We start from the raw sequence: 55,772 nt of genomic DNA on the forward strand, positions 1-55,772 counted from the left end.
TTCTCGGCGGGGTCGACCCGGGAGTCGTCGGCGTCCTCGAGTTCCGCCAACGCGGATTCCAGCGTGTTCTCGGTCAGCGTCCGGGTGGCGTGGTCGCGGGCGACCGACTCGATGTTGTGGGCCTCGTCGAAGACCGTCACCACGTCCTCCGGATCCCGGCCGAGCCACCGGAAGAACTGCTCGCGGATCGTCGGGTCGAGCAGGTGGTGGTAGTTGCACACCACCAGATCCACCGCCTCCATTCCCTCCTTCAGCAGCTCGTACCCACAGAGCTTCCGTTCGTCGGCGTAGGCGTAGATGTCCTCGGGGGTGCGAACGTCCGCGAAGAGCCACTCGAAGAACGCGTCGGTGTCCTCGACGAGGTTGTTGTAGTAGTGTTCGCAAACGTTGCCCTCGCGGAGCTCTTCGAGTTCGGTCTCCACCTCGTCGAGTTCGTCGGTCACCGCCGACCGGGCCTCGCCGGCGCCCTCCTCGCCCTCGCGGATCCGGTCGAGCAGGGCGTCGGCCTGCCGGCGGAGCTCCTCGCGTTCCCGTTCGGTCTCGACGAGGTCACGGGTGGTGTCCCGGAGGGTCTGACACTCCTGGTAGTCGACGTCGATGTGGCACATCGAGGACTTTCCCTTGAACACGACCGCCCGGAGGGGCTCCTCCTCGACGATCGCGCGGGCGTCCTCGATGAACTGCCGCATCTGCTGGTGGACGTTGGTGGTGATGACGACGGTCTTGTCGGTCCGCCGGGCGTACTCAAGCGCCGGTACCAGCGCCGAGAGGGTCTTGCCGGTCCCCGGTGCGCCCTCCAGGAGCACGTCGCGCTGGTCGTCGAGCGCCTCGGAGATCTCCGCCATCGCGGAGCGCTGGTTCGGATAGGGCTGCTCGTAGGGGAAGAACCGCTCGTACTCGCCGGTCGTCGACACGGGTACGAGTCCGCCCTCCTGCGATTAAAACCCTCTGACGGGGGTGAGAGCTGATACGCATCGCGGAGTCGTGTACTGACACCCAAGTTATTTTACTGCGATGGGTTTAGTAGTACAAAGAGTCAACACCATTACTAACGATGGCGAGTAGCACGAACGAACCAACGGTAGTACGCGTGTCACAGAAGGGACAGGCAACGATCCCGAAGGGGCTCCGGGAAAAGTTCGGGATCGAGACGCCGGGGGAGGTGTTCGTTTACGAAGAACGGGGGCGCATCGTCATCGAGCCGGTGCCGTCACCCGGCGAACTGCACGGGATCCACGCTGGAGAGCACGAACGTGGTGAGGTGCTGGAGCGGGTTCACGAACTGAAAAACGAGGAGAGTCGCCGCGAGGCCGAGCGAGTCGAACGGCTCCGCCCGTCCGAGGATGTATGAGCGACGGGTACGTTTTCGACACCGAGGCTATTGTCGCCTTCCTTTACAACGAGCCCGGTCACGAAACCGTCGCGACGCTTCTCGAAGAGGTCTTCACCGGTCAGTCGGACGGGTTCCTCGCCGAGACGAACGCGAGCGAAGTGTTCTACCTCGTCGCTCGGTTCGAAGGCGTCGACGACACGCCGACGAAGGGCTCGGTACGGGAAGCCGACCGCGATCTCCGTGCGCTCGAACGGCAGGGATTGCGTATCGAGTCGGCCGACTGGCGACTGGCGGCGGAGGTGAAGGCCGACGGGAACCTCTCACTCGCCGACGCGTACGCCGTCGCACTCGCCCACGAACGCGACGCAGCGCTCGTGGCCGGGGCTGACGACGACTTCGACGAACTGCCTGTCGACGTCGACCTCCGGCGGTTCCGGGACCACGACGTGTGACCGGCGGACTGTCCGAGTTCTTCGATTCACTCGATATCCCTCTCCCGCCGACGCAGTATTACCGATCCGACACGGGTTTACCACGCCGTCACCGACGTCACGTATGTCGATGCGCGTGACGTTCCTCGGGACGGGCGGGGCCGTCCCGACGACCGAGCGGGGGCCGAGCGCCCTCCTACTGGAGCGCGACGGCGAGCGGCTGCTGTTCGACTGCGGCGAGGGGACCCAACGCCAGATGATGCGGTTCGGCACCGGGTTCACGGTCTCGCATCTGTTCGTCACCCACCTCCACGGCGACCACATCCTCGGGATTCCGGGGCTGGTCCAGACGCTCGATTTCAACGGCCGCGACGACCCGTTGGCGATCCACGGCCCGCCGGGATCGAAGCCGCACCTCCGCGATCTGCTCGAAGCCGGCGGCTACCGCCCCGACTTCCCGATCACGATCAACGAGGTTCGTCCCGGGAACGTCGCGCTCGATTCCCCGGAGTACGAAGTCCGGACGTTCGAGACCGACCACCGAAACGTCTCCTCGATGGGGTATGCCGTCGTCGAGGACGACCGCCGCGGCCGGTTCGACCGCGAGCGCGCGGAGGAACTCGGGGTCCCGGTCGGCCCGAAGTTCGGGAAACTACACGACGGCGAGCCCGTGGAACTCGACGACGGCACCGTCGTCAGACCCGAACAGGTCGTCGGCGACCCCCGTCCCGGTCGGCGGGTCGTCTACACCGGCGACACCCGGCCGGTCGAGTCGGCCGTGGCGGCCGCCGCGGAGCCGGACCTGCTCGTCCACGACGCCACCTTCGACGACGAGTGGGCCGAGCGGGCGCGCCGGACCGGCCACTCGACCGGCCGAGAGGCCGCCGAGATCGCCGCCCGCGCCGGGGCCAAGCGGCTGGGGCTGGTTCACGTCTCCTCGCGGTACGCCGGGGACGCCTCGCCGATCGAACGCGAGGCCGCGTCGGCGGCGCCGGCGGGGACCGAGGTGTTCCTTCCGGACGACGGCCACACGGTCGAGGTGCCGTACCCCGACGAGGAGTGAAACTATCGTCGACGGCGGGAGACCGGCGTCGCCGGCGGGAGCGGCGACCGTTTATCCTCCGTTTCGGGGCGGACCGGAGATCCGGATAGCGAGCAGTCGGCACACCGAATTCGTCTCCCGCGCCGACGTGCCGAGCAACCGCTACCCGACGCGGGCCACACTCACGTCACGGGGTCGCTGGCCGCGGACTCGTATATAAACCCTCGTCCGACTGTGGGGTCGCCCCACCCCGCAGCCGTGGATCACCGGACCGCCGTGGCATATATATCTACACACACCAAACGAGAGGTGTGAACGACCGGACGAGCGCGCTCGACACCCTCGTTTTCGGCGTGGACATCCAGAGCGGCGACGTCCGCGGCGACTCGCCCTCGTACGCCGTCGTGGCGTTCGACGGCGAGAACGTCGACCGCGACGTGGTCTCCCACCGGAAGCTGCTGCGGCTGGTGGAGCGCGAGGAGCCGGGGATGCTCGCGACCGACAATATGTACGAGCTCGCCGCGGACAAGAACGCACTCGTCCAATTCCTGCAGGCGTTGCCCGACGTCACCACCCTGGTGCAGGTGACCGGCGCCGAGCGCCCCGAGCCGCTCTCGCGGGTCGCGTCCAGACACGGCGTCCCATACGGCAAGGATCCGATGCAGGAGGCCGAAGCCGCCGCGCGGCTCGCGGCGGCGAACGTCGGGTCGGCCGTAACCGCGTTCGGCGACACCACCGAGGTGAAGGTCTCACGCGGGCGCTCGACCGGTAGCGGCGGGTGGAGCCAGGACCGGTACACCCGCCGGATCCACGGGTCGGTGAAGCGACGGACCCGCGAGGTCAAAAACCGGTTGGAGAACGCCAACCTGGAGTTCGAGGTCGACGTCACCGAAAAGTACGGCGGCTACGCCAACGCGGTGTTCACCGTCGAGGCGCCGCCCTCGGAGCTCCCGGTGTCGAGCGGGCGCTCCGGCGACACCAGAATCGAGATCGAGCGGGAGCGCCGCGACGGCATCGAGTTCGAGCCGCTGGTCAAACGCCGGGACCGCGTCGTCGTCGGCATCGACCCCGGAACGACGACCGCCGCCGCGGTGATCGGGCTCGACGGGTCGGTGCTGGACGTGTACTCGACGCGGACCCACGACACCGCCGACGTGATCGAGTGGCTGATCGAGCGCGGCCGGCCGGTGGTGGTCGCCGCCGACGTGACGCCGATGCCGGAGACCGTCGAGCAGTTCCGGCGGAGTTTCGACGCCGCGGCGTGGGTCCCCGACTCGGACCTCCCGGTCGACGAGAAACTCCACCGCACCCGCGAGGTCGCCTACGACAACGACCACGAGCGTGACGCCCTGGCGGCGGCGCTTTTCGCCGTCGACGACCACGAAGACCAGTTCGAGCGCATCTCCCGGAAGGTGCCGCCGGACGTCGAACGCGGCGAGGTCATCTCCCGGGTGGTCGCGGGCGAGGCATCGGTCGAGGCCGCCCTGCAGGAGCTGCAGGACGAAGACGAGGCGGAGCCCGACGAGTCCGAACACGAGGAACGGGAGCTCACCGACGAGGAAAAGGAGATCCGCCGGCTCCGCGAGCGGGTCGACCGCCTGGAGTCCCACGTCGACGACCTCAACGACACCATCGCGGAGAGAGAGGAGACGATCGCGGAGTACGAGGAGGCGCTCTCGGAGGCCAAACGCGAGGAGCGCCGCGAGGCCAGGGAGCGCCGCGAGGTCAAGCGCCTCGAACGCGAGAACGGCCGGCTGGAGCGCCGCGTCGAGGAACTGGAGGCCGCAAACGACGAACTCGACGACAAATTAGAGCGGCTGAAGGCGCTGTGGAAGCTGGACCACTCCAACTTCGCCGACGTCGACACCGACGGCGACCTCGTCCCGGTGAAGGTGATCGAGCAGTTCACGCGGGACGCCATCGAGACCGCCGACAGGGAGTTCGGGCTGGCTGCCGGCGACGTGGTCTACCTCCGGGACGCCTCCGGCGCGGGCCGGTCGACCGCCCAGCGGCTGGCGGACGTCGACCCCCGGATCGTCCTGCGGTCGGGCGGCGGACTCTCGGAGGTGGCGGACCGGATCCTCTTCGAGGAGGAGATTCCGGTCGCGCCCGCCGCCGACGTCACGATCCAGGAGGTCGACGAACTCGCGGTCGCCCGGGAGTCCGAAATCGAGGTCGCGATCGACGACTGGGAGCGTCGCGCAGAGGAGCGCCGCCGGGAACGGAAGGCGTCGATGGTCGACCAGATCATCTCCGAGCACCGCGCCGAGACGAAGAGCGAGGGGCGGTAGCGACGGCGCGCGGACGGTCGAGGCGTTGACGTGGCTCCCGTAGTATCGGTTGCTCTCGGTCCGTTCAATACAGTTAACCAACCGATCATTCATCCGTCTGTGGTACGTATTCACATATGATGGCGGGTTTCCGCCGCGCCAACCGGGACACGGTCAACGCCTTCAGAATCAACAGCGAGTACCTGTTTAAGTACTACTTCGAAGGCGACGACGTCTTCGCCCGCCTACGGAACCACTACAACCACACCCAGTATCGGTTCGAAGTACCGGTCGAAGAGTTTGAAGAGATCAACTCGTTCCTCGAAGACCACGGATATAGCCTTACCCCCGTCTCCGCCGTCGAAGAGTTCGTCGTCGTGGTGCGGAAGTATACCGAGCACCCGGGGAACATCTTCAAGCAATCAGTCATCCAGCAAAGCATCCCCAAGTACAACTGCTTCCTGATGACCGACCAAGTTGCAGTTGACGAAGCCGTTTCCAAAACCGCCTCCGCGAAACCCCTGACCGAAACCGGGATCGACAACCCGTTCTGATCCGGAGTGTGACCCTGATCAACGTACCTGCCCCCTGAATCGCTCCGTACAGGCGAACGCCGTCTCGAATCCGCACCAGGATACGAAAAGAGGGTTGCTGATACTGTCGGCTATAACTACGTGAAGGATTTCGACACTCCGGAGATGTGGAGAATCTTCACGCGACTATAGCCGACAGTATGAAGCGGTCACACTCAGCGTAGCGACCCCAACTCCGTTGACCGCTCTCCTCGCCGACCGTAGTCACCGCCCGGACTGACGCGACGACGATACTGGGATCGAGCGGGCGGACGTGGTCGGTTGGTTTCGACGGATTCGGTCGCCGTCCATCTCTCGATGCACAAAAAACGTCGGTATCGACCGCCGCCTCGGCTGCTACGTTCCTCCGGGCGTCTCACCTGGCACCGTCGGGGGACCGCCGCACTCGGGACACTCGGCGTTGACACGAACGTTCTCGGTCTCCCACACCTCGCCACAGACGTTGCACTCGTAGGTGTACGTCGTGTCGGGCCTGACGAGGCTTTTGAGCTTTTCCACTAACATACCCAGCTGTATCTAACGACTCCGCAAAAATAAGTTCTATGAAAAGATTCATATACTTCTTTTCGAGCATCGGGTAGACGTGTCGCTCGTCGGGAGCGAGTCCGCAAGTGGGACGATAGGCGGCCTGTGAAACCCGCCTTCTTATGATGCACGATGAACGGAACTCTCCCCTCGAATCGGCAGAACCCACAGGACGCAACCCGGACGCCCGTTCCAGGGGTCGATGCAGTCGTCTCTCGTGAACGAACTACGACAACTCCAGTTCGACGATCCCCGATCCGTCGGTCACGGCGCCCTCGGCTCGGCCCCCATCTCGTAGGGCGCGTCGGGCTGGCCGAGGAAGTAGTACGCCACGAACCCGAGGACCGGCAGGAAAAAACAGAGCCCGGTCCAGGCGGTCGCGGCGTCGCTTCCCCGCCCGGTCGCGTCGATGTAGACCCACCCCGGGAGCGCGACGTGGGCCACGAGGAAGTAGATCGCGAACCCCGCGAAGTACGCGAACGTCCCGACGTCGGAGATCACCGCCCACATTATCACGAGCGGGAGGAAGGCGACGGCGACGAGCCCCCCGAGCACGACGAGCGGCGAACGCGTCGTTGGCATCAGTAGCGTGTTGGAACCGCGTCGGTATGACGCTTTCCGGTCGCCGATGCGGGCCCTCGCCCGCGTCCCAGAAGTCATATGCCCCCGTCGCGACTCCGTACCGGTATGGACGCCTACGACCGGATCACCCGGAACGCCGCCGAGGTGGTCACCGACGAGGAGGTCCGCGCGTTAGCCGACTCGCCCGACGGAAAACGGGCGTACGTCGGCTACGAGCCCTCCGGGGTCCTCCACGTCGGGCATATGCTCACCGCGAACAAGCTGATCGAACTCCAAGACGAGGGGTTCGAGGTGGTCGTTCTGCTGGCCGACGTCCACGCCTACCTCAACGGGAAGGGCACGTTCGCGGAGATCCGCGAGACCGCGACCCGGATGCAAGAGCAGTTCGTCGCGTACGGGCTGGATCCCGACCGGACGGAGTTCGTGCTCGGCTCCGAGTACCAGCTCGACGAGGAGTACGTCCTGGATCTGCACGCCCTCGAACTGGAGACGTCGCTGTCGCGGGCCGAGCGCGCGATGTCCGAGATCGCCGGCGGCGACACCGCGACCGTCGCTCACGCGGTCTACCCGCTGATGCAGGCGCTTGACATCGTCTACCTCGACGTCGACCTCGCGATCGGCGGGATGGAACAGCGGAAGGTGCACATGCTCGCCCGCGACACGCTGCCGAGCATCGACGCCGCGTCGCCGACGTGTCTCCACACCCCGCTGATCGCGGACCTCACGACCGGCGTGGGAAAGATGTCCACCTCCTCGGGCGTGTCGATCTCGATGGAGGACTCCGCAGCCGACATCGAGGCGAAAGTCGAGAAGGCGTACTGCCCGCCCACTGCCGACCCCGACCCGACCGACGACGGCGAGGAACGGGAGAACCCGGTGCTCCAACTGTTCGAGTACCACGTCTTCCCGCGCTTTTCGGAGGTCGTGGTCGAGCGCCCCGACCAGTACGGCGGGGACCTGACCTACGGGAGCTACGACGACCTCGAAGCCGACCTCGAATCCGGCGAACTCCACCCTGCCGACGCGAAGGGCGCCCTGGCGACGTACCTGGACGACCTGATCGCGCCCGGCCGCGAGCGGATCGAATCACAGCGGGCGTAACGCTCCCGTTTCGACCCCGGGCGCCGGTTCGTCCGACGCCCGTCTTGCGCGGTTTGATCGGCGCCCCCGCCGACCACCGCGGTATGAGGTGGGTGAACGGAGTCGCCTTCGCGGCGTTCACGCTCTGCGCCGGGGGCTCCTGTTGTACCCCGGCTCCGGGTTCGGGATCGCACTCGGGGTCACGCTCATCGCGCTCACGAGCGTCGCGGTCGTCTCCCGGTTCCGGCTCATACGGAGTATTGTAACGAATTACCGGTCATCGCCGGAGACGGTGTCGCGATAACCGGTAATTGACTACAATACTCCGTATCAGGCGTCCATCGCGGCCGCGAGCGTGAACGACCCCTCGTAGAGCGCAGTCCCGACGACGACCGCCGCCGCGCCCACCTCGCGGAGCGCCCGGACGTCGTCCAGCGACGCCACCCCGCCGGAGGCGACCACGGGGATGTCGACCGCGTCGGCGACGCGCCCCGTCACGTCCGTCTGGACGCCCGCCTGCCGTCCCTCGACGTCGACGTCGGTGAAGAGAATCGAGCCCGCCCCCTCCTCCTCGAACCGGGCGGCGGCCGCGGCGGGATCGAGTCCCGTGCCCTCGGTCCACCCGGAAACCACGACCTCGCCGCCCTTCGCGTCGAGGCTCACCATCACCCGGCCGGGATGCTGCGCGGCGATCTCGGAGACCAGTTCCGGCCGCTCGACCGCGGCGGTGCCGAGGATGACGCGCTCGACCCCGCGGTCGAGCAGGTCGGTTGCGTCCGCCGCGGTCCGGATCCCGCCGCCGAGTTGGACCGGAACGTCGACGGCGTCGACGATCGCCTCGACCGCGTCGGCGTTCGCCCGCTCGCCGTCGAAGGCGCCGTCGAGGTCGACGAGGTGAAGCGTCCGTGCGCCCTCCCCGACCCACCGCTCGGCGGCGGTCACGGGGTCGCCGTACTGCGTTTCGGTCCCGCGTTCGCCCTGGACGAGCTGGACCACCGCCCCGTCCTGCATATCCACCGCGGGAACCACCTCGAACTCCGGAAACGGCTCGTGCATACCCGCCTTTCCGCGTGGGAGCCGCCTAAACGCACCGGGTCCGGCGGCGGCTCGGCCGGTCGCACGTCCGACCCCGAACCGAGCGGTCGGTCGGCCGCCGAAGAGGTACACATTTGAGCGCGGAACGTGGAGGGAAAGCCGATGCAACTGTTCGGGTCGAGCGGCACCCGGGGGGTCGTCGGCGAGGGGCTCTCCCCGGAGTTCGTCCTCCGGATCGCGAAGGCCGCGGGCACCGCCTGGTCGGCCGACAGCGTCTTCATCGCCCGCGATACGCGGACCTCCGGCGAGATGCTCGCGAACGCGGCCGCGAGCGGGCTCGCGAGCGTCGGCGTCGACGTCGACCGGCTGGGGACGGCTCCCACGCCCGCCGCCGTCCGATACGCCGACGTCTACGGGCGCCCCGGGCTCGTGATCACCGCCTCCCACAACCCCCCGGAGTACAACGGGGTGAAGCTCGTCGGCGCCGACGGGGTCGAACTCGGGGTCGACCGGCTCGAACGGATCGAAGAGCGCATTCTCTCCGAGGAGTTTTCGATCGCGACGTGGGACGCGGTCGGCACGGTCAGCCGGGTCGACTCGGCGAACCGCGAGTACGTCGCGGACCTGTTGGCCGCGGTCGACCGCGAGGCCATCGCCGCGGCCGACCTCACCGTTGCGCTCGACCCCGGGCACGGCGCCGGCGCACTGACCAGCCCGGACTTTTTCCGCCGGCTCGGGTGCGAGGTCGTCACGGTCAACGCCACGCCCGACGGCTTCTTCCCGGGGCGCCAGCCCGAGCCCGTCGCGTCCCGGCTCGACGACCTCCGGACGCTCGTGACCGCCGCCGACGCGGACGTCGGGATCGCACACGACGGCGACGCCGACCGGGCGGTCTTCGTCGACGAGGCGGGGGAGTTCGTCGCCGGCGAGGCGTCGCTGGCGGCGCTCGCGGCCGCGGAACTCGACACCGGCGACACCACCGTCGCGGCGGTGAACGTCTCCCAGCGGCTGGTGGACGTCTGCGAGCGGGTCGGCGCCGATCTGGAACTCACCCCGATCGGGTCGACCAACATCATCTCCCGGATCCGCGAACTCCGGGCGGACGGCAAACGGGTCCCGATCGCGGGCGAGGGCAACGGCGGGGTGTTCTTCCCGAACTACCGGCTGGTCCGCGACGGCGCCTACGCCGGGGCGAAGCTCCTCGAACTCGTCGCCGAACGTCCGGTCAGCGAACTCGTCGCGCCGTACACCGACTACGAGAACGTTCGGCTCGACCTCGCCTACGAGACCGATGCGGAGCTCGACGCGATGCTCGACGCCGCCCGGGCGTTCGCGGCGTCGGCCGCCGCCGACCCGGACACCAAGGACGGCTACCGGCTGGACTACGGCGACGCGTGGGTGCTGGTACGGCCCTCCGGCACCGAGCCGAAGGTGCGGATCTACGCGGAGGCCCGCGACGCCGACCGCGCCCGGAGCCTCGCGGAGGAGATCGCGGAGCCGATCCGTGCGGCGCTGGAGAACGCGCGAGCCGAGTGAGACCCGCTTTGCGGTCGGTCCGCACCGACCCGGCTACGCGGCGAGGACGCCGAACAGGAGACAGCACGCCCCGAGCACCAGCAGCACGACGCCGCGTTCGAGCGACCCACGGTCCGCAAGCGTGGCGCCGGATTCGATCGGGTCCCCGTCGGCCGGTCCCGCCCAGTCGGTCGGGTGGCTCGGACCGGTGCGGTCGCGGTCACGAAGCCGACGGACCGCCCGCCCGACGCGGAGCGAGCGTGCGCCGTAGTACACACACACCACCCCGATACCGATCGTGACGGCGGCGACGAGCATCGGTTCAGCCGTCGGCCTCGCCGTCGAGTTCGGCCGCGAGCCGGTCGCGGGCGTCACGCAGCCGTTCCAGTTCCGCTTCCGCCGCCCCCGACCGGACCGCCGCGAGCTCGTCGTCGTCGAGCTCCCGGTGGGCGCGGGCGGCGCGACTGAGTTCGCGGTAGTCCTCGCGCCGGCTCAGGTCTCGGACGGCCCGGAGCTGTGCGATCGTCCCCTCGTCGGCGAACCGCCCGAGCAACGACAGCCGCTCGCGGGTCCGGAACCGGAGCTCCGCGGCCGGCGGCGGCGGCAGCGACACGGTCAGCGGCTCCCCCGAGAGGCGTTCGAGGTAGGTCCGGTGGACCGCGACGGTGGTCTGGAGCAATCCGGGGTCCTCGGCGTAGTGGTCGAGCTTCGACCCGCTGTAGTCGGCGTACTCGAGCAGGGTCGGAACCGGCTCGTCGGCGTCGGGGCTCTCGGCGGCGAACTCCCGGAGGTCCCGCGGCGGCGACCGGAACTCGACCAGGGGGAACGCCTCCGCGCGGTCGAGGAAGTCGACGACCTCGGCGATCGACGCCGACGCGTAGAACTCGTCGAACTCCTCGCGAACGGCCCGGTTGTACGCCTCGATCGGGTCGGTCAGCTCCGCGACCGGCGCGTCGAGGTCGGCCTCGCCGACCGCCAGCCACTCCGCGCGCTCGTCGATCTCCCCGTCGAGTTCGCGGCGGCAGAGCCGGGCGTCGCGCCTGGCTTTCGCGACGGCCTCCTCGGCGTCCTCGCGCCGGTCGAGCAGGTCGACGTACTCGGCGGCCGGTTCCAGGTCCTCGCGGGCGGCGTCGAAGTCGGATTCGCTCAGCCGCCGCTGGTCCAGCCGCTCGCCGGCGGCCGCGAACGCCTCGCTTGCGGGGGTGTCGTCGTCGCGCCCTTCCACGAGGCCGAGGAACTTGTCCTGAAACTCCACGTACGCCTGGAAGTCGCCGGTCCCGGTCGCCGACCCCTCGTAGCGGTCCAGCAGTCGGATCGCCTTCCGGTAGGCGTCGGCGGCGTCGACGACGGCGTCCTCGCCGACCGAGTCGATCTCGGATTCGACCGTTGCGAGCCGCTGTTTCGCGTCCCGCAGGTCCGCGACGCACTCCTCGGCCTCCGCGACCCGCGCGGCGACGCTCTCGGCGGTCGCGTCGTCGCCGTTCCGTGCCGAATCGAGCTCCGACATCGGCTCAGCCGTACACTTCCTCGGGGTCGAACACCCGTTCGCCGACGTTGTCGCCGCCGATCGTCCGGTGGAAACACGACCGGTGGCCGGTGTGGCACGCGCCGCCGGCCTGTTCGACCAGATACAGGAGGGTGTCGGCGTCGCAGTCGACTCTGATCCCCCTGACAGTCTGGGTGTGGCCGCTGGTCGCACCCTTCTCCCAGAGCTCCTCGCGGCTGCGGGAGTAGTAGTGCGCACGGCCGGTCTCGCGGGTGCGTTCCAGCGCCCCCGGCGAGACGTACGCGAGCATGAGCACCTCGCCGGAGTCGGCGTCCTGCGCGACGGCGGGAACGAGCCCATCGTCGCCGAAATCGACGTCGACGTCGTCAGTCATTACCCTGATCCAGACGGCTCCGGCCGATAGGTCTTTTGCCCCGGCAACGCGGCGGGGACGGGAGCCCCCTGCCCCCACACCCCGGTCCGTAGCGTTTTGCGAGTGTATACTGATACACGGGGTATGAGTACGACGGACGTTCGCGAACTGACGACCGAGGCCGAGTTCCGCGCGGCGTTCCCGGTTCTCATACTGTCGGCTATAGTCGCGTGACGGATTTCGACACCCCGGGGTGTCGAAAATCTTCACGTAGTTATAGCCAACAGTATCAGCCAACTCCGCGATCACCTCTCGGAAACGGAGTACCTCGATTATCTCGCGGAGATGCGGGCCGACGGCTACCGGCTGTTCGCGCTTTTCGACGACGACGAGATCGTCTCGGTGGCGGGCGTCGTCGTCACCACGAACTTCTACAACGGCCGGCACCTGTTCGTGTACGACCTGGTCACGCGGGCCGACCGGCGCTCGGAGGGCTACGGAACCCGGCTGATGACCTCCGTCGAGGAGTGGGCGCGCGACCGAGACTGTGAGAGCCTCACGCTCGAATCCGGGCTCTGGCGGGCGGACGCCCACCGCTTCTACGAGGACGACCTCGGTATGGATCGGTACTGTTACACGTTCAAGAAGGAACTCGGGTGACAGTCGGAACCGGGCGATTCCCTGCGCGTCTCACACCACGCCGAGCGCACCCAGCGCGCCGAACAGCAGGTCGCCGTAGACGAACGCCAGCAGGGTCCCGACGAACATCGGGACGATGAACGGGATCCCCGGCGAGATCCACACCCCGTCGCGCTCGGTTACGACCTCCAGGCCCTCCCGGAGCGTCCCGGGGGAGGTCCCGTACGCCGTCCCCTCGATGCCCTCGAGGAACGCCTCAGCCCCCCAGGGATCGTCCGGGTCGGGGTCGGGTGCGGCGGTGCCGTCGGCGTCGAGCGCGACGGACCCCCCGTCATCGGCGTCGTCCCCGACCGCGCCGTCGGTCGGATCGTGCGTCTCGCCGATGCTGCCGGGGTCGCGGGCCCGCTCGGGGTTCGCCCGGACGGCTTCCAGGCTCGTCCCCCGCCACCGGAGGTACATCCGGAGGGCGTCGATGTCGAGACCGCTCCGGGTGAACCCCTCGGTGGTCTCGAACAGCCGACCGTGGGCCGTCGGCAGCGTCGAGGTCGGGATCCGCCGGCCGAACAGCGCCGCCGGGAACGCCACCTCGCCGTCGAGCAGGTTCCGTGCCAGTAGCGCGAGCGGGTAGCCCGCGGCCAACACCACCGTGTTCGTGAGGATCGTCATCGAGAAGACGCCCAGCGTGGTCACGACGACGGGGAGAGTAAAGCCCGCGAAGTAGTAGGTCGGAAACGTCGGCAGCAGGATCGAGATCGCGATCAGCGCCTTGGCGTCGGCGCCGCCGAACCCGCCAAGCCGCCAGAACAGGTACGCGATCGGCGCGACCACGAGGAGGCTGATGCCGACCCGGACGAAAAACAGCACGTCGGCCGAGGTCCCAACGGAGAGGTGCCCGACGCCGTCCCACACGAGCAGGAGCGCCCCGAGCCCGACGAGCGGGTACCACGTCCGGCTCGGCACGCGGCGGACTCTGACGTCCCGCCACGCGGCCCACCCGAGCACCGGGAGGACGGCCAACCTGAGGATGTCCGGCACGCTGGCGAACATACAGGGGGACCGACCCCGGGGGAGTTGTAGCTTGCGTTTGCACACCGCCCGACGACGGCCGCAGCCGTTCGTGCAGGGTTTAATAGCCGAGCGCCCCAACGGACGGGCGATGCCTCAACCCGGAGACACAGCACCGACCTTCTCGGCGACGCGCGGCACGAGCGACCACGAATCCTTCGACCTCGCGGACGCCATCGGCGACGGTCCCGTCGTCCTGGCCTTCTTCCCGGGCGCGTTCACGCCCCCGTGCACCAACGAGATGATCACGTTCCAGGACCGCCTCGACCGGTTCGAGGAAGCGGGCGCGACCGTCTACGGCGTGAGCGCGGACTCGCCGTTCTCCCAGGGGTCGTTCCGGGAGGAGCACGGGATCGAGTTCGACCTCGTCAGCGATATGGGCGGCGCGGCCATCGACGCCTACGACCTCGAGATGGACATCGCGGAGCTCGGCCTCCACGGCATCGCGAACCGGGCCGTGTTCGTCATCGACGAGGAGGGCACGATCACGTACAGCTGGGTCGCCGACGACCCGACCAACGAGCCCGACTACGACGAGGTGCTCGAGGCGGTCCGGGCCGCTTGAACCCCGCGGATCCCGTTCCCGCCGGCAGTACGCGACGACACCGCCGATCACTCCGCCGTCCCGCCGTCGTCCACCAGCGACGAGACGACGAGCCGCTTGATTCCACGTCTGAGAAGCCCGCTGGCAGCGGGCTGTGAGATGTCCAGTTCGTCGGCGAGTTCGCCGAGCGTCGCGTTCCGCGGCTCCTCGAAATACCCCGTCTCGAAGGCGACCAGCAGCGCCTCCCGCTGGCTGTCGGTCAACCCGGCGTCCGTGTTCCCCAGGCTGTCGTACTCGTTTATGCGCCGCAAGTCGATCTCGATGCCGTTCCCCCGTGCGTAGTCCCACAGGTGGACCAGATCCGTTCGCTCGGGCATCCAGATCGAGAGGACCCACGCGGATCCGTCGTTTTTCATATCCAGGATGACGCCGTTGGCGGCCGACACCACCGGCGAGAGCAGCTTCGCCTCGTCGGTGTACTCGAAGCTGTAGATCGCCTCCCCGTCCCTGGTCTCGATCACGCGCTCGAACGCACCGACGGTGCGATCCTCCCGGAGGCCCTCCTCGAACCGGCCGAAATCGTCGGATTCGATCCGGTAGAAGAACTTCCCCGACGTGGGGTCGGTGCCCGCCTCCGACACCGACGCGACGTCCGAACTGGGGTCGTGGGTCACCGCCCCCGTGAGGACTATGTCGGGATGCTCCGCCCGGACGACCGCTTTGATATCCGTCATTGGTCTGTCTCCCGGAGTCCGTCCGAAGCCTGTCGATCGGGTCGCCGACCGGCCCACCGGGACCGTCCCGCCGGACTCGTTGCTGTGACCGTATCGATTGCCGTGCGACGGCTTAACTGAGTCGGTTCCACGGACGCGTGTCGTCCCCCGGCGAGCTCCCCTCGTCTCGGCGCCGGTGACCGGCTGTCCGTCACCCCCCGTCGTGGATCTTGGCCTGTTCGCGCGCGCTGGGGTTTTCCGACTCCGTGAACGGGACCTTCGCCACCGTCGCGTACACGGGTTCGCCGGGCTCTTCGGCGTACTCGTCGGGGAGGTGGACCGCGAACTCCAAGTCGACATCCGCGTCGTAGACCGAGTCGTCGAGCGGGACGTCGGTCGCGGCCTGTAGTTTCGCCGCCGGAACGGAGGCGAGCGCGAGGTTGGCTTCGAGTTCGGGGTTCCACCCCGCAGAGGTGAGGTAGCCGCACTCCTCGCCGGTCCCGGGGTCGGAGACGAGCCAGAAGTCCGACGCCCACTCCAGGATCGGCTCGCCCGCCATCTTCAGCCCGACCAGCTTGTGCGTGAACGGGAACCCGCCGTTCTCGATGGTCCCCTTCTGTGCTTCGAGTTCGGCCTTGCCGACGTAGTCGGCGTCCTTGTCGTCGGGGACCTGATACCCGAGGGTGACCGGAACGGCGAGGTCTCGAGGTCGATGTCCTGGCCCAACGAGAGGATTCCGGCCGCGATCCGCCGCCGCCCGTTTGCCGGTGCCGCGGCGCCGCCGTGGTCCTTGACCGTCTCCAGCACCGGGTTCCACACCGCCTCGGCGTTTCTCGTCGCCTCGCGGACGTAGACCTCGAACCCTGCCTCCCCGGAGAAGCCCGTCTGGCTCACCAACACCGGCACGTCGTTGATCGTTGCCTCCAACAGCCCGTAGTACGGCACGTCTTCGACGCCGGCCTCGATGAGCGACTCGATCACGTCGGGCGATTTCGGGCCCTGGATCTGCACCGGCGAGACGTCGATCTCGTCGACGCCGACCGCGAAGTCGTTCCCGATCCTGAGGGCCTTCAGCCACTGCAGCAGGTCCGAGTCGGCGATGGAGAACCAGAACTCGTCGTCGTCGGGCCGCAGCAGGACGAAGTCGTTGACGATGCCGCCCTCCTCGGTGCAGCAGATCGCGTACTTGCCGCGCATCGGGTCGATGTCGGTCGCGTCCCGCGTGATGGCGAAGTTGACGAACGCCTCCGCGTCGGGGCCGTTGACGCGAATCTGGCGTTCGACCGCGACGTCCCACAGCGCGACGTGGTTGACAAGCAGGTCGTACTCGGCTTGTGACCCGCCGTCCTCGGGGTCGATGAACGCCCGCGGGTGGTACATATGGTTGTACACCGTCGCCTCGTGGCAGCCCTCCTCGACGGAGAGATGCCAGAACGGCGATTTCCGGACGCGGTTCGAGATCACGAGGTCGATGTCGGCATCGCCCGTCTGCCGGAGGTTCCTGGGCACCGTGCGATCCGACTGGTCGACGCTCGGATGGTTCGGGTGGTCTCCGCCCATCGGCGTTAGCGCCGACGCCCGACCTGGTGGTTGAAGAGCGTCTTCCAGACGGCTCTGATCCGGCTTTCGAGGAGCGACGGGCCGGTCCCGGCGGGGAGGTAGAACTTCGATTCGTCCGTCGTTGCTCGCTCGGCACGTCGGTTTCGGTGTGGCATACACTTAGTTACTGGCGCGACACCAGTATCGGTCTGTAGCTTAATCGTTTAACCCCCTTATGACGGTGGCCGACGCCCGCGCAGCCCCGTCCCCCGACCGGCCGTCACTCCCACGCGATCTCCGGATAGGACTGCCGCCGGCCCGCGCTGTTTCGCGCGACGATCTCGGCGACCGCGTTCCGTTTCCCGTTTCGGACCTCGGTCCGCTCCAAGTAGTGGAGGACCGTCAGCCCGAGACACGCGTGCAACAGTTCGTTGGCGGCGAACCGGTATCGGTCGCCGCTCGGGCCGCCGTCGACCGGGTCGTCGGTTCGGAGGTGGTGCTGGACGAAGGCCACGCCGCCGGGGGTCAGCGACTCGAAGATGTCGGGGAACCGGTCGACCGCCCGGTAGAAGCTGATCGTGACGAGGTCGTACGTCGACGGCGGGAACTCGAAGCTCCCCACGTCGGCCCGGATCCACTCGGCCCGTGCGTCGACGCCGCGCTCCCGGGCCTTCTCTCGCGCGATCCGCAGCCCTTCCTCCGAGTGGTCGATCGCGTCGACCCGGTAGCCCTCGCTCGCGAGAAAGACCGCGTTGCGGCCCTCCCCGGTCGCAACGTCGAGGGCCCGCCCGTCCGGGGCGGCGTCGAGATACCGGCGCAACACCGGCGAGGGGTCCGGATCGGTCGGGTACGCGCCGGATCGGAACCGCTCGTCCCAGGTGGTCATTCCGTGCTCACTCCAGTCTACCGACCGCGATCCTCTTTGCGGTGTCGGCGTCGGTCGGGTGTCGCGCACGTCGAGTTCCGACACCCAGTTCACGCTCTCCCAGCAGTCCGCGTCGTCGTGGGTCGGGACGAGCCGCGCGGGCCCGCCGTGCTCGACCGGGAGGGTCCCGCCGTCGAGTTCGATTGCGAGCACCGCGTCCGCGAGGCGGTCCGTCGGGAACGCACACGCGTAGTCGCCGTCCATCGCGCTGACGAGCACGTACCCGTCCTCGACTGTCGGGTCGGCCCGCTCGATGAGGTGCCCGACGCGGATCCCGCGCCACGAGCGGTCCTCGGCGACCCATTCCTCCCGGCACTCGAAGTCCGCCGCGACAGTCGAGTCAGGGCTATCGCTCCGACAGTTGCACGGCTAACTCCCGGGCCTGCCGCACGTACTCGTCGGCTTCGGGGTGGCCGGTCGTCTCGACTTCCGCGAGCAGTTCGACGACGGTCCCTGCGCGGTCGGCCACGACCGCGCAGTCGGCCACGTTGCGGATGTCAGCCGCGACCGCCTCGGCCTCGCCTACCCACCGACTCGCCGTGCGGTCGACCGGCAGTTCGCCCGTCGCGGCCAAGCACTCGTACAGTTCGACCCGTGGATCGTCGGACATCGGCTTCCCGTTTCACGTAACGCTGGGGACGCCCTTGAGACTATGGGGGTCCGTCACAGCCGAGGTCCCGTTCGGCGACAGCGTGGCACACGTCGTACCGGTACTCGACGACGGCGACACGCTCGCGACCCCGAGAACGCACACCCGACGGGCAGAACCGACACCAGTTCGCGTCGTGATCGGTCCTGATACTGTCGGCTATCGTCCCGTGACGGATTTCGACACTCCGGGGTGTCGAAAATCTTCACGTAGCTATAGCCAACAGTATGAGCCGGGGCTGCTGGACGATAGAGACCCCAAAATGGAGATTTTTCCCAGACCCGCGGGAACGGGCGCGTTCGCTGAACGGCGCTACGCCGTCAGATGACGCGGTTCTGGAGGTAATCGAGGTGCTTCGCGTTGTAGACGATCTTCACCTCGTCGGCGGCGGGCGACCCGATGCAGGTCAGCCGCACGTTCTTTTCGGTGACCTCCTCGTCGGAGAGGATCTGCTGCATATCCATATCGATGTCCCCCTGCTTGACGATGGCGGCGCAGTTCGCGCAGGCGCCGGCACGGCACGAGAACGGCCAGTCGTAGCCCTGGGCCTCGGCGGCTTCCAGGATGTACTCGCCTTGGTTCACTTCGAGGGTCCCGTAGTCCTCGTCGCCGAGGCCGGCGTCCTCGGCCTTCTCGAAGAGATCGTCGGCGTCCATATCCCAGCCCTCGTCTTCGACTACCTCGTAGTTAAGGTATTCTACTGTAGGCATCAACAGACGGTTAGTGTGCCATCCCATTAGACTTTGCTGTTCGATCCGGTTCCACCGGCGGCGGTGGCGACCGCTCCGCGCGGGTTGTCGTGGAGAGGTCGCTCTGTCCGATGGTGTGGGTGCGTTCCCGTCGGGCGGTTCGGCGTCACCGCCCGGACTGTGCGGCAGTCCCGGACGGGCCACCCCTGTGTGTCACCGCGCTCGGGAGATCCAAGCGCGTGGCACCCAGGGTCAGTCCCGTAACTGACCGCTTGCGGCGGTCGCCGCTGACGGGGCCGGGAGCCGGACCTCCACGGCTGTCCCCTGACCTGTCGCCACCGACACTTCGCCGCCGAGGTTCGTGATGATCCAGTGTGTCAAAAACAGCCCGAGCCCCTGGCCGTGGACGAGCGGCCCTTCCTCGCCGGTGACCAGTACCCGCCGTTCGGCCTCCGGAAGCCCCGGCCCGTCGTCGCGGATCCGAACCAGGACCTGCCCGTCGACCGTAGTGACATCGACATCGATCGTCGGCTCCGGCCCCGTGTACCGCGCGGCGTTGTTGAGCAGCTCCCACAGGGCGGTCTCGATCCGCGGTTGGGTCTCCGCGAGGGCGGTCTCCGGGACCTGTGCCGTCACCGACGCCTCCGGGTACTCGTCGGTGAGCTGATCGAGCAACCCACCCACCATCGGCGCAACGTCGACGGGCTCTAACTCCGGCGACAGCTCCCGGTGGGACTCGATGCGACGGGCGGATTCGCTGAGGTCGAGCAGCCGGGTTCCGGCTTCGAGGATGCGGTCCGCCTTCGTGGCGTCCTCGCCGTCGAGGTCCGCCGCCAACATCTCGGCGTGGCCGTTGATTACGGTGAGTTTGTTGCGGACGTTGTGGCGGAGCACGCGGTTGATGACGCTGATCAGCCCCTCGCGCTTGCGGCGCTCGCCCGCGTCCCGTACCATCGCCTGTGCCCCGACGACATCGGCTGGGGTCCGCGCGTCCGACGCGACGCTCGGGTCGTAGATCGGCTCCGCCCGAACGTCCGCGTAGACGGTGCCGCCGGATCGGGTCTCGATGGGGAGTTCGCGGACCTGGACGGATTCACCGTCGTCGAGCACGCGGTCGAGGTGGTCTTGTACTGCTTCGACGGCCTGCTCGTCGGATCCCAGGAGCGATATCGGTTCGCCGGTGAGCGCCTCGGAGCTGTAGCCCGTGAACTCCTCGACGGACGGCGAGACGTAACCGAACCTGCCGTCGGCGTCGATCCGAAACACGAACGCGAAGCTCGCGGAGATGATCGCCCGGTAGAGCTCGTTGCGCCTGTCGAGTTCGCGCTCCCGTTCGATCAGATCGCGGCGCTGACGCTCGGATTCCGTGACATCGGCGAGTGCGAGCACCCGGACCGTCGAGTCACCGAGCGTCATCGACCTGGGAGAGACGAGGTAGTACCGCGGTCCGTCCTCGCCGTCGCGTTCGACGACCTGGTCGGCGTCCGCTTCGTCGGTGGCGGTGACCGCCGGGAGCACGTCGCTGAGCGGCTCGCCCGTCGCCCCGTCGAGCTCCGGGAAGATCTCCGCCGCCGCGTCCGAATGCGCCTGGATCCGGTCTGCGTCGTCCAGCACCACCGTCGCCGCGTCGCCCTGAGCCTTGGTCCGTACCGCGAGAAACTGCCTGTCGAAGACGAACAGTACCCCGACCGCGAAGGCGCCGACGCCGATCGGGGCGTAGATGAACTCGATCAGCTGTGGCGTCGCGATCGCGACGAGGTCTATCGTAACAGGCAGCGCGAGCAACGCCGTCAGCGCGCCGAGCGGTTTCGTGTCGTGCCCCGATTCGACGTACAGCTCGAAGATCATAAACAGGCCGATGGCCGCGAGGACGTACGAGAGGCTGGTCGACACCCAATGGATCAGCCCGTGATCGATCGCCGTATACCGGAACGGCGTCGTCACCTCCGTGGTCGTGAAGTAGAGGCCGTGGATCGGATTGGTCACCTTCAGCGCCGTGATACCGAGGAAGACAGCACCGGCGAGGCGGCGGAGCGTCGGATTCCTGTGGAGCGTTCGACCGGTGTAGGCGGAGGCGAAGTACAACCACGCCCAGACGGTCCCGAACCCGGAGGTGAGTCCGACGGTGTACACCGGCGGCTGGAGCGGGCCGGGGACGAGAAAGAACGCCGTCTTGAACAGGGCCCAGAGCCCGGTCAACCCGAGTAGCCCGACCAGCCCGTACCGAACCTCGATGTCGGTGAACGTCCGCGCCCGCGGAATCGACGCCACGCAACCCACCCCGGTTGCGAGAAACAGTACGATGTATACAACGCCGGTGAGGGTACCCCACGCTGCAACCATTATACTGCTGTTTAATAGATTTCTGTGCTGATAATAATTCCGGCCGGCCGGCGGTCGTCCTTCCCGATACGGGTGATCACGCACAGCCACTATACTCCGAGATGTCCCAATCCGGCGCCTGATACCGCCGATACGCGGAACGCTGTTACAGCCAGTTCACACCTGTTCCGCCGCGTGAAGCAGTAATCGATATACTGATACTATCTCCCATCGGCGCACGAAATACGGTCTCGACATACAACACCGGACGCCGACCACCGCGGTCGCACCTGCGGCTGCGCCGCTGCCCTTCAGTTCGTCGCCGCTGCGATCGCCTGATCCAGATCGGCGATGATGTCGTCGACGTCCTCGATCCCGACCGACAGCCGGACCATATCGGGCGTCACGCCCGCCGCGTGCTGTTCCTCCTCGGTGAGCTGTTGGTGGGTCGTCGACGCCGGGTGGATCACCAGGGTCTTGGCGTCGCCGACGTTCGCGAGCAGCGAGGCGAGTTCGACGTTGTCGACCGTGTCGCGGGCGGCGTCGTACCCTTCGGCCAGCCCGAACGTGATCATCCCGCCGTAGCCGCCCTCCAGGTACTCCGATGCCTCCGCGTGGGTCTCGTGGCTCTCCAAGCCGGGGTAGTTGATCCACGAGACCGCGTCGTGGTCCTCTAAGTGTTCGGCGACCGCCATCGCGTTCTCGCAGTGGCGATCCATCCGCATCGGGAGCGACTCCAGCTTCTGGAGGGTGTTCCACGCGTCGAACGGCGACTGGGCGTTGCCGAGATCCCGCAGCCCCCTCGCGATCGCGGCGTAGGTGAACGCGGCGTCGCCGAACCGCTCGGCGAAGTTGACGCCGTGGTACGCCGGGTTCGCGGCGCCGATCTCGGGGAACTTGTCGGCGTGTTCGGCCCAGTCGAACGACCCGCCGTCGACCAGAACCCCGCCGATGGTGGTGCCCGCGCCGTGGAGCCACTTCGTGGTCGAGTCCCACACCAGGTCGGCGCCGTGCTCGATCGGCCGGCACAGATAGGGCGTCGCGAAGGTGTTGTCGACGAACAGCGGGACGTCGTGGTCGTGGGCGATCTCGGCGACCCGCTCGATGTCCGGCGTGACCAAGGCGGGGTTGCCGATCGTCTCCAGGTGGACGTAGGCGGTGTCCTCGTCGATCGCCTCCTCGTAGGCGTCGTAATCGAGCGTGTCGACGAACCGGGTCGTGATCCCCCGGCGCTCGACGGTGTGAGTGAAGTACGTGTAAGTGCCGCCGTACAGCGACGCCGCGGTCACGACGTTGTCGCCGGCCGACGCGAGCAGGAACGTCGCGAGGTCGAGTGCGGCCATCCCCGAGGCGGTCGCGGCGGCGCCGATGCCGCCCTCGAGCGACGCCAGCCGCTCCTGCAGCGTCGCGACCGTGGGGTTCATAAGCCGAGAGTAGATGTACCCCTCCTTCTCCAAGGCGAACTGCCCCGCCGCGTCCTCGGCGTCGTCGAAGACGTAGGAGGTGGTCTGGTAGATCGGCTGTGCCCGCGATCCCGTGGCGGGGTCGGGCTCCTGTCCCGCGTGGAGGCTTCGCGTCCCGAACCCGAGCGGCGTCTCGTTTTCGTCTGCCATACCTCCCCTTTAGCGACGGGTTACCTAACCGACGCGTCGGCTACAATTACCGCCGGTATCTTCGACGCAGGGGCGGTGTGAGACCTCCAGTCGCCGCCGCGATCACCGGTCGAACCGTCGCAGCCCGAACGCCTCGCTGTCGACGCCGTCGAGCGTCCGGCCGCGGTAGCCGATCCGGCCGTCGTCGAGGATCGCGTAGGCGTCGCCGACCGCCGACGCGAACCCGGGGTAGTGGGTGGAGACGACGACCGTGAGCCCCTCGCTCGCGAGCCCGCGGAGCCGGTCGATCAGCGCGCGGGTGCCGTCGCCGTCCAGCCCCGCGGTCGGCTCGTCGAGGACGACGCAGTCGGGGTCCGTCGCGAGCACTCCCGCGAGCGCGACCCGTTTCCGTTCGCCGTTGCTCAGCCGCGAACAGAGCCGCTCTCCGTACCCCGAGAGGCCGACGCGCTCCAGCGCGCGCCCGACGGTCGGCCCGTCGGGGTCGACCGCCGCGTCCCGGTCGTTGGCCGGGCCGAAGGCGACGTCCTGGCCGACCGTGGGTGCGACCAACTGGTCGGCCGGGCGCTGGAAGACGAACCCGACCCGCTTCCGGACCCGTTCCAGCCCGTCGTCGTCGTATGTGACCCGCTCGCCGTCGACCTTGACGTACCCACCGTCGGGCTCTAAGAGCCCGTTGAACTGTTTCAACAGGCTGGACTTCCCGGCGCCGTTGCGGCCCAGAAGCACCGTCACCTCGCCGGACTCCGCGGTGAAGTCGACGCCGCGGAGCACCGGCCGGTCGTCGTAGCCGAACCGGAGGTCGACGGTCTCGATCACACCGACCACCCACCAGTGACGGGTTCGATCACGCCGGCCACCTCGCGGCGACCGTCCCGCTCATACGACCCACCTCGCGGCGACCGTCCCGCTCATACGACCCACCTCGCGGCGACCAGCGCGAGCAACACCGCGCCGACGACGGCGTGGCCGCGGTTCTCGGTCGTCGCGACCGGCATCCGGCCGTCGTAGTTCCTGGATTCCATCGCGGTCCCGAACGCGGTCGCCCGCTCGACGGCGCTCACGAGCAGCGACGCCGACACCAGCTTCGTCGTCCGGAGGAGGTGCCGCCGGGAGCGGAACCCCCCGCGGAGCCGGGCGGCGGCGTGGAGCCGGGCGGATTCGGCCACCAGCACCTGGATCCCGCGGTACACCAAGAGGAGGAGTTCCGTCACCGGGTCGGGGAGTCGGAGGTCGTCGAGGGCGGCGACGAACTGGGGGACGGTCGTCGTCGACACCAGGAAGGACAGCACCGTCAGCGACGCGACCGCCCGTAGTCCAACCGTCGCGGCGGTTGCGAGTCCCTGTTCCGTGACCGAGAGCCGCCAGACCGCCGCCACCGGGGTCCCGGGGGTGATCACCGCGACCACCGCGACGCTCGGCAGCAGGAAGGCGAGCGGATACCGGACCAGCCCGAAGTACGCCCGCCCGACCGCGTGGAGCGTCAGCGTCCCGAACGCGACCGTCGCAACCGCGAAGGCACCCACCCGCGTCGCTGTCGCGGTCAGTAACAGCGCCGCGCCGACGAAGTACACCCTGAGCGGGCCGCACACGGCGGGCGTGGCGTCGACCTGGATCCGTTCGAGCGTCCGGTGCATCTCCGCTATGTGTCGCTCGCCGGCCCGCGATCGGTTCGGAGCCGCCCGAGGTAGTGGGCCAGTATGCTCCCCCCGATCCCGGCCTGGAGCGCGAACAGGAGCGGCTCGCCCCACGGCGCGGGCGGCGCCCACGCCGGGGCGGCCCACCGGTCGTAGTCGGGGGCGGCCTCCGCGACTGCCGCGGCGGCCTGCTGGTCTGTGCCGACGGCGCCGCCCCCCGCGATCGCGAACACGGCGACGAGCGCCGCCACGCCGAGCCCGACCCCGACCGTTGCCGCGCGGGTCACGCGGTCACCCCCAGCCGGTTCGCGGCGTCGGTCTCCAAGCGAAGGAGGTAGCCGACCATCGCCGCGGCGAGGACGCCCTCCAGGATCCCGATCGGCAACTGCGTGATGGAGAAGACCGCGGCGAAATCCAGCGCGGCCGCGGCGACGCCCGCGGGGTCGCTCCCGGCGGGGAACGCCAGCCCGAGCTGGAGCGACGTCACCAGGTAGGTGGTCCAGTCGGTGACCGCGGCCGCCAGGAAGGTGGCCTGCCGGACCGACCCGACAGACCGGGCCGCCCGGTAGGCCGCCCACCCGACGAGCGGCCCCACGATCCCCATCGCGGCCACGTTGGCCCCGAGGGTCGTCACCCCGCCGTGGGCGAGCAACAGCGCCTGGTAGAGCAGCACGATCACGGAGACGAACGCGGTGACCGCCGGGCCGAAAAGCACCACGAGCACACCGGTTCCGGTCGGGTGGGCGGAGCTTCCAGCCACCGAGGGGAGTTTCAGCGCCGACAGCACGAACACGAACGCCGCTGCGACGGCGACGAGCGCCTTCGTCCGGGCGTCGTCGCGGATCAGGCTGAGCGTCCGGCGGGCGCCGTATACCACCACCGGGGCGGCGACGACTGTCCAGACGACCGCCCAGACCGGTGGCAGGAACCCTTCGATGATGTGCACGTGGGAATCCTCCGTACGCCCCGAACCGGCTCCTCCCTCAAAACAATTCTGCTTACAGTAACCCAAGTTCGATTGTTCTCGGTCCGGAGGAGTACAAGTGAAATTGTAGAAAACCAACCCCAATTGTTTTTACGGACGACGCGAACGGTGTTGGTGATGTCCCAGGTAGCACTGCCACACGATGCGAAGGCCGGCCCGACGAAGCCGGAGATCCGGGCGGTCGCGCTGGACAAACTGGCGCTGACCCCCGCGGATCACCTCGTCGAGGTCGGCTCCTGTACCGGCGCGGTCACCGTCGCGGCCGCCCGGCGGGCGGGGCGGGTCACCGCCTTGGAACGCAAGCCCGACCGACTGTCGGTCACCGAGAGGAACCTCGCGGCCAACGACTACGACGCCGAGGTCTCGCTCCGGGCGGCGGAGGCGCCCGACGGGATTCCCGACGACGCCGACGCGGCCTTCCTCGGCGGGAGCCGGAACTTCGAGGCCGTCCTCGATCGGGTCGTCGACTCCGACGCAACCCGCGTCGTGATGAACGTCTCCCGGGTCGAGGTCGCGGGCGACGCCATCGAGGCGTTCCGGGAGCGGGAGATCCTCGACGAGGTGCTCCAGGTCCAGGTGAGCCACGGCTACGAACTCGCCGGCGCGACCAGCTTCGACTCCGAGAACCCGGTCTACGTCGTCGTCGGTCGGGACGGGGATGAGGACGGCGAACCCACGGCGGCCGCGACCGACGGGAGCAGCGCAGGATGACCGTCTACGGCATCGGACTGGGTCCCGGCGAGGCCGACCTGGTCACCGTCAGGGGAAAACGGATCCTGGAATCGGTCGACACCGTCTACTCCCCGGGGCGGCTCTCGCGGTCGGTCGCGTTGCACCACGTCGACGAGTCGAAACTCGGCGACCTCGACTTCCCGATGACGAGAGACAGGGAGAAGCTCCGGCGGGCGTGGCGGGAGGCCGCCGCGGACGTCGCCGCGGGCGCGGCGTCGGACGACGTGGCGTTCGTGACGCTGGGCGACCCCAACGTCTACTCGACGTTCGGGCACCTCCGGCGGACGCTCGACGCCTTCCACCCCGCGGTCGACGTCGAAATCGTTCCCGGCGTGAGCGCGGTCACGGCCTTTGCGACCGCGCTGGGCGTCGAGATCGAGTCGGGGACTGGCCTCTCGCTGCGGGAGGCCGCCGACGGCGCGGCGCCGACGGGGCCCGAGCGGATGATCCTGTTCAAAGTGACCGACGCGGTCGAGACCGACCGGACGCTCTCGGAGGCGGGTTACGACGTCACCTACGGCCGCCGGCTGTTCATGGAGCACGGCGAGACGACCGTCACCTCGGATCCCGAAGAAATCGCGGAGCGCGACTACTACACGCTGGCGTACGCCGAACACGAGTCCTTCGAGCGCGACCTGGTGACCGCGGCGTTCGAGGGCGTCGACGCCGATTCCGCCGACGCAGACGGACTCACCGCCGACGGCGGTGAGGAGCGGCCCGCGGACGCGCCTACGGAGGGGTCGGAATGAGCGACGCCGACCCGGGGCAGAGCCGCGAGGATCCGGCCACGCCCGCCGCCGACGCCGAGTACACCGCCGGCGACGTCCGGGAGGGAATCCCCTTCATCGGCGCCGGCCCCGGCGATCCGGGGTTGCTCACCGTCACCGGCAAGCGCCTCGTCGAGGACGCCGACCTCGTCGTCCACGCGGGGTCGCTGGTGAACAGCGAACTCTTAGAGGAGTTCTGCGCCGACGCCGAGCAGGTCTCGAGCATCGGCAAGGACCTAGAGGAGCTGATCCCGCTTTTGACCGAGGCCTACGAGGCGGGACGAACGGTCGTCCGGCTCCACAGCGGCGACCCGGCGGTGTACGGCGCCGCGATCGAACAGATGGACGCCCTCGAAAGCGAGGGCGTGCCGACCTACTTCGTTCCCGGGGTCACGTCGGCGTTTGCGGCCTCGGCGACGCTCCGGACCCAGCTCACCCTCAACGAGGTGGCGAACCACGTCGTGTTCACCCGGCCGCAGGGCAAGACCCTCTCGGAGGATGAAGACCACATCGGCGACTTCGTCGGCCACGGCGACGTGACGGTCTGCATCTACCTGGGGACCCACGCCGTCGCGGAGACGATGGACCGGCTGCTCGACGAGGGCCACGACCCCGACACCCCCGTGGCGGTGGTCTACCACGCGTCGTGGCCTGACGAGGACGTGCTCCGGGGCACGATCGGCACGATCGGCGAGAAGGTCGAGGCGGCGGGCTACCGCGCCTCGGCGATGGTGATCATCGGCGAGGCGGCGACCGGCGCGGGCTACGAGCGGTCGTACCTCTACGACGGGTGGGCGAACCGCGGCGCGGACGGCCAGGAGGCCGAAACGGATGACTGAGAATACAGACACACGCGACACCGACGCGACGGGAGCACAGGACACCGACGCGACACCGGACAGCATCGCTACCGACGGCGGAACCGCGAGCGCCGACGCGGGCGGAAGCACAACGAGCGACTCGGGAAGCGACGCCCACGGCTGCAGCACCGCCGACAGCGACGGCGAGGTGGCCGAGGAGATCGCGATCATCAGCTTCGGGCGGAAGCTCGACACCGCCGAGGAGATCAAAGCCGGTCTCGCCGACGACTACGACCTGATCGACATCGTCGAGTACCACGGCGACGTCTTCGAGGAGCATTGGGGGGAGTACGACTGCTTCGTCGGGTTGATGGCGAGCGGGATCGCGATGCGGAAGACCGCGCCGCTGCTCGACGACAAGTGGGACGACCCCGCCGTGGTCGTCGTCGACGAGGAACTCACGTGGGCGATCCCGCTGACCGGCGGCCACCACGGCGCCAACGGGGTCGCCAACGACCTCTCGAAGCTCGGCGCGGTGCCCGCGATGACCACCGCCTCCGAGGCCGCGGGCAAACAGGGCGTCGAGAGCCGCGCGAAGGCGGTCGACACCCACGTCGTCAACGGCGACTCCACGGTCGCGACCAACCTCGCGGTGCTGAACGAGGAGTTGGGGCCCGTAGAGCGGCTCGACGGCCCGAACGCCGTTCTCGTCGACGACGACGTGACCGTACTCAAGCGGAACACGGAGTCGGGCGTCGTGCTCGGCACCGGCAGCGTCTCCGGCGCCGACAAAGTGCAGTTCCTGACGGCGTGGCGGGCGGCCTTAGACGAGGCCGACCTGACGTCCGCCGACGTCGAGTTCGTCGCGACCGCGACCCGGAAGGAGGGCGAGCAGGGACTCCTCGACGCCGCCCGGGAGTTCGGTGTCGGGGTCGCGTACCTCGACAAGGAGTCGCTGCTCGAGTTCGAGGGGCCGACCCCCTCGCGGTCGAAGGAGCTGATCGGGTGGCCCGGCATCGCGGAGGCAAGCGCCAAAGCGGCCGGCCGCGACCACGAACTCGTCGTCGAGAAGCGGAGTCACGACGACGCGGTGACCGTGGCGGTGGGACGATGAGCGTCGACGACGAGGGCGCGAGCGACGCCGGCGCGGACGCGACGGCCGCCGACCACGGCACCCTCTACGTCGTCGGCATCGGCCCCGGGCTCCCGGGGCACATGACCCAGCGGGCCCGCGAGGTGATCCGCGAGGCCGACTGCGTGATCGCGTCGAACCTCTACCAGGAGTTCCTCCGCGACGACGGCACGCTGCCGCCGAAAGACGAGGTCGAGGAATCCGACCAGGAGGTCGTCCGGTCGTCGATGGGGCAGCAGATCGAACTCACCCGCGAGGCGTTCGAGCGGGTCCGGGCGGGCGAGGACGTCGCCCACGTCTCCGGCGGCGACCCGAACGTCTACGGCAAGTCCGACCTGGTGTTCACGATGGCCGACGCCGACGACGCCACCGATGTCCCGATCGAGATCGTGCCCGGCGTCACGGCGGCGCTCGGCGGCGCGGCGATGATGGGCGCGCCGCTGTCGAACGACTTCTGTACGATCTCGCTGTCGGACAAGTGGCGCGGGTGGGAGGAGATCGAGGAGAAGTTGCGGGCCGCGGCGGTCGCGGATTTCGTCGTCGTCCTCTACAACTGCTGGCGGAACTACACCCGCGCGATCGACATCCTGCGGGAGGAGCGGGCCGACGACGTGCCGGTCGGCATCTTCAACGACGCCGGCCGCGGCGACGCGGGCCGGAACCTCGACGGCGAGGCGTTCACCGTCACCACGCTCGGCGACGCCGCCAGCCACGAGGAGAACGTCGGCGGGATGGGGACCTCGATCCTCGTCGGCACCCACGAGACCGAGCCCTGGCGCAACGACCACGAAACGTACCTCGTCACCCCGCGCGGCGGGCGTGACGTCGACGACTTCTGAGAATGAGCAACGAAACTGACACCGAACGGACGTGTGGCGCGACGGACAGCACCGACACAGAACCGACGTGCGGCGCGACGGACAGCGCGACAGAGGACGGGGACGCGAAACCCGACGGCGGGGTCGCGGCGGCCGAGACCTCGTCGTCGTCGACCTCGAAGTGCGGGGGGTCGTCGTCGAGTTCATCGTCTTCCTCGAAGTGCGGCGGCGCCTCCTCAACCACCGACGAGAAGGTCGCCGCGGCGGCGTCGGACTTCGACGCCGACCCCGGCCGCCTGGTCGCGGTCGGCCTCGGCCCCGGACAACCCGGCGGGATGACCACGCGGGCGAAGTCCGCGCTCCGGGGGGTCGACCAGATCGTCGGCTACACCACCTACATCGACCTCCTGCCCGACGACATCGTCGAGGGTGCCGACGAGATCTACTCCACGCCGATGTGCGGGGAGGTCTCCCGGACCGAGGAGGCGATCGACCGGACGCTTTCGGGCAACGACGTCGCGATCGTCGGCAGCGGCGATCCAAACGTCTACGCCCTCGGTGGGCTGGCGCTCGAGATCCTCGAATCCAAGGGCGGCACCGCGTCGGCGGTCGACTTCGAGGTCGTCCCCGGCGTCCCGGCCGCCCAGTCGTGTGCGGCGCGGCTCGGCGCGCCGCTGGTCAACGACACGGTCTCGATCAGCCTCTCGGATCACCTCACCGAGATGGAGACCATCGAGTCGCGGCTCCACGCGGTCGCCGCCGAGGGGTTCACCATCGCGATCTACAACCCCTGGAGCCGGAAGCGCCGGTCGAACTACGAGACCTGCTGTGAGATCCTCTTGGAGCACCGCGACCCCGAGACGCCCGTCGGGATCGTCCACGCGGCCGGTCGCGACGACGAGGAGGTCGCGATCGCGGAGCTGGGCGAGCTGCCGGACCTCGGCGAGACCGACCTGGTGGACATGACCACCACGCTGCTCGTTGGCAACGGCGACACCTACGTCTGGGACGACCGGATGGTGACGCCGCGGGGCTACGAGCGGAAGTACGACTACTGAGATGCGGGTGGAAATCGACCGGGCGGCGTGCGACGGCATCTTCGCGTGTCTCGTCCACGACGACCGGTTCGCCGAGGACGAGGCGGGGCTGGCGACGGTCGACCCCGACGCGGCGGGGGTCGTCGACGTCGAGCGGACCGAAGAGCGCGTGATCGCGACCTTCGAGGGCGACGCCGACGCGGCGGCGCTGGCCGAGCGGGCGTGCCCGCCGGGCGCGATCACGGTCCGTGAGGACGTGACAGCGCAGTCGACGGACGCGGCACGGGAGGGCGACGCGTGAGCGAGGCCGCCCCGTCGGGGCTGCTCGCGAGCCACCCCGACACCGCGTACTTCTGGGGCCACGTCGCCGGCGCCGGCGACGTCGGCCGCGAACGGATCACCGTCGAGACGCCCGACGAAACCTGCGCCGACCGGCTCGCCGCCATCGCTGGTGGCGGCGAGATCGACCACGACCGGATCGAACGCCCGTACGCCCACGACACCGACCTCACGAAAGCCGAAGACGAGTACACGGTGACCGTCTCCGGCGGCGTTGCGGCGCAGGGCAGCGCCGCGTTCGGGCTGCCGACCGACGGCGACGGCGGGGGCTACCGCTTCAGCGCGCTCGCGGACCACCGCCGGGAACTCCTGCGCGGGCTGCTGGAGAGCTGCGGGACGGTCTGTTTCAAGTCCGCCGCCGGCGTCGTGGGGATCTCGTTCGTCCACGACGACCGGGCGCTCCTGGAAACGGTCGACCGGCTGCTCGCGGCCTGTCCCGTCGACGCGCCGACCGGGGAGATATCGGAGACCTCATCGGGCGGCTACTGGTTCGGGATCGACGACGACGCCGCGGGCGCGTTCGGCGAGTGGGTCTACGACGGCAGCGACGACCGGGACCTGTTCGCGCCGACGCGTCGGCGGAAGCTGGAGGGGAGCCTCGAACGGGCGGCCGAGCTGAACTCCGAACCGGAGGCTCCTGACGGATGAGCGTCGATAACGCCCCCCAGATCGATGCGCCGCTCGACGACGACGCGGTACTCGTGGTGGGCCACGGCTCCCGCCGGGAGAAGTCGAACGAACAGGTCCGCGAGGTCGCCGCGGACCTCGAATCCCAGTTGGAGATCCCGGTCGACGCCGCGTACCTCGAACTCGCCGAACCGGCGATCCCCGACGCCATCGGGACGCTCGCGCCGACCTGCCGCCGGCTCACGGTCGTTCCGCTCTCCTTGTTCGGCGCGAGCCACGTCAAAAACGACATTCCGCTCGCGGTCCAGACCGCCCGTGCCCGCCACGACGGGGTGACGATCCGGTACGGGTCGCACCTCGGCGTCCATCCCTCGCTCGTCGACCTGCTCGACGACCGGGTGCGCTCTGTCGAGGCTGATCTCGGCGTCGACCGCGCCGAGGACGACGTCGCGGTCGTGGTCTGCGCCCGCGGCTCCAGCGACCCCGACTCCAACGCCGACGTCCACAAGCTCGCGCGGCTGCTCTACGAGGGCCGCGACCTCGGCCGGGTGGAGGCCTCGTTCATCGGGGTCACAACGCCGGAACTCGACGACACGCTCCACGCGGTCGCGAAGGACCGCCCCGATGCGATCGCGGTCGTTCCGTACATGCTCGGTGACGGGGTGCTGACGGGGCGGATCGTCGACACCGCCGAGGAGTTCGACGACGAGTACCCGTACGTCGCGGCCGGCGCGGGCGACCCGCTCGGGACGGACCATCGCGTGGTCGACGTGCTCGCCGACCGATGGCGGGAGGCGCGCTCCGACAGCGTCGAGATGTCGTGTGACACCTGCAAGTACAAGGTCGAACTCTCGGGGTACGAAGAGGACAAGGGCGGCGCCCGCGCGATGCTCCGGTCGCTCGTCCACGAGGCCGAGCACGCCGACCGCGACGACGTCGACGACGACCCCCACACCCACGACGCCCCCGGAAAACACGTCGCGGTCTGCACCAACCAGACCTGCGCCGAGAGCGGCGCGACCGCGGTGATGGAGGAACTCCGGAACAGCGCCCGCGACGCCGACTGCGACGCCCGGATCACCAGAAGCTCCTGTCTGGGGCAGTGCGGCGACGGCCCGATGGTGGCCGTCTACCCGGACGGGATCTGGTACGGCGGCGTCACCACCGACGACGCCGATCGGGTCGTCTCCTCGCACCTCGAAGACGACACCATCGTGTCGGATCTCGTCCACCAGACGCTATGACTACCCACCGACATCCACCCATCGAGAACACCAATGGCCTGTGAAGAACTCGAAGCGCTCAGACTCGCACTGATGAACGTCACCGGAACCACCGACGAGAGCGTGCGCCAGCACGCCGAGTCGGAACTCGGCGACGCCCTGGAGGCGGGCGGCCCGATCGCGGCGCTCGCCGAGGCGTCGACCCTCGACGAGGCCGAGCGGCACCTCGACGCCGCCCTCCTGGAGTTGGAGGAGGAGGCGATGGCGGCCGACGCCACCGACCGCGACGGCGCGTACCTCCGCGGCCGGGTCGTCGCCGTCCGCGACGCCGCGGCCAGCCTTCGGCGGCTCCGTGCCGATACCGATTCCCTCCTCGAGGACCTCGGCGAGGCCCACCACACGCTCCACGAGACGTTCCCGGTCGAGGAGTAGGGATGCTCGCCGAGGGAATCCGCCGACCGCTCGGCGGGCTCGACCCCGCACGGAGCCGCCACAACTGGGCCCGGTCCGCCGTGGTCGTCGCCGAGGGGACCGTCCTCGTCGGCGGGCCGGACGGTCGGGTGACTGCGTTTGGCGCGGATACCGGGTTCGAAGAGCAGTGGTCGTCCGACACGGGATCGGGGTACGTCGTCTCACTGGCTGCAGCCGACGACCGAGTCGCGGTCGGGACCCGCGGGGCCGACGCCGCCGTCTCCCTGGTGTCGTCGGAGGGAGGGGCGCCGCAGTGGACGCACGCGGCGGCCGACGAGGTCGGGACAGCGGCGGCCGACTCGCTGCTCGCTCGACCGTACGTGGTCGATGTCGGCATCGCGGGCGGGGCGGCCACCGGCGACGACGTCATCGTCGCCGCGATCAGGCGCTACGAACGACCCGGCGGCGAGCGGTCGTGGTCGAGCGCCGTCCTCGGAATCGCCCCCGACGGCGCGGTGCGGTGGCGACATATCGCCGACGCCTCGCCGGTCGCGGTCGACGTCGACGCCGGGCGGGTCGCGGTCGCGTACAACAGGCGACCACGGGCCGGCGACGGGCTCGTCGTCCTCGACGCCGCAACCGGCAAGCAGGTCCTGTCGTGGGATCCCGACGCCCCCGGCGATCGACGAGTCGGCGACGTGGCGTTCGCCGACGGCGCGGTTGCGGTCGCGAGCCACGCCGACAAGCGCGGCTACTTGCTCGGCCCCGACGGAACCGAACAGTGGGTGGTCGACCTCGGGAGCCCCCGGTCCGTCGGGAGCGAGACCGTCTATACGTACCCAAATCACGTCTTCGCGGCCGACGGCGCCGCGGTCTTCGTGACCGGGAACACGTTCGCGGAAGCGACCCGCGAGCCCGACGCCCGCCACCCGGGCGAGCACACAGTGGCGGCGGTCGATGGGGGCGACGTTGCGTGGACGCACGATATCGGCGGCTTCGCGCGGGACGTGTCGGCGTCCGGCTCCCACGTTGCCGTGCCGTCCGCCCAGCACTTCCGGCGACGGGACGCCGACACTCACGCGGTCCACGTCTTCGACGCCTGCGGCGGACACCTCGCGGAGCGATCCGTTCCCGGTATCGCATCGAGCGCGGCGATCGGAGCGGAGACGCTCGCTGCCGTGGAGGAACCCGTCGCGTATCACGACGAGGACGTCACACGCGGGTCCCACCGGCTACGTGCGTGGTCGGTCGGAACCGGCGGCTGGTAGCCGGGGGGCGGTGGCTACCGATCCCCGACCGCGTCGGCGACCCGCTCGGCCGAGAGTTCCGAAAGCGGAATCCGCGCCGCGTCGGTCTCGCGCTCGACGATGCCGGTCACGCCCGCCCCGTCGTCGCCGGCGTCGACCAGGACGACCAGCGGATCGGCGGCCGCGAGCCGGCGGGCGGCGGCCCGGGTCGCTTCCGTGGGGCTCTTCCCCTCGCCGGCGACGTTCGCGCGGCCGTCGGTCACCACGACCACGACGCCGGCGTCGACGTCCTCGCCGGTCAGGAGCCGCCCCGCGGCGTCGAGCCCGGCGGGTAGCGGCGTCCGGTCGCCCGCGGGCAGTTCCTTCAGATGCCGGGCCGCGAGCGCGACGCTGTCGGTCGGCGGGAGCAACACCTCCGCGTCGTCGCCCGCGACGGCTACGAACGCCACCTCGTCGCGCTGCTGGTAGGCGCCCTCGAGCAGCGACAGGACGGTGCCCTTCGCCTCGCGCATCGCGGGCCGCATCGACGCGCTCGCGTCGACGACGAACACGACGAGTGCGCCCGCCGTGTCCGCCCTGACCGAAGTCCGGAGGTCCTCGTCCGTGACCCGATCCCGACCGTCCGCTGCGGCCGCCCGGACAGACGCCGCGGCATCGATGTCGCCGTCGGGCGTCGCCCGTTCCGTCCGGACGCGGGACCCCTGTCCCTCCGCCGAGGGGGCGACGCCCACGCGGGAACCCCCGTCCGCGTCTGCCGCTTCGGTTTCGACTCCGTCCACCGGCGGCGCCGCGGCGTCGCCGACCTCGGCCCGGCGCTCACCGGGGACCAGGGGGGTGGCCGTCCCGTCGGGATCGGTCCCTTCGTCGCCGCCTGACTCCCCGTCGTCCGGCGTCGCGTCCGCCGACGCGCCCGTCGGTCGGTCCGCGGCGTCGGGATCGTCGGCTCCCTCACCGGGCGCGGGGTCGTCTCCGGGGTCGGGAGCGGCTTCCCCGCCGTTATCGGGACTGTCCTCACCCTCCGGATCGGGGTCGTCCGCGGGGCGACCCCCGCCGCCGTCCCCCGAGGCTTCGTCGGACGGTGTGTCACCCCCGTCGCCGTCGTTCCCGTCCCCCCCGGCGTCGTCGTCCGTGCCACTCCCCGTGTCGCGGTCACCCTGATCATCCCCCTCGTCTTCCCCGAACTGCTCGTCGAGCACGTCGTCGACGTCCGGCGCGTCGTCGAACGGCTGCCGCTGGAGCCGGTGCGGCAGCGCGAGCGACGCCGCCTCCTCGACGTCGGACTCGATGACCTTCGACCGACCGTCGAGCGCGGCGAGCGTGCGGGCGGTCCGGGCGGTCGCGACGTCCGCCCGATGGCCGTCGACCCCCGCGTCCCGACAGAGTTCCGCGATATCGGCTTTGAACTCCGCGGGGAGGTCGACCTCGCAGACCAGCTCCCGTGCCCGCAGGAGGCGCTCGCGGAGGGCGTCGGTCTCCCCGCGGTAGCGGTCCGGAAGCGACTCCGACTCGCCGGCGTCGTCCGCCCCGAGCGCCTGCTCGATGATCGCAACGCGGTCGTCGAGGTCGTCGCTGGCCGTAACGGTCGTCTGGAGCGCAAACCGGTCCCGCAGTTGTGGCCGGAGTTCGCCCTCCTCGGGGTTCATCGTCCCGATCAGGGTGAACTCGGCGGGGTGGTCGACGCTCACGCCGTCGCGCTCGACCCGGTTGACGCCGCTCGCGGCCGCATCGAGGAGCACGTCCACTAAGTGGTCGTCCAGCAGGTTCACCTCGTCGACGTAGAGGATTCCCCGATTGGCCCGCGCAAGCAAGCCGGGATCGAACTCCGCGTCGCCGTCGAGGGCGTCCGCAACCGAAAGGGTCCCCACAACCCGCTCGCGGGTCGCGCCGAGCGGCAGGGTCACGAGCGGAACTGATCGGGTCTCTATCGGGGGGTCCGTCCGTTCCCGACACGAGTCGCACTGTCGCTCGGGGTCGTCAGGCGGACACCCGTACGGGCAGTCCGCCACCGCGCGCTGGTCGGGAAGCAACTCCGCGAGCGCCCGTACGGCGGTCGACTTCGCGGTCCCGCGCTCCCCACGGACGAGAACTCCGTCGAGCGCGTCGTCGGCTGCGACGGCCAAAAGCGCCCGTTTCAACTCCGGCTGGCCGACGATTGCGGGAAACGGCGTGTGACGACGGGCCATCGGTTGTGAAAGCTTACTTGTAGTAGGACAATAACGCTTTATCATCGATGCCGACAATCGGGCTCTACACCGCGACCGAAAACGAGTTGGGCGCGGTCCAGGCGGCGGCGGACCGAATAGGGGAGATCGACCTCGAAGTGCGCTCGGAGGCGGACCTCGACGACGGGACCGACGTCGACGCGTTCGTCGACGATCTCGAATCCGCGACCGCGGTCGTCCTCTGGCTCCACGGCGGCGAGGGGAGTATGCCGGGGTACGACCACGCCGTCGAGCGGCTCCGCGAGGCGGGCGTACCACTGATCGTGAACTCCACCGGCGACGCCTACGCCGTCGAGGACACCACCGTCTCCGAGGACGACCGCGAGCAGGTCTACGAGTACCTTGACCGCGGCGGCGTGGTGAACCTCGCGAACTGCTGTCGGTTCCTCGCGGCCACGTATGGGGAGGGGTCCGCCGTCGATACTGACTACGACGACCCCGTCGACCTCCCCACGGAGGGCGTCTACCATCCGGACCATCCCGGCGCGAGCTACGAGGAACTCCGCGAGACCCACCATCCCGACAAGCCCACGATCGGGGTGTGGTTCTACGAGTCCCACTGGACCCACGCCAACACACGGTACGTCGACGGGCTGGTCCGAGCGCTGGAGGCCCAGGGCGCGAACGTCCTCCCGGCGTTCTGCAACCCCGCGACCGACGAAGAGGGGCAGGAAAACGCCGAGTGGGTCGCCCGGGAGTGGTTCGCGGACGACGACGGTCCGGTCGTCGACGCGGTCGTGAGTTCGTTCATGTTCGCGCTGTCGATGAGCGAGCGCGGCCGCGACGCCGCCGACGAGGGGGAGGGCGCCGAGGACGTGTTCCTGACCGAACTCGGCGTGCCCGTGCTCCAGGCGATCACCACGATGCGCTCTGCGTCCCGGTACGAGGCGAGCGACACCGGCGTGATGGGGTTCGAGCTGGCGCTGTCGGTGGCGCTCCCGGAGTTCGACGGCAACGTCATCACCCACCCCATCAGCGGCAAGGAGCGGATGGACGACGCCGCGGGCATCGGGAGCGCGCCGAAACAGCACTTCCCGATCGACGACCGGATCGACCACGTCGCGCGGCTGGCGGTCAACTGGGCCGAGCTCCGCCATCTCCCCAACGAGGAGAAGGACGTGGCGGTCGTCCTCCACAACTACCCGCCGAGCGACGACGGGATCGGGACCGCGTTCGGGCTCGACAGCCCCGAGAGCGCGGTCAACCTGCTTGCGGAACTCGACGACCGCGGGTACGCCGTCGACGGCGCCCCGACCGACGGCGCGGAACTCATCGACCGACTGACCTCGCAACTGACGCTGGACTCCCGGTGGGTCGCCCCCGAGGACGTGGCGGAGTTGAGCGTGGATACCGTCTCACCGAGCCAGTACGCGGAGTGGTTCGCGGACGCGGACGACCGGTTCCGGGAGCAGGTGACCGACGAGTGGGGCGACCCCCCGGACCGTCCCTTCGCGATCCCGGGCGTCGAGTACGGCAACGTCCTGGTGACGGTCCAGCCGCCCCGCGGGTTCGGGATGGATCCCTCGAAGGTGTACCACGATTCGGACCTCCAGCCGCCGCACGACTACTACGCGTTCTACGCGTGGCTCCGGAACGCCTACGACGCCGACGCCGTCGTCCACCTCGGCACCCACGGCAGCTTGGAGTGGCTCCCCGGCAAGACGGTCGGGCTCGATGGCGCGAGCGCCCCCGACCAGCTGATCGACGACCTCCCCAACGTCTATCCGTACATCGTCAACAACCCCGGCGAGGGCGCGCAGGCCAAGCGCCGATCGTACGCCGCGATCGTCGACTACCTCACGCCCGTGATGCGCTCGGCGGGGGTCTACGACGACCTCGCGAGCCTCGAGGAACTCGTCCGCGAGTACCGGAAGGCCGGAATGGAGGACGCCCGCGCCGACGACGGCGAGCACCTCCGCGAGCGGATCGAGGAAGTCGTCGCCGAGTTGGATCTCGCGACCGACCTCGGGATCGAGTCCGCCGCGGACGCCGACTTCGAGCACCTCGTCGAGCGGATCCACGAGTACCTCACCGACGTCAAGACCACCCAGATCCGGATGGGGCTGCACACGATGGGCGAGCCCCCGGCGGACGACCGCCTCGTCGAGTACCTGGTCGCGCTCACGCGGCTCGAAAACCCCGGCGCGCCGAGTCTCAGGGAGAGCGTCGCGGGCGTGCTCGGGGTCGACTACGACCGGATGCTCGACGAACCCGGCGCCTACGACGAGGACCTCGGACTGTACCTCTCGGAGGCCGCCGACCGCGTCCACGAGACCTCACTCGAACTCGTCTCGGAACTCGCGGCCCGCGAGTTCGACGTGCCGGCCTCGGAGGCCGACGCCGGCCCCGACGACGAGGTGAACATGAACCTGCTGGTCGTCGACATCGACCCGCTGGGCGACGCGCGGGCCGATCCGGGCGCTCACGAGGACCTCCGGGACGTACTGAAATTCATCTGTGACGAAGCCGCGCCGCGGGTCGCGGGCGCGGCGGAGGAGATCCCCCGCACCGCGGAGGCGCTGAACGGCGAGCACGTCCCGCCGGGCGGCAGCGGCGCGCCGACGCGGGGCGGCGTCGACCTCCTGCCGACCGCGCGGAACTTCTACACCCTCGACCCGCGGAAGGTCCCCGCCAAGACGGCGTGGGACGTGGGCAGGCGGGTCGCCGACGGGGTCGCCGAGCGGCATTACGAGGAGAGCGCGGCGCGGAGCGCCGCGGAACAGTCGAGCGGGGAGCGAAGCGACCCGCGAGACGAGGGCGAATACCCCGAGGAGATCGGCGTCGTGGCGTGGGGCACGCCGACGGTTCGGACCCGCGGTGAGACCATCGCGCAGGTGCTCGCGCTGATGGGCGTGGAACCCGTCTGGACCGACGCCGGCCGCGTCGACGGCGTGGAGCCCATCCCGCTCGACGACCTCGACCGCCCGCGGATCGATGTCACCACCCGCGTCTCGGGGCTGTTCCGCGACGCGTTCCCGCAGGCGGCGAGCGTGATCCACGACGCCGTCGACGCCGTGGTCGACCTCGACGAACCCTACGAGATGAACTACGTCAAGAAACACGTCGAGCAGGAGGCCGAGGAGCTCGAAGCCGACGGCGTCGACGCCGACGAGGCCGAATCGCTCGCCGCCCAGCGCGTGTTCACCACGAAGCCGGGCGGCTACGGCGCGGGCACGAACAAGGCCGTCGACGAGGGTAACTGGGAGGACCGCTCCGATCTGGCAGAAGTGTACGTCCAGTGGGGCGGCTACGCCCTCGGGAAGCGTGGCAAGGTCAGCGAATCACACGACAGCTTCGAGCGGCGGCTCTCGTCGGTCGAGGCGACGGTCAAGATCGAGGACACCGACGAGCAAGACGAGTTCGACTCCTCGGATTGGTACGCGTTCCACGGCGGGTTCATCTCCGCGGTCGGGGAACTCGCCGACGCCGAACCCGCCGCCTACGTCGGCGACTCCAGCGACCCCGACAACATAGACGTCTACACCAACGAGGAGAAGGTCCGGAAGACGATGCGCGCACGGGTGCTCAACCCCGAGTGGCTCGACAGTATGGAGGAGCACGGCTACAAGGGCGCCGGCGACCTCTCGACCACCGTCGACGTGGCGCTGGGGTGGGACGCGACCACCGGGGTCGTCAGCGACACGCTCTGGTCCGAGGTCGCCGACGCCTACGCCTTCGACGACGAGAGGCAAGAGTGGCTCCGCGACGTGAACCCCTGGGCGCTTGAGAGCATCACCGGCACCCTGCTCGAAGCGATCGACCGGGACCTCTGGGACGCCGACCGCGAGACCGAAGACCGGCTCCGCGACATCAACCTCTCGGTGGAGGGCGACCTCGAAGCCGACGCCGCCGGGCGACAGGAGGCGGTCTCGGATGACTGACGCCGACGCCGAGGCCGGTGCGGATGCTGGCACTGACACCGCCGGCGACACCGACACTGGCACCGCCGGCGACGACCCCGACGAGGCGTACGCCGACCTCGGCGCGACCACGTCGGAGGCGATGGACATCGCCGAGACGAGTATGGACATCGTCAGGTCGTTCGTGCCCGAGGAGACGCTCGAAGACCGCCTCCGGCAGAAGGCCGTCCACGCCACGGGCTCGCCCGACTTCCAGCACCTGCTGCGGTTCCACAACGACCCCGTCGCCGCCGGCGCCCGCGCGGTCCTCGACGAGCGGCCGATCGTGACCGACATCACGATGGCGAAGGCGGGGATCACGGGCCGCGGCCACGACTGCGAGGTGCGGAAGGCCATCGGCGAGGGCGCCGAACTCGCGGCCGAAACCGGAATGACCCGGACCGCGGCGTCGGTGCTGGAACTCGACAAGCGGGGCGTCTACGACGGCGCGATCGCGGTCGTGGGCAACGCGCCCACCGCCGCCTTGGCGCTGTCGGACTGTATCGCGGATGGCACCCGGCCGGCGGTCGTGGTGGCGACGCCGGTCGGGTTCGTGAAGGCCACGGAGAGTCGGGAGCGAGTCAGGACGGTCGCCGCCGAGTACGGCGTCCCCGCCGTGACGCACGTCGGGACGCGCGGCGGCAGCGGGCTCGCGGCGGCGCTCACCAACGAACTGATCCACGTTGCAAGCGACGCCCGGGACGGCGAAGCGGAGATCGACGCCAATGAGTGACGAATACGATCTCGACGCCGGCCCCGATCCCGCGGCGTTCGCTGCCGCGTCGCCGGAGCCGTCGGGATCGCCGGCCGCCGACGTGTCCCCGGTGTACGCGGTCGGAATCGGCCCTGGCAACCCCGACTACCTCACCCGACGTGGGGCCGCGGCGATCCGCGATGCCGACGTCGTGGTCGGGTTCGGAACGGTGGTCGAGTTTATTTCTACGGAGACCGACGCAGACCTGCTAACTTGCGGGTACCGCGACGAGGGAGAGACCCTGGAGACGTTCGCCGAGCGGGTCGCCGCGGGCGACCGCGGGGTCGCGGTCCTGATGGGCGACCCCAACTTCTCGGGGTATCAGTTCCTCGGGAAGGTCGAACGCGCGGTCGACGCGCCCGTACGGGTGATCCCGGGGATCTCGTCGCTGCAGATCGCCGCGAGTCGGGCGCGGACGCCGATGGAGGACGCCGAGTTCGTCACGCTCCACAGGAGCGGCGACCTCGACGCCGACCTCGACCGGCTCGTCGCCGCCGCCGGCGACAGGCACTTGCTGGTGCTGCCCCGACCGTTCGACTGGATGCCGGGCGACATCGCGGCGTTGCTCGTCAACTCGGGGACCGACCCCGCTCTCGACGCCGTGGTGTACGAGCGCCTGACGCACGAGAACGAGCGCGCAACCCGGACGACCCTCGGCGACCTCCGGGAGTCCGCCGGCGGTACGGGCGAGGAATCGACTCCATACTCGGACCTCTCGGTGCTCGTCGTCCGGGCGCCGACGCCGGAACCGAGAGGCGACGGCGGTGCGGCGCCGGAATCGGGAGACAGCGACGGGAGCGACCGAATGAACGGCATCGTGCTCGGCGGCACCCAGTCGGGTGTCGGCAAGACCGTCGCCACGCTCGCCGTCGTCCGGGCGTTCCAGGACGCGGGATACGACGTCCAACCCGCCAAGGCCGGCCCAGACTTCATCGACCCCAGCCACCACGCGCAGGTCGCCGGCCGGCCCTCGCGGACGCTGGATCTGTGGCTGGAGGGCACCGAGGGGCTCCGCCGCAACTACGCCCGCGGCGACGGCGACGTCTGCGTGGTCGAGGGCGTGATGGGACTGTACGACGGCGACGCATCGAGCACCGCGATGGTGGCCGAAGCGCTGGATCTCCCGGTCGTGCTCGTTGTCGACGCCAAAGCCGGGATGGAGAGCGTCGCCGCGACCGCCCACGGCTTCCGCGAGTACGCGGCCCACGCCGGCGTCGACGTCGAGGTCGCGGGGATCATCGCCCAGCGGGCCCACGGCGGCCGCCACGCCGAGGGGATCCGCGACGCCCTCCCCGACGGGCTCGAGTACTTCGGGCGGATCCCGCCGACCCCGGATCTTGCGATCCCGGACCGACACCTCGGACTGGAGATGGGCGCGGAGTCGCCGCTCGACCCGGACGCGCTGGATGCGGCCGCCGAACACCTCCGGACCGACCGTTTGCTCGACGCCGCGAGGTCGCCGGCGGCGCCGGATCCGAAGCTACGCCCCGCTGCCGACCGCGCCGCGCCGACCGGCGACCGCCCGACCGTCGCAGTCGCCCGCGACGCGGCGTTTGCCTTCGTCTACCCTGCCACGCTCGAACGCCTCCGGGAGCGCGCCGAGGTGGTCACGTTCTCGCCGGTCGCCGGCGACGACCTCCCGGCGTGTGACGGGGTCTACCTCCCGGGCGGCTACCCCGAACTCCACGGCCCGGCGCTGGCTTCGAGTCCGGCGCTGTCGACCCTCTCGGCGCGGGCGGCTGACGGACTCCCGATTTTCGGGGAGTGCGGCGGGCTGATGGCGCTTTCGGAGTCGCTGACGACGGCCGAGGGCGACACCCACGCGATGGCGGGTGTGCTCCCCGCCGACGTCCGAATGCACGACCGCTACCAGGCGCTGGACCACGTCGAACTCCGGGCCGAACGGGACACCCTCTCCGCGGGGGCTGGCGAGACCCGTCGCGGCCACGAGTTCCACTACTCCAGCGCCGACGTCGGCGCCGACGCCCGGTTCGCGTTCGAGGTCCGCCGCGGATCGGGGATCACGGACGAGCGCGACGGCCTCACCGAGTACCGAACGCTCGGCACCTACTGCCACCTCCACCCCGAGAGCGGCGCGTTCGATTCCTTCCTCGACCGGATCGGGGCCGCCGCGGAGTAGTCGACGGTCGCAGCCGGGTCACGCGGCGACCCGTCCGCCGGTCGCCGCCCCCGCAAGGAGGAGCGCGAGCGCGACGGCGCCGACGCCGACTACGACGACTGCGGATCCGACCCCGAGCGCCAGCGACGCCGCAGCGACCACGGCGGCGACCCCGCCGACGGAGACCGCCACCGCCCGCCCGCGGCCGAGGAGGACCACGACCCCGGCGACAGCGAGTGCGACGCCGACGACGACCACGACGGCCGCCGGGGCGGGGAGGGAGCCGAGCGCGGCCGCGTCGACGCCTCGGAGGCCGCCCGGCACCGCGACGCGCACCGTGTTGCCGGCGAGCGCGGCGCCCGCGGCGGCGACACCCAGCCCCGTGAGTCGGGCCAGGAGGTCGGTGTATCGCATACGCCGACCGACGGCGCGGAGCGGAAAATGCGTTCGGGTTCCGGCGCGTTACCGGCTGAACAGCGACGCGTGGACCGGCGCGAAGTCGCCGCCGGAATCGGTCGCCTCGTCGGTGTCGTGGACCGAGCGGCCGTCGACGCCGTCGTCGAGGAAGTCCCGGAGCGGCGGGCCGACCTTCTCGGGTTCCACCAGGAAGGCGTCGTGGCCGTGATCCGACTCGACGACGTGGTGGGCGACGGGAATCCCCGTCTCCCGGAACGCCCGGGCGACGGTCTCGGACTGTTCGGTGGTGAAGTGCCAGTCGCCGGTGAAGGAGATCGCGAGCGCCTCGCCCTCGAAGGCCGCCACCGCGGCGGCGTCGTCCTCGTACCCCTCCGCGAGGTCGTAATCGTCCATCGCGCGGGTGAGATAGAGATACGAGTTGGCGTCGAACCGGTCGACGAACTTCTCGGCCTGGTAATCGAGGTACGACTCCACGTCGCGGTACGGGAAGAAGGCGGCGGCGGGATCCGAGGGAAAGGAGTCCCGCTGGGCGTCGCGGCCGGCGGCGCGCCGCCCGAACTTCCCCTCCATCGACGCCTTCGAGAGGTACATAACGTGGCCGATCTGGCGGGCTAACGCCAGGCCGTCGGTCGGCTCGGCGTCCGTGTCGTAGTAGTCGCCGCCGTTCCAGTCGGGGTCGGACGTGATCGCCCGGCGGGCGACGGCGTCCAGGGCCAGACACTGCGCGTCGAGGCGTGCGGCGCCCGCGACCGACACCACGTACCGGGCGTCGTCGGGGTAGCGTTTCGCCCAATCGAGGGCGTTCATCGCGCCCACGCTGCCGCCGACGACCGCGTGGAGCCGGCCGACGCCGAGTTCGTCGAGCAGGAGCCGCTGGGAGCGCGTCCAGTCGCCGACGGTCACCGGCGGGAAGTCGGTGCCGTACATATCGCCCTCGGGGTCGGTCGACGGCGGGCCGGTGGTGCCGTAACAGGACCCGGGAACGTTCGCGCAGACGACGTAGTAGTCGTTGGTGTCGATGGCCTTCCCCGGGCCGACGATGTCGTTCCACCACGCCCGCGCCTGGCCGGCCGTCTCCGAGCCGTAGCCCGCGACGTTCTGGCTGCCGGTGAGGGCGTGACAGACCAGAACAGCATTATCGCCGTCGAACTCGCCGTAGGACTCGTAGGCGACTTCCAAACTCCCGATCTCGTCGCCGGCGGCGAAGTCGAACCGGCCGAGGTCGACGGTCCCGCTGTCGGTCTTCATCCGCGCTCCCCTCCCCCCACCGCCCGGGTCGCCTCCTCGATCGCCCGATCCAGGTCGGTGACGATGTCGTCGCCGTCCTCGATCCCGACCGACAGCCGGAGCATCTCGGGTGAGATCCCCGCGGCGCGCTGTTCCTCCGCACTCAACTGGGCGTGGGTCGTCGACGCCGGGTGGATGATGAGGGTCTTCGCGTCCCCGATGTTCGCGAGGAAGGAGGCGAGGTCGGTCGCCTCGCACGTCCGCTTTGCCGCCTCGTACCCCCCGGCCAGCCCGAAGGTGACCATCCCGCCGTAGCCGCCGACGTCGGCGCCGGCCGCGGCCGTCGATTCGTTTCTACCGCCGTCGTCGGCCCCGAGGTACCGGGTGGCGTTGTCGTGGGTCGGATGGTCCTCGAAGCCGGGGTACGACACCCACGCCACGCCGTCGTGGTCCCGGAGGAACTCGGCGACCTCCCGGGCGTTCCCGCAGTGCCGCTTCATCCGGAGCGGCAGGGTCTCCAGCCCCTGGATGGTCTGCCAGGCGTCGAACGGCGACTGTTGGTTGCCGAGCGTGCGCAGCGCGCGCTGGCGGGCGACGTTGGCGAAGGCGGCGTCGCCGTACCGCTCGACGAAGTCCACGTCGAAGGCGGGGTTCTCTCCCGACAACTCGTCGTAGTCGGCGTGCTGCCAGGGGAACGTGCCGCCGTCGACGAGGATGCCGCCGACGGTAGTCCCCGACCCGTGGATCCACTTCGTGGTCGACTCCCAGACGACGTCGGCGCCGTGTTCGATCGGCCGGCACAGATATGGCGTCGCGAACGTGTTGTCGACCACGAGCGGCGCCCGGCCCTCGTGGGCGATCGCCGCGAGGCGCTCGAAGTCGGGGGTCTTCAGCGAGGGGTTCGCGACCGTCTCCACGTGGACGTAGGCGGTGTCCTCGTCGATCTTCTCCTCGTAGGCGTCGTAATCGAGGGTGTCGACCACGCGGACGTCGACGCCGCGGCGGGTGGCCATCTTCGTGAGGTAGGTCGCGGTCCCGCCGTACATATCCGCGGAGGCGACGACGTTGTCGCCTGCGGAGGCCAGCACGCTCGTGGCGGCGTCCAGCGCCGCCATCCCCGAAGCGGTGGCGACCGCGGCGGTTCCCCCTTCGAGGGCGGCCAGCCGGCCCTCCAGGATCCGCGTCGTGGGGTTGGAGATCCGGGAGTAGACGTCGCCGTCGGCCTCCAGCGCGTAGAGGTCGGCCGCGCGGTCGGCGTCCTCGAAGACGTAGGAGGTGGTCTGGTAGATCGGCGGCGCACGCGCCCCCGTCGCTTCGTCCGGCGTCTGCCCGGCGTGCAGACTCCGGGTGTGGAACCCATCGGCCATACTATGTGTATTATGCATATTCGCTGGGAAACTTATAACCGGCGGTTACGGCTCGGGCAACGGCGGCGACGGGACGCGTGGCCGGGAGAGGGGTCGTACGGCTTACGGTCTCAACGACCCGGCGGCACCGACGATCCCAGGAGGGCGATACGAACCCCGTAACCCCTACTCGGACCTCGACGGTTGCCAGCTCCGTTCCGCGGTGTAGGAATCGAACCGGTTCGGGAACAGCCGTCGGGCGAGGACCAGCAGCCGGAGGGTCTCCGGCTTGTACACCCGGTTCTTCTCGCCCCGGATCCCTTCGAGCACGCCGTCGGCGACCGTCGCCGGATCGAGCCGGTCGAGGCTCTTCGCCGTCCCCGGCAACCGTTCCTCGACCCCGTCGTTGCGCTCGAAGTACTCGCTGTCGACGACCCCGGGGATGACGCTCGTGACGCCGATGCCGGTCGAGTGGAGGTCGACCCGGAGCGACTCACTCAGGCCGCGGAGCGCGTAGCGCGCGGTCTGATACGCGGTCGCGCCCGGAATCGGGCCGTGCGCCGCCGGCGATTCGATCGTGACGACGTAGCCGCGGTTCCGTTCCAACATCGACGGCAGGAACTGCCTTGCAAGGTTGTACGCGCCGAAGACGGTCACCGCCATAATCCGCTCGAACTGGCCGGACTCGGCCTCCCACAGCGCGACCCAGTCGCCGATGCCGGCGCTGTTGACCAGGATGTCCGGATCGCCGACCGCCGACCTGATCTCTGCCGCGGTGGATTCGACCGCCTCCCGGTCGGCGAGATCCACCGGAAACACGCTCGCCGTCCCGCCCTCTGCCCGGATGGCCTCGGCGACGGCTTCGAGGTCGGAGTCGGTCCGCGCAAGCAGGACCACGTGGCTCCCCTCGGCGGCCAGCCGCCGTGCGGTCGCCTTCCCGATCCCGCTCGTTGCGCCGGTGACCACTGCGATCCGCTCGGCTACGTCCATCGTCCACGGCCCGTCAGTGTGGCCTCGGTCCGGCTTCCGTGTCCCCCCCGCTTCGGCGTGCTCTCCCCGCTGTCAGCTCTCTTAGACATCTCACTGACACGTGAGACGGCGGTAGCATAACTGTTTGGAGGGGCACGGGGTCAGAACCGCCTGCGGGCGCGGCCGCCGCTCCGTCGAGTGCCGCCCGCCCCGGCCGCTGCGGTGGCGATCGGATGGCCCGCTCCGGCGTCAGGTCCCGGGCTGTTCGACGTGTGCCCGCCAGAACGCCGGCTGTAGATACGTCGCGTACGCGCCCTGGTAGCCAGCGGCTCGGGCCAGCGGCGTGAGCGCGTCCGCTGCCACGCCCGCGATCCCCTCACCGCGAACGAACGTCGTGTTTCCGTCGAGCGCGTCGGCGACGAGCGCCTGCTGGAGCGGGTCGTCCGCATCCCGGGTTTGGTCGTGCGCCAGTCCGCCGAGCGTCGGGAGGACCTGGCGGAGCCGCCCCGGCGAGCGGATCTCCGTGATTACGAGCGCCCGCTCGTCGGTCCCGTTCCGAAACGAGTGGACGACGCCGGTGTCGACGGTCACCGACTCGCCGGCCGAGACCGTCCGCTCCGTGCCGTCGAGCGTCACCGTCAGCGACCCCGATTCGACCGCGAACAGTTCGACGCTCCGTTCGTGGTAGTGAGCCGGCGGGCCGTCGTACCCCGCACCGAAGACGCTGAGCGTCCGGATCGGCCCATCCTCACCCGACAGCGGGATCCCCCAGACCGACCGGGTCGGGTGGGAGGTGATCGGGCCGGCCCGTTCGCCCAGTCGGTCTTCGAGCCAACTCCCCGCTTCGACCTCGAACCCCGTCCCGGGGATCGGGTCGCCGCTGCTGTCGAGCGTGCGACCGGTGACGTAGGTGGACACACCTCCGGTTCGGTTCCGAGCACAAAAACCTCGTCTCCCCGGAGCAGTCCCGAGCGGTTGTCGAGCCTCAGTCGTCGGCGGGCGCGGTTTCGGCAAGGTTGAGTTCGCCGCGTGCGGCCGCCAGCCCGGCATCGACGTCGACGTCGACGCCCGCGTCGGCCATCGCCTCGCCGACGACCCGGACGCCCCGGAGGATCGCCGAATCGGGGAGCCCCCCCATATTGCTCACCCGGAAGATGGTGCCGCCGAGGTGCCCCTGACCGCCGGAGATGCTCACGTTCCGGGCGTCGACGCCGTCGAAGAAGGCGTCGGCGTCGTCACCCCGGACCGGGTCCGGGAGCGACACCGCCGTCACGGTGTTCGAGAGCACGGTGGCGTCCTCGGCGTTCGCGAACAGGTCGAGCCCCATCCCGGTGAAGCCCGCGCGGAACGCCGCGGCCTGTCGGCGGTGGCGGGCGATCCGTGTGGGCATCGTCTCCGCGACGATGTCCTCGACGGCGACCGCCATCGCGCGGAACAGCGGCACGGCGCTGGTGAAGGGCGTCTGGTGGGACTCGGCCTTCCGGAGGTGCCACTCCAGGTCCTCGTAGAACGGCGCCGACTCACCGTCGAGATCGTCGACGACCTCGCCGGTCACGTACATCGCGCTGATCCCCGGCGGCGCCGCCAGCGCCTTCTGTGCGTCGGTGATCGCGATGTCGACGTTCCAGGGATCGACGCAGAACACGTCGCCGCCGATCGAGGTCACGCCGTCGACCACGAACCGGGCGTCGTACCGGTCGGCGATCCGACCGACGCCGGCGACGGGGTTCAGGAGTCCGGTGCTGGTCTCGTTGTGGACCATCGTCACCAGGTCGGTGTCGTCGGTGAGGGCGGCGTCGACGTCGGAGAGGGGAATCGAGTCGCCCCACGGGACCTCCACGCGGGTCACGTCGGCGTACCGCTCGGCGATCCGGGCGAACCGCCGGCCGAACTTCCCGTTGACCAGGGCGACCACGTGCTCCCCAGACCCGACGAGGTTCGCGACCGCGGCCTCCATCCCCATCGACGCGGTCCCGTTGAGGAGCAGCGAGGTCCCCCCCGCGTCGGTCGCGGTCGCGGTCCCGTCGAGCGTGGACTCCTCGAAGACGTACTCGAGGCCGTCCTGTGCGCGCTCGTAGACCGCCTCGAACGCCGCCGACCGGTGGGACACCATCGGCTCGTCCATCGCGGCCGACACCTCGTCGGTGACCGGAACCGGGCCCGGATTGAGGAGGAGAAAGTCCTCGTCCATACTCCGGGATTGCGGTGCTGGGGCATAAGCGGCACGGGTTCGGGATAAAATACGGTTCACATGTCCGGGTTGCGATCGGACCGGACGCGGGCCACGACCGCCCGACGAAGCACCTAACTCCGCGCCGTTCGAGGCCTCTCGTAGATGAGCGACGAGCCGTCGCCCCCGCGCACGGAGAGTGGGACCGACCCGAAACACGCCGACCCCGACAACCCGTACCTCCGGGACCCCGACCTCGATTTCGACCCCGTGGAATCGCTGTCCCGCGAGGCCGCCGAGTCCGAGGCCGAAGACCTCAGGGCCGCGATCCGCGAACACGACCGGCGGTACTACGTCCACGCGGACCCGCTGGTCTCGGATCGCGCCTACGACGAGTTGTTCGCGCGGCTCCAGGCCTTAGAGGACGAGTTCGACCTCTCGACCGACGGAAGCCCCACCCAGCGCGTCGGCGGCGAGCCGCTCGACGAGCTCGACACGGTCGAACACGTCGCGCCGATGCTGTCGATCCAGCAGTCCACCGACGCCGACGATCTCCGGGAGTTCGACCGCCGGGTGCGGGAGGCGGTCGCCGACGCCGACTACGTCTGTGAGCCGAAGTTCGACGGGCTCTCCGTCGAGATCGTCTACGAGGACGGGGCGTACGTCCGGGCGGCCACCCGCGGGGACGGCGAGTACGGCGACGACGTGACCGCGCAGGTTCGAACCATCCGCTCTGTCCCGCTCTCGCTCGCCGGCGACCCGCCGGACCGGCTGGCGGTCCGTGGGGAGGTGTTCTTCCCCCGGGACGCCTTCCAGGAGCACAACCGCGAGCGGGTAAAGCGAGGGGAGGAGCCGTTCGCGAACCCCCGGAACGCCGCCGCGGGGACGCTCCGGCAGCTCGACCCCTCGGTCGTCGCCGACCGCCCGCTCGATTGCTTCGTCTACGATATCCTGGACGCCAGCGCGATGCCGCCCTCACAGCGCGTCGCACTCGATCGGCTCCGCGAGTGGGGGTTCCACGTCGCCGACCGGATCGACGTCGTCGACTCCGTCGAGGCGGCGATCGACTACCGCGACGCCCTGCTCGCCGATCGCGAGGAGCTGAACTACGAGATCGACGGGACCGTGATCAAGGTCGACGACCGCGACGCCCGCGAGCGGCTGGGAGCGACCGCCCGGGCGGTCCGGTGGGCGTTCGCCTACAAGTTCCCGCCGCGGGCCTCCGTCACCCGCGTCACCGACATCGTCGTCCAGGTCGGCCGAACCGGACGGCTCACCCCGGTCGCACTGCTGGATCCCGTCGACGTCGGCGGGGTGACGGTCTCGCGGGCGTCGCTCCACAACCCCGAGGAGATCGAGCGGCTGGGCGTCGGTGTCGGCGACGAGGTCCGGGTCCGACGTGCGGGCGACGTGATCCCGGAGGTCGCGGAGGTCACCGAGCACCGCGCCGACGGCACCTTCGACTTCCCGGAGACCTGCCCGGTCTGCGACAGCCCCGTCGAGCGCGACGGGCCGCTGGCGTTCTGTTCGGGCGGGCTCACGTGCGACGCCCAGTTGGTCCGCGCCGTGGTCCACTACGGCAGCCGCGACGCCCTCGACATCGACGGGCTCGGCGAGGAGCGGGTACAGCAACTCGTCGACGTCGGCGTCGTCTCCTCGCTACCGGACCTCTACCGGCTCGACGTCGACGACCTCGTCGACCTCGACGGGTGGGGCGAGACGAGCGCCGAGAACCTGATCGACGCGGTCGACGCCGCGCGGTCGCCGCCGCTCCCGGACTTCCTCGTCGCGCTCGGGATCCCGGAGGTCGGCGGGAGCACCGCCCGGAACCTCGCCCGCGAGTTCGGCGACCTCGACAGCGTGCTGTCGGCGACCGAGGCGGAACTCCAGGCGGTCGACGACGTCGGCCCCACCGTGGCCGAACGGATCCGGAAGTTCCTCGACAACGACCGGAACCGCTCGGTGATCGCGGGGCTCCGCGAGGCCGGCGTCGAGCCCGAGCCGGTCGAGACCGACGCGGGCGACGCCCTCGACGGGCTGACGTTCGTCTTCACGGGGTCGCTGTCGGTGACGCGGGACGCCGCGGCCGACCTGATCGAGCGCCACGGCGGCACGGTTACGGGCAGCGTCTCCGGCAACACCGACTACCTGGTGGTCGGCGGCAACCCCGGTCGAACGAAGCGCGACGACGCCGCCGACAACGACGTCCCGACCCTCGACGAGGACGCCCTCGCCGACCTGCTCGCCGACCGCGGGATCGACTACCCGCCCGAGGAATCAGCGTGAGACGTCGAACGGGTTCTACAGGTCGTCGCGCTCGAACGCCCAGTACCCCACGGCGACCGGGAGGACGATCCACAGAAGCAGGACGACGAAGAGGAACCCCCCCGAGAAGTAAAACGGGATCGACTCCTGGAACACCGGCCCGAGCACGGTCTGTTCGCCGAAGGTCGCGCTCACCAGCCGCGCCTGCGCCGGGCTGTAGTACAGCTCCGCGGCGAGCGTTTCGTACGCTTTCAGCGGGTTCAGGTATTTGAGGAAGACGCCGAGCTTCACCCGGGTGAGCTCCGAGACGCCGCCTACCCCCATCTGCTCTGCGGCGTAGTTGATGAGCTTCGGGATCCCCTCGGAGACCGACCCCCAAAGCACCGCGAAGATGAGGTACAGCCCCATCGTCGCGAGCGTGGCCTCGCGGTTCGAGCCCGCGAGCGCGGAGATTCCGAGGCCGATCGAGACGAACGCCATCCCCAACAGGGCGGTGAGCGCGACCTGCGGCACGAAGGAGCCGAGTTGCAACCGGGTTCCGGTCGCGACGAGGACGACGAACACGAACAGGAACCCGGCTAGCAAGGCGGCGACCACCACCGCCGACCGGCCGAGGAACTTCCCGACCACGGCGTCGAGCCGGGAGTTCGGCAGCGACAGCAGGAGCTTGATCGACCCCGTCTCGCGTTCGCCGGTGATCGAGCCGTACGACGTCGACAGCGCGATGAACCCCAGAACCAAGGCGAGCAGTCCGGGGAACGAGAAGCTGAACACCCCGAGATTGGCAAAGAAGCCGAACAGGTTCGATACCTGTCGGCCTTCCGGCCCGATGAGCACGCCGAAAAACAGCGCGGCGGCTCCACCGAGGAACAGCGCGAAAAAGAGCGTCGACCCGTGGAGCCACCGCGACCGGATCGCGTCGCGGAACTCCTTGCGGGCGACGGCCTGCCAGCTCATCGGGACACCTCTGCGCTTCCGGTCTCGCCGTCCGTCTCGGCGGTCTTTTCGTCGCCGTCGACCGATTCCTCCGCCGACTCGGCCTCGGTGTACGAGAGGAACAGGTCCTCCAGCGAGGTTTCCTGTGTGCTGAAGTCCTCGACCGGAACGCCGTCGTCCTCCAGGGTAGTGACGACAGTCGTCTTTGCGTCGCTGTCGCACCCCACCTGGAGCACGTCGCCGTCGCGGTCGACGCTGCTGACGCCGGCCAACCCACGGATCTCGGCGAGCAGGCCGTCGTCGACCGCCGCGCCGACGGAGATCCGAAGCGTCGCGTCGGCGTCCGACGCCGCCCGGAGCCCGTCGATGGAGTCGACGGCGACGAGTTCGCCGGCGCGGAGGATGCCGACCCGGTCGCAGACTGACTCGACCTGTTCGAGGATGTGGCTCGAGAAGAACACTGTGGTGCCGCGGCCGGCCTCCGAGAGCACGATCTCCCGCATCTCCTTCGCGCCGGCGGGGTCCAGCCCCGAGGAGGGCTCGTCGAGGATCAGGAGGTCCGGGTCGCCGACAAGCGCCATCGCGAGCGCGAGCCGCTGGCGCATCCCCTTCGAGTACCCGCCGGCCTTCCGGTCTGCGGCGTCGGCGAGGCCGACCCGTTCCAACACGGCGTCGGGGTCGGCGTCGGACTCCTTCGAGTCGACCGCGAACTCGACGTGTGCGCGGCCGGTCAGCCGGTCGTACACGTCGAACCCCTCGGGAAGGACGCCGGTGCGTTCCCGCACTGCGACGCTCTCCTCGCGGGCGTCGTGCCCCAGGACGGTCACCGTCCCCGAGGTGGGACGGACGAAGTCGAGGAGGAGGTTGATCGTCGTCGACTTCCCGGCGCCGTTAGGGCCGAGGAAGCCGAACACCTCCCCCTCTTCGACGGTCAAAGAGAGGTCCGAGACGGCGGTGACGTCGTCGAACCGCTTCGTCACTCCGTCGAGTTCGATGGCGGCCATACCCGAGGGTTGTCAGGTTCAGGCATAAAGCGTTTGGTGCGAGAATCAGGTCTGAGACTCCCTGACGGCCGCTCGGCTCGGTTTCGGGACGGTGTCGCGTTCACACCTCCTCGCCGGGGTCGTGGCGGTTCCGCATCCGCTCGGCCTCCGCCGCGTACCGCTCCCGCGTATCGGCGTCGTCGACGGACTCCAACTCGGCCGCCTCGACCTCGACGGCGGCCGTGGTTTCGGCGCCGCGCTGTCGCATCACCGCCGTCGACACCTGCCGCCGGTGGGCCCGCGACCCGTCGGGGGTCGCGTAGGTCATATCCACCAGCCCGCGGTCGGTGTACGTCCGTTCGACGAGCCAACACCGGACGGCGTCCGCGTCGGTCATACCCCTCCCTCGGTCGCGGCGTGGCTTGTAGCTACCGCGTCACGCTCAAGCCGTTCGGGGGGCTACATCGAGCCGATGGACCGAAGCGACCTCCGCGACCGCGCCGCGGAGCTACCGACCGACCCCGGCGTCTACCAGTTCCTCGACGGCGACGACGTCCTCTACGTCGGGAAGGCGGTCGACCTCCGCGATCGGGTCCGGTCGTACGCGGACCCGCGGGGCGAACGGATCCGGCGGATGGTCGCCCGGGCCGAGGAGATCGACGTCGCCGTCACCGATACCGAGACGCAGGCGCTGCTGCTCGAGGCGAACCTGATCAAGCGTCACCAGCCGCGGTACAACGTCCGGCTGAAGGACGACAAGTCCTACCCGCTGGTCCAGCTCACCGACCACCCGATCCCCCGGATCGAAATCACCCGCGATCCCGACCCCGGTGCGACCGTCTTCGGCCCGTTCACCGACAAGGGCCGGGTCGAGACGGTCGTGAAAGCGCTCCGGGAGACCTACGGCCTCCGCGGGTGTTCGGACCACAAGTACGCCGGCCGCGACCGCCCGTGTCTCGACTACGAGGTCGGGCTGTGTACCGCCCCCTGTACCGGCGAGATCGACGACTCGGCGTACGGCGACGACGTCGAATCAGTGGTCCGGTTCTTCGAGGGCGAGACCGGGGTGCTCGCGGACCCGCTCCGGGACGCGATGGCGACCGCCGCGGAGGCAGAGCAGTTCGAGCGCGCCGCCAACCTCAGGGACCGGCTCGACGCGGTCGAGTCGTTCCACGGCGCGGGCGAGGAGGCCGTCTCCGCCCGCACCGACGAGCGTGCGGTCGACGTACTCGGCGTCGCGGTCGAGGGCGACACCGCGACTGTCGCACGGCTCCACAGCGAGCGTGGCCAGCTGGTCGACCGCTCGCGGCACCGGCTCGACGCGCCCGAGGGCGGCGAGCGGTCGGCGGCCGTGCTCACGGCGTTTCTGACGCAGTACTACGCCGAACGCGAACTCCCGGACGCGATCCTCACCTCCGAGCGGCCGGACGACAGCGACGTGGTCGCGTGGCTGAACGCCCAGGGCGTCGAGGTCCGCGTTCCCGGCGCCGGACGGGAGGCGAAGCTGGTGGATCTCGCGCTGAAGAACGCCCGGAGCGGCCCGGAGCGCGACGACGAGGTCGGGGCGCTGGCGGACGCACTGGGGCTCGCTTCCGCTGACCGGATCGAGGGGTTCGACGTGAGCCACGCCGGCGGTGACGCCGTCGTCGGGAGCGACGTCTGCTTCGCCGACGGGGCGGCCGAGAAGTCCGAGTACCGCCGGAAGCGACTCTCCGACGGCAACGACGATTACGCGTCGATGCGGGAGCTC

54 protein-coding genes and 3 pseudogenes (2 of these 57 cut by a window edge) are annotated in these 55,772 nt (G+C 69.7%); 26 read left to right on the forward strand and 31 right to left on the reverse strand.

Annotated elements, in window-relative coordinates; translation table 11 throughout:
* Positions 1-914: the beginning of an ATP-dependent DNA helicase gene (locus H5V44_RS13990; RefSeq protein ID WP_343067759.1), read on the reverse strand. Its footprint begins 1,264 nt before the window's first position; 914 of the gene's 2,178 nt are visible here — the first part of the coding sequence; its start codon is at positions 912-914; the stop codon falls past the left edge of the window.
* A 140-nt stretch (positions 915-1,054) separates the two neighbouring features.
* Between H5V44_RS13990 and H5V44_RS13995 the strand changes: the two genes are divergently transcribed.
* The 5 genes from H5V44_RS13995 (at position 1,055) to H5V44_RS14015 (ending at position 5,630) form a co-directional block, all read left to right on the forward strand.
* Positions 1,055-1,351, forward strand: coding sequence for an AbrB/MazE/SpoVT family DNA-binding domain-containing protein (locus H5V44_RS13995; protein ID WP_185193755.1), 297 nt, complete (start codon positions 1,055-1,057; stop codon positions 1,349-1,351).
* Positions 1,348-1,785: a PIN domain-containing protein gene (locus H5V44_RS14000; protein WP_185193756.1), complete on the forward strand. Its 438-nt coding sequence runs from the start codon at positions 1,348-1,350 to the stop codon at positions 1,783-1,785. The genes H5V44_RS13995 and H5V44_RS14000 overlap by 4 nt, the downstream gene beginning before the upstream one ends.
* Positions 1,786-1,894: 109 nt before the next feature.
* The gene (rnz, locus tag H5V44_RS14005; protein ID WP_185193874.1) at positions 1,895-2,827 is read left to right on the forward strand and encodes a ribonuclease Z; all 933 of its coding nucleotides are present in this window, start codon (positions 1,895-1,897) and stop codon (positions 2,825-2,827) included.
* Positions 2,828-3,117: 290 nt separating this feature from the next.
* Positions 3,118-5,097, forward strand: a complete 1,980-nt coding sequence (locus H5V44_RS14010; RefSeq protein ID WP_185193757.1) for a DUF460 domain-containing protein — start codon at positions 3,118-3,120, stop codon at positions 5,095-5,097.
* A 119-nt stretch (positions 5,098-5,216) separates the two neighbouring features.
* Positions 5,217-5,630, forward strand: coding sequence for a hypothetical protein (locus H5V44_RS14015; RefSeq protein WP_185193758.1), 414 nt, complete (start codon positions 5,217-5,219; stop codon positions 5,628-5,630).
* Positions 5,631-6,005: 375 nt separating this feature from the next.
* Here the strand turns inward: H5V44_RS14015 and H5V44_RS14020 are convergent, their stop codons facing one another.
* Positions 6,006-6,173, reverse strand: coding sequence for a hypothetical protein (locus H5V44_RS14020; protein ID WP_185193759.1), 168 nt, complete (start codon positions 6,171-6,173; stop codon positions 6,006-6,008).
* 285 nt (positions 6,174-6,458) lie between these two features.
* Complete coding sequence (locus tag H5V44_RS14025) at positions 6,459-6,776, reverse strand: PLDc N-terminal domain-containing protein (RefSeq protein WP_185193760.1); 318 nt, start codon at positions 6,774-6,776, stop codon at positions 6,459-6,461.
* 105 nt (positions 6,777-6,881) lie between these two features.
* Between H5V44_RS14025 and H5V44_RS14030 the strand changes: the two genes are divergently transcribed.
* Entirely contained in the window at positions 6,882-7,877 is a 996-nt protein-coding gene (locus H5V44_RS14030) for a tyrosine--tRNA ligase (RefSeq protein WP_185193761.1), read from the forward strand.
* 309 nt (positions 7,878-8,186) lie between these two features.
* On the opposite strand, the gene hisA is transcribed toward H5V44_RS14030, so the two are convergent.
* A complete protein-coding gene (hisA, locus tag H5V44_RS14035; protein WP_185193762.1) occupies positions 8,187-8,912 on the reverse strand; it encodes a 1-(5-phosphoribosyl)-5-[(5-phosphoribosylamino)methylideneamino]imidazole-4-carboxamide isomerase in 726 nt (241 codons plus the stop codon).
* 141 nt (positions 8,913-9,053) lie between these two features.
* Here hisA and glmM point away from each other — a divergent pair, with 141 nt between their 5' ends.
* Positions 9,054-10,427: a phosphoglucosamine mutase gene (gene glmM / locus H5V44_RS14040; RefSeq protein WP_185193763.1), complete on the forward strand. Its 1,374-nt coding sequence runs from the start codon at positions 9,054-9,056 to the stop codon at positions 10,425-10,427.
* A gap of 33 nt (positions 10,428-10,460) precedes the next feature.
* Here glmM and H5V44_RS14045 read toward each other — a convergent pair whose 3' ends face one another.
* Genes H5V44_RS14045 through hisI form a run of 3 tightly spaced genes read right to left on the reverse strand, consistent with a single transcriptional unit; the run spans position 10,461 to position 12,286 of the window.
* A complete protein-coding gene (locus tag H5V44_RS14045; RefSeq protein ID WP_185193764.1) occupies positions 10,461-10,724 on the reverse strand; it encodes a hypothetical protein in 264 nt (87 codons plus the stop codon).
* Between the two features lie 4 nt (positions 10,725-10,728).
* Positions 10,729-11,913 (reverse strand): DUF7118 family protein, encoded by a 1,185-nt coding sequence (locus tag H5V44_RS14050; protein WP_185193765.1) that lies wholly within the window; start codon positions 11,911-11,913, stop codon positions 10,729-10,731.
* Positions 11,914-11,917: 4 nt separating this feature from the next.
* Complete coding sequence (gene hisI / locus H5V44_RS14055) at positions 11,918-12,286, reverse strand: phosphoribosyl-AMP cyclohydrolase (protein WP_185193766.1); 369 nt, start codon at positions 12,284-12,286, stop codon at positions 11,918-11,920.
* A gap of 267 nt (positions 12,287-12,553) precedes the next feature.
* Between hisI and H5V44_RS14060 the strand changes: the two genes are divergently transcribed.
* Positions 12,554-12,925, forward strand: a complete 372-nt coding sequence (locus tag H5V44_RS14060; protein ID WP_343067764.1) for a GNAT family N-acetyltransferase — start codon at positions 12,554-12,556, stop codon at positions 12,923-12,925.
* A 30-nt stretch (positions 12,926-12,955) separates the two neighbouring features.
* Here H5V44_RS14060 and H5V44_RS14065 read toward each other — a convergent pair whose 3' ends face one another.
* Entirely contained in the window at positions 12,956-13,951 is a 996-nt protein-coding gene (locus H5V44_RS14065) for an A24 family peptidase (RefSeq protein ID WP_185193768.1), read from the reverse strand.
* A gap of 109 nt (positions 13,952-14,060) precedes the next feature.
* On the opposite strand from H5V44_RS14065, the gene H5V44_RS14070 reads away from it, so the two are divergent.
* Entirely contained in the window at positions 14,061-14,534 is a 474-nt protein-coding gene (locus H5V44_RS14070; protein ID WP_185193769.1) for a redoxin domain-containing protein, read from the forward strand.
* Between the two features lie 47 nt (positions 14,535-14,581).
* Here the strand turns inward: H5V44_RS14070 and H5V44_RS14075 are convergent, their stop codons facing one another.
* From H5V44_RS14075 to H5V44_RS14135, 13 genes and pseudogenes are all read right to left on the reverse strand, one after another.
* On the reverse strand, positions 14,582-15,247 hold the full coding sequence (locus tag H5V44_RS14075) for a helix-turn-helix domain-containing protein (RefSeq protein ID WP_185193770.1): 666 nt from the start codon (positions 15,245-15,247) through the stop codon (positions 14,582-14,584).
* Positions 15,248-15,437: 190 nt separating this feature from the next.
* Positions 15,438-16,786, reverse strand: a pseudogene (locus H5V44_RS14080) (glycine cleavage T C-terminal barrel domain-containing protein).
* A 5-nt stretch (positions 16,787-16,791) separates the two neighbouring features.
* Complete coding sequence (locus H5V44_RS14085) at positions 16,792-16,941, reverse strand: hypothetical protein (RefSeq protein ID WP_185193771.1); 150 nt, start codon at positions 16,939-16,941, stop codon at positions 16,792-16,794.
* Positions 16,942-17,045: 104 nt separating this feature from the next.
* Positions 17,046-17,651, reverse strand: coding sequence for a class I SAM-dependent methyltransferase (locus tag H5V44_RS14090; RefSeq protein ID WP_185193772.1), 606 nt, complete (start codon positions 17,649-17,651; stop codon positions 17,046-17,048).
* 114 nt (positions 17,652-17,765) lie between these two features.
* Positions 17,766-17,975: pseudogene (locus H5V44_RS17630) on the reverse strand (molybdopterin-dependent oxidoreductase); the annotation flags it as partial.
* Positions 17,976-18,036: 61 nt separating this feature from the next.
* A complete protein-coding gene (locus tag H5V44_RS14100; RefSeq protein WP_185193773.1) occupies positions 18,037-18,300 on the reverse strand; it encodes a hypothetical protein in 264 nt (87 codons plus the stop codon).
* A 359-nt stretch (positions 18,301-18,659) separates the two neighbouring features.
* Positions 18,660-19,049 carry a ferredoxin Fer gene (fer, locus tag H5V44_RS14105; protein WP_185193774.1) on the reverse strand — a complete coding sequence of 130 codons (390 nt, stop codon included), beginning with the start codon at positions 19,047-19,049 and terminating at the stop codon, positions 18,660-18,662.
* 231 nt (positions 19,050-19,280) lie between these two features.
* Complete coding sequence (locus tag H5V44_RS14110; protein ID WP_185193775.1) at positions 19,281-21,371, reverse strand: ATP-binding protein; 2,091 nt, start codon at positions 21,369-21,371, stop codon at positions 19,281-19,283.
* A gap of 290 nt (positions 21,372-21,661) precedes the next feature.
* Positions 21,662-22,963: an O-acetylhomoserine aminocarboxypropyltransferase/cysteine synthase family protein gene (locus H5V44_RS14115; protein WP_185193776.1), complete on the reverse strand. Its 1,302-nt coding sequence runs from the start codon at positions 22,961-22,963 to the stop codon at positions 21,662-21,664.
* A 102-nt stretch (positions 22,964-23,065) separates the two neighbouring features.
* Complete coding sequence (locus H5V44_RS14120) at positions 23,066-23,779, reverse strand: ATP-binding cassette domain-containing protein (RefSeq protein WP_185193777.1); 714 nt, start codon at positions 23,777-23,779, stop codon at positions 23,066-23,068.
* A gap of 92 nt (positions 23,780-23,871) precedes the next feature.
* Positions 23,872-24,597, reverse strand: coding sequence for an energy-coupling factor transporter transmembrane component T family protein (locus H5V44_RS14125; protein ID WP_185193778.1), 726 nt, complete (start codon positions 24,595-24,597; stop codon positions 23,872-23,874).
* A 5-nt stretch (positions 24,598-24,602) separates the two neighbouring features.
* Positions 24,603-24,884 (reverse strand): energy-coupling factor ABC transporter substrate-binding protein, encoded by a 282-nt coding sequence (locus H5V44_RS14130; protein WP_185193779.1) that lies wholly within the window; start codon positions 24,882-24,884, stop codon positions 24,603-24,605.
* Positions 24,881-25,543 (reverse strand): energy-coupling factor ABC transporter permease, encoded by a 663-nt coding sequence (locus tag H5V44_RS14135; RefSeq protein WP_185193780.1) that lies wholly within the window; start codon positions 25,541-25,543, stop codon positions 24,881-24,883. Before H5V44_RS14135 ends, H5V44_RS14130 begins: the two co-directional genes overlap by 4 nt.
* A 156-nt stretch (positions 25,544-25,699) precedes the next feature.
* Between H5V44_RS14135 and cbiT the strand changes: the two genes are divergently transcribed.
* The 11 genes from cbiT to H5V44_RS14190 are packed head-to-tail and all read left to right on the forward strand — an operon-like array spanning position 25,700 to position 34,736.
* Entirely contained in the window at positions 25,700-26,293 is a 594-nt protein-coding gene (gene cbiT / locus H5V44_RS14140; RefSeq protein ID WP_185193781.1) for a precorrin-6Y C5,15-methyltransferase (decarboxylating) subunit CbiT, read from the forward strand.
* Complete coding sequence (locus H5V44_RS14145; RefSeq protein WP_185193782.1) at positions 26,290-27,063, forward strand: cobalt-factor II C(20)-methyltransferase; 774 nt, start codon at positions 26,290-26,292, stop codon at positions 27,061-27,063. Before cbiT ends, H5V44_RS14145 begins: the two co-directional genes overlap by 4 nt.
* Positions 27,060-27,920 carry a cobalt-precorrin-4/precorrin-4 C(11)-methyltransferase gene (locus H5V44_RS14150; protein ID WP_185193783.1) on the forward strand — a complete coding sequence of 287 codons (861 nt, stop codon included), beginning with the start codon at positions 27,060-27,062 and terminating at the stop codon, positions 27,918-27,920. The genes H5V44_RS14145 and H5V44_RS14150 overlap by 4 nt, the downstream gene beginning before the upstream one ends.
* Positions 27,913-28,995 (forward strand): cobalt-precorrin 5A hydrolase, encoded by a 1,083-nt coding sequence (cbiG, locus tag H5V44_RS14155; protein WP_185193784.1) that lies wholly within the window; start codon positions 27,913-27,915, stop codon positions 28,993-28,995. Before H5V44_RS14150 ends, cbiG begins: the two co-directional genes overlap by 8 nt.
* Positions 28,992-29,852: a precorrin-3B C(17)-methyltransferase gene (locus H5V44_RS14160; protein ID WP_185193785.1), complete on the forward strand. Its 861-nt coding sequence runs from the start codon at positions 28,992-28,994 to the stop codon at positions 29,850-29,852. Before cbiG ends, H5V44_RS14160 begins: the two co-directional genes overlap by 4 nt.
* 2 nt (positions 29,853-29,854) lie before the next feature.
* Positions 29,855-30,889 carry a precorrin-3B C(17)-methyltransferase gene (cobJ, locus tag H5V44_RS14165; RefSeq protein ID WP_185193786.1) on the forward strand — a complete coding sequence of 345 codons (1,035 nt, stop codon included), beginning with the start codon at positions 29,855-29,857 and terminating at the stop codon, positions 30,887-30,889.
* A gap of 1 nt (position 30,890) precedes the next feature.
* Entirely contained in the window at positions 30,891-31,169 is a 279-nt protein-coding gene (locus tag H5V44_RS14170) for a ferredoxin (protein WP_185193787.1), read from the forward strand.
* Positions 31,166-31,855 carry a cobalamin biosynthesis protein gene (locus H5V44_RS14175; RefSeq protein WP_185193788.1) on the forward strand — a complete coding sequence of 230 codons (690 nt, stop codon included), beginning with the start codon at positions 31,166-31,168 and terminating at the stop codon, positions 31,853-31,855. The genes H5V44_RS14170 and H5V44_RS14175 overlap by 4 nt, the downstream gene beginning before the upstream one ends.
* On the forward strand, positions 31,852-33,078 hold the full coding sequence (locus tag H5V44_RS14180) for a CbiX/SirB N-terminal domain-containing protein (protein ID WP_185193789.1): 1,227 nt from the start codon (positions 31,852-31,854) through the stop codon (positions 33,076-33,078). The genes H5V44_RS14175 and H5V44_RS14180 overlap by 4 nt, the downstream gene beginning before the upstream one ends.
* A 33-nt stretch (positions 33,079-33,111) precedes the next feature.
* Positions 33,112-33,489 (forward strand): DUF3209 family protein, encoded by a 378-nt coding sequence (locus H5V44_RS14185; RefSeq protein WP_185193790.1) that lies wholly within the window; start codon positions 33,112-33,114, stop codon positions 33,487-33,489.
* A 2-nt stretch (positions 33,490-33,491) separates the two neighbouring features.
* Positions 33,492-34,736, forward strand: coding sequence for a PQQ-binding-like beta-propeller repeat protein (locus H5V44_RS14190; protein WP_185193791.1), 1,245 nt, complete (start codon positions 33,492-33,494; stop codon positions 34,734-34,736).
* Positions 34,737-34,750: 14 nt separating this feature from the next.
* Here H5V44_RS14190 and H5V44_RS14195 read toward each other — a convergent pair whose 3' ends face one another.
* Complete coding sequence (locus H5V44_RS14195) at positions 34,751-36,898, reverse strand: VWA domain-containing protein (RefSeq protein WP_185193792.1); 2,148 nt, start codon at positions 36,896-36,898, stop codon at positions 34,751-34,753.
* A 47-nt stretch (positions 36,899-36,945) separates the two neighbouring features.
* Between H5V44_RS14195 and cobN the strand changes: the two genes are divergently transcribed.
* The 4 genes and pseudogenes from cobN (at position 36,946) to H5V44_RS17305 (ending at position 43,730) form a co-directional block, all read left to right on the forward strand.
* Positions 36,946-40,818, forward strand: coding sequence for a cobaltochelatase subunit CobN (gene cobN / locus H5V44_RS14200; protein WP_185193793.1), 3,873 nt, complete (start codon positions 36,946-36,948; stop codon positions 40,816-40,818).
* 121 nt (positions 40,819-40,939) lie between these two features.
* Positions 40,940-41,569: a precorrin-8X methylmutase gene (locus H5V44_RS14205; RefSeq protein WP_246404008.1), complete on the forward strand. Its 630-nt coding sequence runs from the start codon at positions 40,940-40,942 to the stop codon at positions 41,567-41,569.
* Positions 41,562-42,272 (forward strand): annotated as a pseudogene (locus H5V44_RS17300) (cobalt-precorrin-7 (C(5))-methyltransferase); the annotation flags it as partial. The gene H5V44_RS14205 and the pseudogene H5V44_RS17300, both read left to right, overlap by 8 nt.
* Positions 42,273-42,395: 123 nt before the next feature.
* On the forward strand, positions 42,396-43,730 hold the full coding sequence (locus H5V44_RS17305; RefSeq protein ID WP_221625754.1) for a cobyrinic acid a,c-diamide synthase: 1,335 nt from the start codon (positions 42,396-42,398) through the stop codon (positions 43,728-43,730).
* 18 nt (positions 43,731-43,748) lie between these two features.
* On the opposite strand, the gene H5V44_RS14215 is transcribed toward H5V44_RS17305, so the two are convergent.
* From H5V44_RS14215 to H5V44_RS14240, 6 genes are all read right to left on the reverse strand, one after another.
* Positions 43,749-44,123 (reverse strand): hypothetical protein, encoded by a 375-nt coding sequence (locus tag H5V44_RS14215; RefSeq protein ID WP_185193796.1) that lies wholly within the window; start codon positions 44,121-44,123, stop codon positions 43,749-43,751.
* A 48-nt stretch (positions 44,124-44,171) separates the two neighbouring features.
* Entirely contained in the window at positions 44,172-45,374 is a 1,203-nt protein-coding gene (gene metX / locus H5V44_RS14220; RefSeq protein WP_185193797.1) for a homoserine O-acetyltransferase MetX, read from the reverse strand.
* A complete protein-coding gene (locus H5V44_RS14225; protein ID WP_185193798.1) occupies positions 45,371-46,720 on the reverse strand; it encodes an O-acetylhomoserine aminocarboxypropyltransferase/cysteine synthase family protein in 1,350 nt (449 codons plus the stop codon). Before H5V44_RS14225 ends, metX begins: the two co-directional genes overlap by 4 nt.
* A 165-nt stretch (positions 46,721-46,885) precedes the next feature.
* A complete protein-coding gene (locus H5V44_RS14230) occupies positions 46,886-47,689 on the reverse strand; it encodes an SDR family NAD(P)-dependent oxidoreductase (protein WP_185193799.1) in 804 nt (267 codons plus the stop codon).
* A gap of 228 nt (positions 47,690-47,917) precedes the next feature.
* Positions 47,918-48,586, reverse strand: coding sequence for a cupin domain-containing protein (locus tag H5V44_RS14235; RefSeq protein WP_185193800.1), 669 nt, complete (start codon positions 48,584-48,586; stop codon positions 47,918-47,920).
* A 67-nt stretch (positions 48,587-48,653) separates the two neighbouring features.
* Positions 48,654-49,859 (reverse strand): pyridoxal-phosphate-dependent aminotransferase family protein, encoded by a 1,206-nt coding sequence (locus tag H5V44_RS14240; protein WP_185193801.1) that lies wholly within the window; start codon positions 49,857-49,859, stop codon positions 48,654-48,656.
* Positions 49,860-50,003: 144 nt separating this feature from the next.
* Here H5V44_RS14240 and ligA point away from each other — a divergent pair, with 144 nt between their 5' ends.
* A complete protein-coding gene (gene ligA / locus H5V44_RS14245; RefSeq protein WP_185193802.1) occupies positions 50,004-52,124 on the forward strand; it encodes an NAD-dependent DNA ligase LigA in 2,121 nt (706 codons plus the stop codon).
* A gap of 15 nt (positions 52,125-52,139) precedes the next feature.
* Here ligA and H5V44_RS14250 read toward each other — a convergent pair whose 3' ends face one another.
* The 3 genes from H5V44_RS14250 to H5V44_RS14260 form a co-directional block, all read right to left on the reverse strand.
* Positions 52,140-53,060: an ABC transporter permease gene (locus tag H5V44_RS14250; RefSeq protein WP_185193803.1), complete on the reverse strand. Its 921-nt coding sequence runs from the start codon at positions 53,058-53,060 to the stop codon at positions 52,140-52,142.
* The gene (locus H5V44_RS14255) at positions 53,057-54,043 is read right to left on the reverse strand and encodes an ABC transporter ATP-binding protein (protein WP_185193804.1); all 987 of its coding nucleotides are present in this window, start codon (positions 54,041-54,043) and stop codon (positions 53,057-53,059) included. The genes H5V44_RS14250 and H5V44_RS14255 overlap by 4 nt, the downstream gene beginning before the upstream one ends.
* 100 nt (positions 54,044-54,143) lie before the next feature.
* A complete protein-coding gene (locus H5V44_RS14260) occupies positions 54,144-54,419 on the reverse strand; it encodes a hypothetical protein (protein ID WP_185193805.1) in 276 nt (91 codons plus the stop codon).
* A gap of 75 nt (positions 54,420-54,494) precedes the next feature.
* Between H5V44_RS14260 and H5V44_RS14265 the strand changes: the two genes are divergently transcribed.
* A protein-coding gene (locus H5V44_RS14265; RefSeq protein WP_185193806.1) for an excinuclease ABC subunit C crosses the window boundary here: on the forward strand, positions 54,495-55,772 show its 5' portion. It continues 456 nt past the right edge of the window; the window shows 1,278 of its 1,734 coding nt (coding positions 1-1,278); it begins with the start codon at positions 54,495-54,497; the stop codon falls past the right edge of the window.

This window comes from Halobellus ruber (genome assembly GCF_014212355.1).
GTDB classification, from domain to species: Archaea; Halobacteriota; Halobacteria; order Halobacteriales; family Haloferacaceae; genus Haloquadratum; species Haloquadratum rubrum.

Coding starts and splice junctions, on each gene's coding strand:
- H5V44_RS13995 (WP_185193755.1), top strand. CDS start 1,055: ATGGCGAGTAGCACGAACGAACCAACGGTAGTACGCGTGTCACAGAAG.
- H5V44_RS14000 (WP_185193756.1), top strand. CDS start 1,348: ATGAGCGACGGGTACGTTTTCGACACCGAGGCTATTGTCGCCTTCCTT.
- rnz (WP_185193874.1), top strand. CDS start 1,895: ATGCGCGTGACGTTCCTCGGGACGGGCGGGGCCGTCCCGACGACCGAG.
- H5V44_RS14015 (WP_185193758.1), top strand. CDS start 5,217: ATGGCGGGTTTCCGCCGCGCCAACCGGGACACGGTCAACGCCTTCAGA.
- H5V44_RS14020 (WP_185193759.1), bottom strand. CDS start 6,173: ATGTTAGTGGAAAAGCTCAAAAGCCTCGTCAGGCCCGACACGACGTAC.
- H5V44_RS14025 (WP_185193760.1), bottom strand. CDS start 6,776: ATGCCAACGACGCGTTCGCCGCTCGTCGTGCTCGGGGGGCTCGTCGCC.
- H5V44_RS14030 (WP_185193761.1), top strand. CDS start 6,882: ATGGACGCCTACGACCGGATCACCCGGAACGCCGCCGAGGTGGTCACC.
- hisA (WP_185193762.1), bottom strand. CDS start 8,912: ATGCACGAGCCGTTTCCGGAGTTCGAGGTGGTTCCCGCGGTGGATATG.
- glmM (WP_185193763.1), top strand. CDS start 9,054: ATGCAACTGTTCGGGTCGAGCGGCACCCGGGGGGTCGTCGGCGAGGGG.
- H5V44_RS14045 (WP_185193764.1), bottom strand. CDS start 10,724: ATGCTCGTCGCCGCCGTCACGATCGGTATCGGGGTGGTGTGTGTGTAC.
- H5V44_RS14050 (WP_185193765.1), bottom strand. CDS start 11,913: ATGTCGGAGCTCGATTCGGCACGGAACGGCGACGACGCGACCGCCGAG.
- hisI (WP_185193766.1), bottom strand. CDS start 12,286: ATGACTGACGACGTCGACGTCGATTTCGGCGACGATGGGCTCGTTCCC.
- H5V44_RS14065 (WP_185193768.1), bottom strand. CDS start 13,951: ATGTTCGCCAGCGTGCCGGACATCCTCAGGTTGGCCGTCCTCCCGGTG.
- H5V44_RS14070 (WP_185193769.1), top strand. CDS start 14,061: ATGCCTCAACCCGGAGACACAGCACCGACCTTCTCGGCGACGCGCGGC.
- H5V44_RS14075 (WP_185193770.1), bottom strand. CDS start 15,247: ATGACGGATATCAAAGCGGTCGTCCGGGCGGAGCATCCCGACATAGTC.
- H5V44_RS14085 (WP_185193771.1), bottom strand. CDS start 16,941: ATGCCACACCGAAACCGACGTGCCGAGCGAGCAACGACGGACGAATCG.
- H5V44_RS14090 (WP_185193772.1), bottom strand. CDS start 17,651: ATGACCACCTGGGACGAGCGGTTCCGATCCGGCGCGTACCCGACCGAT.
- H5V44_RS14100 (WP_185193773.1), bottom strand. CDS start 18,300: ATGTCCGACGATCCACGGGTCGAACTGTACGAGTGCTTGGCCGCGACG.
- fer (WP_185193774.1), bottom strand. CDS start 19,049: ATGCCTACAGTAGAATACCTTAACTACGAGGTAGTCGAAGACGAGGGC.
- H5V44_RS14110 (WP_185193775.1), bottom strand. CDS start 21,371: ATGGTTGCAGCGTGGGGTACCCTCACCGGCGTTGTATACATCGTACTG.
- H5V44_RS14115 (WP_185193776.1), bottom strand. CDS start 22,963: ATGGCAGACGAAAACGAGACGCCGCTCGGGTTCGGGACGCGAAGCCTC.
- H5V44_RS14125 (WP_185193778.1), bottom strand. CDS start 24,597: ATGCACCGGACGCTCGAACGGATCCAGGTCGACGCCACGCCCGCCGTG.
- cbiT (WP_185193781.1), top strand. CDS start 25,700: ATGTCCCAGGTAGCACTGCCACACGATGCGAAGGCCGGCCCGACGAAG.
- H5V44_RS14145 (WP_185193782.1), top strand. CDS start 26,290: ATGACCGTCTACGGCATCGGACTGGGTCCCGGCGAGGCCGACCTGGTC.
- H5V44_RS14150 (WP_185193783.1), top strand. CDS start 27,060: ATGAGCGACGCCGACCCGGGGCAGAGCCGCGAGGATCCGGCCACGCCC.
- cbiG (WP_185193784.1), top strand. CDS start 27,913: ATGACTGAGAATACAGACACACGCGACACCGACGCGACGGGAGCACAG.
- H5V44_RS14160 (WP_185193785.1), top strand. CDS start 28,992: ATGAGCGTCGACGACGAGGGCGCGAGCGACGCCGGCGCGGACGCGACG.
- cobJ (WP_185193786.1), top strand. CDS start 29,855: ATGAGCAACGAAACTGACACCGAACGGACGTGTGGCGCGACGGACAGC.
- H5V44_RS14170 (WP_185193787.1), top strand. CDS start 30,891: ATGCGGGTGGAAATCGACCGGGCGGCGTGCGACGGCATCTTCGCGTGT.
- H5V44_RS14180 (WP_185193789.1), top strand. CDS start 31,852: ATGAGCGTCGATAACGCCCCCCAGATCGATGCGCCGCTCGACGACGAC.
- H5V44_RS14185 (WP_185193790.1), top strand. CDS start 33,112: ATGGCCTGTGAAGAACTCGAAGCGCTCAGACTCGCACTGATGAACGTC.
- H5V44_RS14190 (WP_185193791.1), top strand. CDS start 33,492: ATGCTCGCCGAGGGAATCCGCCGACCGCTCGGCGGGCTCGACCCCGCA.
- H5V44_RS14195 (WP_185193792.1), bottom strand. CDS start 36,898: ATGGCCCGTCGTCACACGCCGTTTCCCGCAATCGTCGGCCAGCCGGAG.
- cobN (WP_185193793.1), top strand. CDS start 36,946: ATGCCGACAATCGGGCTCTACACCGCGACCGAAAACGAGTTGGGCGCG.
- H5V44_RS14205 (WP_246404008.1), top strand. CDS start 40,940: ATGGACATCGCCGAGACGAGTATGGACATCGTCAGGTCGTTCGTGCCC.
- H5V44_RS17305 (WP_221625754.1), top strand. CDS start 42,396: ATGAACGGCATCGTGCTCGGCGGCACCCAGTCGGGTGTCGGCAAGACC.
- H5V44_RS14215 (WP_185193796.1), bottom strand. CDS start 44,123: ATGCGATACACCGACCTCCTGGCCCGACTCACGGGGCTGGGTGTCGCC.
- metX (WP_185193797.1), bottom strand. CDS start 45,374: ATGAAGACCGACAGCGGGACCGTCGACCTCGGCCGGTTCGACTTCGCC.
- H5V44_RS14225 (WP_185193798.1), bottom strand. CDS start 46,720: ATGGCCGATGGGTTCCACACCCGGAGTCTGCACGCCGGGCAGACGCCG.
- H5V44_RS14230 (WP_185193799.1), bottom strand. CDS start 47,689: ATGGACGTAGCCGAGCGGATCGCAGTGGTCACCGGCGCAACGAGCGGG.
- H5V44_RS14240 (WP_185193801.1), bottom strand. CDS start 49,859: ATGGACGAGGACTTTCTCCTCCTCAATCCGGGCCCGGTTCCGGTCACC.
- ligA (WP_185193802.1), top strand. CDS start 50,004: ATGAGCGACGAGCCGTCGCCCCCGCGCACGGAGAGTGGGACCGACCCG.
- H5V44_RS14250 (WP_185193803.1), bottom strand. CDS start 53,060: ATGAGCTGGCAGGCCGTCGCCCGCAAGGAGTTCCGCGACGCGATCCGG.
- H5V44_RS14255 (WP_185193804.1), bottom strand. CDS start 54,043: ATGGCCGCCATCGAACTCGACGGAGTGACGAAGCGGTTCGACGACGTC.
- H5V44_RS14260 (WP_185193805.1), bottom strand. CDS start 54,419: ATGACCGACGCGGACGCCGTCCGGTGTTGGCTCGTCGAACGGACGTAC.